Origin of the sequence: Paenibacillus brevis (assembly GCF_018919145.1) — a bacterium.
In the GTDB taxonomy this organism is placed as follows: Bacteria; Bacillota; Bacilli; order Paenibacillales; family Paenibacillaceae; genus Fontibacillus; species Fontibacillus brevis.
The window spans coordinates 1-57,671 of sequence record NZ_JAHLQJ010000023.1 but is presented as its reverse complement, the minus strand read 5'-3'; the positions used below and the strand labels follow the sequence as shown (position 1 = coordinate 57,671).

56 protein-coding genes and 2 riboswitches (1 of these 58 running past the window's edge) are annotated in these 57,671 nt (G+C 50.6%); of the genes, 54 read left to right on the top strand and 2 right to left on the bottom strand.

The features are described 5' to 3' along the window. From holB to rsmI, 5 genes are all read left to right on the top strand, one after another. A protein-coding gene (gene holB, locus KQJ23_RS20645; protein WP_044482622.1) for a DNA polymerase III subunit delta' crosses the window boundary here: on the top strand, positions 1 to 604 show its 3' portion. It extends 371 nt beyond the left edge of the window; the window shows 604 of its 975 coding nt (coding positions 372-975); the start codon falls outside the window, past its left edge; it ends in the stop codon at positions 602 to 604. 141 nt (positions 605 to 745) lie between these two features. Then, positions 746 to 1,546, top strand: coding sequence for a PSP1 domain-containing protein (locus KQJ23_RS20640; RefSeq protein WP_216480810.1), 801 nt, complete (start codon positions 746 to 748; stop codon positions 1,544 to 1,546). Positions 1,547 to 1,592: 46 nt separating this feature from the next. Next, positions 1,593 to 1,964 carry a DNA replication initiation control protein YabA gene (gene yabA / locus KQJ23_RS20635; protein WP_216480809.1) on the top strand — a complete coding sequence of 124 codons (372 nt, stop codon included), beginning with the start codon at positions 1,593 to 1,595 and terminating at the stop codon, positions 1,962 to 1,964. 85 nt (positions 1,965 to 2,049) lie between these two features. Continuing rightward, positions 2,050 to 2,832, top strand: coding sequence for a tRNA1(Val) (adenine(37)-N6)-methyltransferase (locus tag KQJ23_RS20630; RefSeq protein ID WP_216480808.1), 783 nt, complete (start codon positions 2,050 to 2,052; stop codon positions 2,830 to 2,832). Continuing rightward, positions 2,804 to 3,706 carry a 16S rRNA (cytidine(1402)-2'-O)-methyltransferase gene (gene rsmI / locus KQJ23_RS20625; protein ID WP_216480807.1) on the top strand — a complete coding sequence of 301 codons (903 nt, stop codon included), beginning with the start codon at positions 2,804 to 2,806 and terminating at the stop codon, positions 3,704 to 3,706. The genes KQJ23_RS20630 and rsmI overlap by 29 nt, the downstream gene beginning before the upstream one ends. Before the next feature lie 128 nt (positions 3,707 to 3,834). On the opposite strand, the gene KQJ23_RS20620 is transcribed toward rsmI, so the two are convergent. Further along, entirely contained in the window at positions 3,835 to 4,089 is a 255-nt protein-coding gene (locus KQJ23_RS20620) for an AbrB/MazE/SpoVT family DNA-binding domain-containing protein (protein WP_044482617.1), read from the bottom strand. Positions 4,090 to 4,400: 311 nt separating this feature from the next. Here KQJ23_RS20620 and KQJ23_RS20615 point away from each other — a divergent pair, with 311 nt between their 5' ends. The 49 genes from KQJ23_RS20615 to lysS all read left to right on the top strand — a co-directional run bounded on the left by KQJ23_RS20615 (position 4,401) and on the right by lysS (position 57,095). Beyond that, positions 4,401 to 5,687, top strand: a complete 1,287-nt coding sequence (locus KQJ23_RS20615) for an HD domain-containing protein (protein WP_216480806.1) — start codon at positions 4,401 to 4,403, stop codon at positions 5,685 to 5,687. A gap of 111 nt (positions 5,688 to 5,798) precedes the next feature. Further along, positions 5,799 to 6,569 (top strand): TatD family hydrolase, encoded by a 771-nt coding sequence (locus KQJ23_RS20610; protein WP_216480805.1) that lies wholly within the window; start codon positions 5,799 to 5,801, stop codon positions 6,567 to 6,569. Positions 6,570 to 6,787: 218 nt separating this feature from the next. After that, positions 6,788 to 7,019, top strand: a riboswitch (cyclic di-AMP (ydaO/yuaA leader). 263 nt (positions 7,020 to 7,282) lie between these two features. Next, positions 7,283 to 8,419 (top strand): resuscitation-promoting factor, encoded by a 1,137-nt coding sequence (locus tag KQJ23_RS20605; protein WP_216480804.1) that lies wholly within the window; start codon positions 7,283 to 7,285, stop codon positions 8,417 to 8,419. A 138-nt stretch (positions 8,420 to 8,557) separates the two neighbouring features. Further along, a complete protein-coding gene (gene rnmV, locus KQJ23_RS20600; protein WP_216480803.1) occupies positions 8,558 to 9,130 on the top strand; it encodes a ribonuclease M5 in 573 nt (190 codons plus the stop codon). Next, positions 9,127 to 10,014 carry a 16S rRNA (adenine(1518)-N(6)/adenine(1519)-N(6))-dimethyltransferase RsmA gene (rsmA, locus tag KQJ23_RS20595; RefSeq protein ID WP_346779436.1) on the top strand — a complete coding sequence of 296 codons (888 nt, stop codon included), beginning with the start codon at positions 9,127 to 9,129 and terminating at the stop codon, positions 10,012 to 10,014. The genes rnmV and rsmA overlap by 4 nt, the downstream gene beginning before the upstream one ends. 65 nt (positions 10,015 to 10,079) lie before the next feature. Beyond that, positions 10,080 to 10,961 (top strand): sporulation peptidase YabG, encoded by an 882-nt coding sequence (yabG, locus tag KQJ23_RS20590; protein ID WP_216480820.1) that lies wholly within the window; start codon positions 10,080 to 10,082, stop codon positions 10,959 to 10,961. Between the two features lie 145 nt (positions 10,962 to 11,106). Then, positions 11,107 to 11,382 carry a biofilm formation stimulator Veg gene (veg, locus tag KQJ23_RS20585; protein ID WP_044482610.1) on the top strand — a complete coding sequence of 92 codons (276 nt, stop codon included), beginning with the start codon at positions 11,107 to 11,109 and terminating at the stop codon, positions 11,380 to 11,382. A 198-nt stretch (positions 11,383 to 11,580) separates the two neighbouring features. Next, positions 11,581 to 11,760 (top strand): alpha/beta-type small acid-soluble spore protein, encoded by a 180-nt coding sequence (locus tag KQJ23_RS20580; protein ID WP_044482609.1) that lies wholly within the window; start codon positions 11,581 to 11,583, stop codon positions 11,758 to 11,760. A gap of 179 nt (positions 11,761 to 11,939) precedes the next feature. Next, complete coding sequence (gene ispE, locus KQJ23_RS20575) at positions 11,940 to 12,794, top strand: 4-(cytidine 5'-diphospho)-2-C-methyl-D-erythritol kinase (protein ID WP_216480801.1); 855 nt, start codon at positions 11,940 to 11,942, stop codon at positions 12,792 to 12,794. Between the two features lie 90 nt (positions 12,795 to 12,884). After that, entirely contained in the window at positions 12,885 to 13,709 is an 825-nt protein-coding gene (purR, locus tag KQJ23_RS20570) for a pur operon repressor (protein WP_216480800.1), read from the top strand. A gap of 187 nt (positions 13,710 to 13,896) precedes the next feature. Continuing rightward, positions 13,897 to 14,184, top strand: coding sequence for a septation regulator SpoVG (gene spoVG, locus KQJ23_RS20565; protein WP_044482607.1), 288 nt, complete (start codon positions 13,897 to 13,899; stop codon positions 14,182 to 14,184). Positions 14,185 to 14,308: 124 nt separating this feature from the next. Beyond that, entirely contained in the window at positions 14,309 to 15,715 is a 1,407-nt protein-coding gene (gene glmU, locus KQJ23_RS20560; protein ID WP_216480799.1) for a bifunctional UDP-N-acetylglucosamine diphosphorylase/glucosamine-1-phosphate N-acetyltransferase GlmU, read from the top strand. Between the two features lie 79 nt (positions 15,716 to 15,794). Then, positions 15,795 to 16,748, top strand: a complete 954-nt coding sequence (locus tag KQJ23_RS20555) for a ribose-phosphate diphosphokinase (RefSeq protein ID WP_216480798.1) — start codon at positions 15,795 to 15,797, stop codon at positions 16,746 to 16,748. 98 nt (positions 16,749 to 16,846) lie between these two features. After that, complete coding sequence (gene pth / locus KQJ23_RS20550) at positions 16,847 to 17,407, top strand: aminoacyl-tRNA hydrolase (RefSeq protein WP_216480797.1); 561 nt, start codon at positions 16,847 to 16,849, stop codon at positions 17,405 to 17,407. A 189-nt stretch (positions 17,408 to 17,596) separates the two neighbouring features. After that, on the top strand, positions 17,597 to 17,827 hold the full coding sequence (fin, locus tag KQJ23_RS20545; RefSeq protein ID WP_044482603.1) for an anti-sigma-F factor Fin: 231 nt from the start codon (positions 17,597 to 17,599) through the stop codon (positions 17,825 to 17,827). A gap of 114 nt (positions 17,828 to 17,941) precedes the next feature. Next, positions 17,942 to 21,469, top strand: a complete 3,528-nt coding sequence (gene mfd / locus KQJ23_RS20540) for a transcription-repair coupling factor (RefSeq protein ID WP_216480796.1) — start codon at positions 17,942 to 17,944, stop codon at positions 21,467 to 21,469. Then, positions 21,456 to 22,580, top strand: a complete 1,125-nt coding sequence (locus KQJ23_RS20535) for a peptidylprolyl isomerase (RefSeq protein WP_216480795.1) — start codon at positions 21,456 to 21,458, stop codon at positions 22,578 to 22,580. The genes mfd and KQJ23_RS20535 overlap by 14 nt, the downstream gene beginning before the upstream one ends. 259 nt (positions 22,581 to 22,839) lie before the next feature. Next, positions 22,840 to 23,382 carry a stage V sporulation protein T gene (spoVT, locus tag KQJ23_RS20530; RefSeq protein WP_216480794.1) on the top strand — a complete coding sequence of 181 codons (543 nt, stop codon included), beginning with the start codon at positions 22,840 to 22,842 and terminating at the stop codon, positions 23,380 to 23,382. Between the two features lie 190 nt (positions 23,383 to 23,572). Then, positions 23,573 to 25,189, top strand: a complete 1,617-nt coding sequence (locus KQJ23_RS20525) for a putative polysaccharide biosynthesis protein (protein ID WP_216480819.1) — start codon at positions 23,573 to 23,575, stop codon at positions 25,187 to 25,189. 96 nt (positions 25,190 to 25,285) lie between these two features. Then, positions 25,286 to 26,803, top strand: a complete 1,518-nt coding sequence (gene yabN, locus KQJ23_RS20520) for a bifunctional methyltransferase/pyrophosphohydrolase YabN (protein WP_216480793.1) — start codon at positions 25,286 to 25,288, stop codon at positions 26,801 to 26,803. A gap of 162 nt (positions 26,804 to 26,965) precedes the next feature. Continuing rightward, complete coding sequence (locus KQJ23_RS20515; RefSeq protein WP_044482598.1) at positions 26,966 to 27,238, top strand: HU family DNA-binding protein; 273 nt, start codon at positions 26,966 to 26,968, stop codon at positions 27,236 to 27,238. Beyond that, positions 27,238 to 27,519 carry an RNA-binding S4 domain-containing protein gene (locus KQJ23_RS20510; protein ID WP_044482597.1) on the top strand — a complete coding sequence of 94 codons (282 nt, stop codon included), beginning with the start codon at positions 27,238 to 27,240 and terminating at the stop codon, positions 27,517 to 27,519. Before KQJ23_RS20515 ends, KQJ23_RS20510 begins: the two co-directional genes overlap by 1 nt. Before the next feature lie 139 nt (positions 27,520 to 27,658). Then, complete coding sequence (gene yabP / locus KQJ23_RS20505; protein ID WP_216480792.1) at positions 27,659 to 27,940, top strand: sporulation protein YabP; 282 nt, start codon at positions 27,659 to 27,661, stop codon at positions 27,938 to 27,940. Then, entirely contained in the window at positions 27,937 to 28,512 is a 576-nt protein-coding gene (gene yabQ / locus KQJ23_RS20500; RefSeq protein WP_216480791.1) for a spore cortex biosynthesis protein YabQ, read from the top strand. Before yabP ends, yabQ begins: the two co-directional genes overlap by 4 nt. 18 nt (positions 28,513 to 28,530) lie before the next feature. Next, on the top strand, positions 28,531 to 28,875 hold the full coding sequence (locus tag KQJ23_RS20495) for an FtsB family cell division protein (protein ID WP_346779435.1): 345 nt from the start codon (positions 28,531 to 28,533) through the stop codon (positions 28,873 to 28,875). Between the two features lie 116 nt (positions 28,876 to 28,991). Further along, a complete protein-coding gene (locus KQJ23_RS20490; protein WP_216480790.1) occupies positions 28,992 to 29,474 on the top strand; it encodes a S1 domain-containing RNA-binding protein in 483 nt (160 codons plus the stop codon). A 564-nt stretch (positions 29,475 to 30,038) separates the two neighbouring features. Then, positions 30,039 to 32,537, top strand: a complete 2,499-nt coding sequence (spoIIE, locus tag KQJ23_RS20485; protein ID WP_216480789.1) for a stage II sporulation protein E — start codon at positions 30,039 to 30,041, stop codon at positions 32,535 to 32,537. 337 nt (positions 32,538 to 32,874) lie between these two features. Further along, positions 32,875 to 32,968, top strand: a riboswitch (cyclic di-GMP riboswitch). Positions 32,969 to 33,088: 120 nt separating this feature from the next. Next, positions 33,089 to 34,969, top strand: a complete 1,881-nt coding sequence (locus KQJ23_RS20480) for an SDR family oxidoreductase (RefSeq protein ID WP_216480788.1) — start codon at positions 33,089 to 33,091, stop codon at positions 34,967 to 34,969. 197 nt (positions 34,970 to 35,166) lie between these two features. Then, on the top strand, positions 35,167 to 35,919 hold the full coding sequence (locus KQJ23_RS20475; protein WP_249529941.1) for a vWA domain-containing protein: 753 nt from the start codon (positions 35,167 to 35,169) through the stop codon (positions 35,917 to 35,919). Next, on the top strand, positions 35,903 to 36,841 hold the full coding sequence (locus tag KQJ23_RS20470) for a serine/threonine protein kinase (protein ID WP_216480786.1): 939 nt from the start codon (positions 35,903 to 35,905) through the stop codon (positions 36,839 to 36,841). Before KQJ23_RS20475 ends, KQJ23_RS20470 begins: the two co-directional genes overlap by 17 nt. Before the next feature lie 231 nt (positions 36,842 to 37,072). Further along, a complete protein-coding gene (tilS, locus tag KQJ23_RS20465) occupies positions 37,073 to 38,512 on the top strand; it encodes a tRNA lysidine(34) synthetase TilS (protein WP_216480785.1) in 1,440 nt (479 codons plus the stop codon). Positions 38,513 to 38,576: 64 nt separating this feature from the next. Then, on the top strand, positions 38,577 to 39,119 hold the full coding sequence (hpt, locus tag KQJ23_RS20460) for a hypoxanthine phosphoribosyltransferase (protein ID WP_216480784.1): 543 nt from the start codon (positions 38,577 to 38,579) through the stop codon (positions 39,117 to 39,119). 96 nt (positions 39,120 to 39,215) lie between these two features. Continuing rightward, entirely contained in the window at positions 39,216 to 41,288 is a 2,073-nt protein-coding gene (ftsH, locus tag KQJ23_RS20455; RefSeq protein WP_216480783.1) for an ATP-dependent zinc metalloprotease FtsH, read from the top strand. A gap of 309 nt (positions 41,289 to 41,597) precedes the next feature. Beyond that, positions 41,598 to 42,536, top strand: a complete 939-nt coding sequence (gene nadA / locus KQJ23_RS20450; protein ID WP_216480782.1) for a quinolinate synthase NadA — start codon at positions 41,598 to 41,600, stop codon at positions 42,534 to 42,536. A 38-nt stretch (positions 42,537 to 42,574) separates the two neighbouring features. Then, positions 42,575 to 44,194 (top strand): L-aspartate oxidase, encoded by a 1,620-nt coding sequence (nadB, locus tag KQJ23_RS20445; protein WP_216480781.1) that lies wholly within the window; start codon positions 42,575 to 42,577, stop codon positions 44,192 to 44,194. Next, a complete protein-coding gene (nadC, locus tag KQJ23_RS20440) occupies positions 44,184 to 45,050 on the top strand; it encodes a carboxylating nicotinate-nucleotide diphosphorylase (RefSeq protein ID WP_216480780.1) in 867 nt (288 codons plus the stop codon). Before nadB ends, nadC begins: the two co-directional genes overlap by 11 nt. A gap of 5 nt (positions 45,051 to 45,055) precedes the next feature. Further along, entirely contained in the window at positions 45,056 to 45,820 is a 765-nt protein-coding gene (locus KQJ23_RS20435) for a type III pantothenate kinase (protein WP_216480817.1), read from the top strand. 308 nt (positions 45,821 to 46,128) lie between these two features. Beyond that, the gene (gene hslO, locus KQJ23_RS20430) at positions 46,129 to 47,019 is read left to right on the top strand and encodes an Hsp33 family molecular chaperone HslO (protein WP_216480779.1); all 891 of its coding nucleotides are present in this window, start codon (positions 46,129 to 46,131) and stop codon (positions 47,017 to 47,019) included. Between the two features lie 405 nt (positions 47,020 to 47,424). Then, complete coding sequence (gene cysK, locus KQJ23_RS20425) at positions 47,425 to 48,363, top strand: cysteine synthase A (protein WP_216480778.1); 939 nt, start codon at positions 47,425 to 47,427, stop codon at positions 48,361 to 48,363. Positions 48,364 to 48,726: 363 nt separating this feature from the next. After that, a complete protein-coding gene (locus tag KQJ23_RS20420; protein WP_216480777.1) occupies positions 48,727 to 50,298 on the top strand; it encodes an anthranilate synthase component I family protein in 1,572 nt (523 codons plus the stop codon). After that, positions 50,295 to 50,879, top strand: a complete 585-nt coding sequence (pabA, locus tag KQJ23_RS20415) for an aminodeoxychorismate/anthranilate synthase component II (RefSeq protein WP_216480816.1) — start codon at positions 50,295 to 50,297, stop codon at positions 50,877 to 50,879. Before KQJ23_RS20420 ends, pabA begins: the two co-directional genes overlap by 4 nt. Continuing rightward, the gene (locus tag KQJ23_RS20410) at positions 50,876 to 51,817 is read left to right on the top strand and encodes an aminotransferase class IV (RefSeq protein WP_216480776.1); all 942 of its coding nucleotides are present in this window, start codon (positions 50,876 to 50,878) and stop codon (positions 51,815 to 51,817) included. The genes pabA and KQJ23_RS20410 overlap by 4 nt, the downstream gene beginning before the upstream one ends. Next, a complete protein-coding gene (gene folP / locus KQJ23_RS20405; RefSeq protein ID WP_216480775.1) occupies positions 51,798 to 52,652 on the top strand; it encodes a dihydropteroate synthase in 855 nt (284 codons plus the stop codon). Before KQJ23_RS20410 ends, folP begins: the two co-directional genes overlap by 20 nt. 3 nt (positions 52,653 to 52,655) lie before the next feature. Then, positions 52,656 to 53,018, top strand: coding sequence for a dihydroneopterin aldolase (gene folB, locus KQJ23_RS20400; RefSeq protein ID WP_216480774.1), 363 nt, complete (start codon positions 52,656 to 52,658; stop codon positions 53,016 to 53,018). A 10-nt stretch (positions 53,019 to 53,028) separates the two neighbouring features. Beyond that, complete coding sequence (gene folK, locus KQJ23_RS20395) at positions 53,029 to 53,574, top strand: 2-amino-4-hydroxy-6-hydroxymethyldihydropteridine diphosphokinase (protein WP_216480773.1); 546 nt, start codon at positions 53,029 to 53,031, stop codon at positions 53,572 to 53,574. After that, the gene (locus KQJ23_RS20390; RefSeq protein ID WP_044482576.1) at positions 53,526 to 53,735 is read left to right on the top strand and encodes a helix-turn-helix domain-containing protein; all 210 of its coding nucleotides are present in this window, start codon (positions 53,526 to 53,528) and stop codon (positions 53,733 to 53,735) included. Before folK ends, KQJ23_RS20390 begins: the two co-directional genes overlap by 49 nt. Positions 53,736 to 53,776: 41 nt before the next feature. Further along, a complete protein-coding gene (gene dusB / locus KQJ23_RS20385; RefSeq protein WP_216480772.1) occupies positions 53,777 to 54,778 on the top strand; it encodes a tRNA dihydrouridine synthase DusB in 1,002 nt (333 codons plus the stop codon). Positions 54,779 to 54,996: 218 nt separating this feature from the next. Beyond that, entirely contained in the window at positions 54,997 to 55,473 is a 477-nt protein-coding gene (gene greA / locus KQJ23_RS20380) for a transcription elongation factor GreA (RefSeq protein ID WP_044482628.1), read from the top strand. A 107-nt stretch (positions 55,474 to 55,580) separates the two neighbouring features. Then, on the top strand, positions 55,581 to 57,095 hold the full coding sequence (gene lysS, locus KQJ23_RS20375) for a lysine--tRNA ligase (RefSeq protein ID WP_216480771.1): 1,515 nt from the start codon (positions 55,581 to 55,583) through the stop codon (positions 57,093 to 57,095). A 96-nt stretch (positions 57,096 to 57,191) separates the two neighbouring features. Here the strand turns inward: lysS and KQJ23_RS24210 are convergent, their stop codons facing one another. Further along, on the bottom strand, positions 57,192 to 57,383 hold the full coding sequence (locus KQJ23_RS24210) for a TetR family transcriptional regulator C-terminal domain-containing protein (RefSeq protein ID WP_216480770.1): 192 nt from the start codon (positions 57,381 to 57,383) through the stop codon (positions 57,192 to 57,194). Positions 57,384 to 57,671: the final 288 nt, after the last annotated feature.

The following is a 57,671-nucleotide window of genomic DNA, read 5'->3' as shown; positions in this document are numbered from 1 at the left end:
GAACAGCCTGCTGAAGTTTCTGGAGGAGCCTCCGTCACCTGCGGTGGCTATTTTATTAACGGACAATGGACGGGCTCTTCTGCCGACCATTCAATCAAGAGCTCAATGGGTGCCATTCCTGCCTTTAGAGCCTGAACGGATGCTGCAAATATTGGTAAGCGAGGGTTATCCCGGTGCTTTGGCCCGATGCGCGGTTCAAGTCGCGTCAGGACTGGCGGCATGCCGGGATTTGTTGCAACAGAATTGGTTTGCAGAAATTAGAAACGTAGTGTTACAATTAGGGAAGGAAACCGCAGGCCGTGGCGGTTCTCCACTTGTATCAGCGCAGCAATCTATATTCAAGGCAGGTCTTGGTGAACACCTGGACATGCTGCTAGATCTTTTTCATGTATGGTTCAAGGACATGCTCCATGCACTCTATCATAGACATGACCATATTGTTTTCATAGATGAGCTGGATTTTATTATGAAGCAGGCTTCCACGCGCAGTGCGGACTACTGGATTCAGGGGATGGCACTTGCGGCGGAGAGCAAGAAGAAGCTTCGTCAGAATATGAACGGCCAGCTCTGTCTTGAGCAGTTCTTGATCGCGATTGGCGCCTAAGGAACTGCCTATCTTGCTGCCCGGCTTCATTTATGGTTGCGGGTCAGCGGTTTTAAACTTTCTCCCGTGAAAAACGTGGGGTTTTGGAACGTCCGCCAGGTTTTTATAAAGTGTGTTTTCAGGATACAAGGGGGTTAGTTTTTGTACACTGTAATAGGCGTCCGCTTTAAAAAAGCGGGCAAAATATATTACTTCGATCCTCTCGAGCTCCCTGTGGAGAAGGACCAGAGCGTCATCGTTGAGACGGCGCGGGGGATCGAGTACGGGAAGGTAGTCGTCGGGAAGAAGAACGTGGGCGAGCAGGATGTCGTCCTTCCGCTGAAGAAGGTTATCCGGATTGCCGACGATTCCGATGCACGTGTTGTGGAGGATAACAGGCTTGCGGCAAAAAATGCATTTGCCACATGTTTAAATAAAATTAAAGACCATGATCTGAAGATGAAGCTGGTGGATGTAGAATTCACGTTTGACCGTAACAAGATCATATTCTACTTCACGGCTGAAGGACGAGTTGATTTTCGTGAACTGGTCAAGGATCTGGCAAGCATTTTCCGTACACGGATTGAACTCCGTCAGATTGGAGTCAGAGATGAAGCCAAGATGCTCGGAGGAATCGGTCCTTGCGGACGCGTGCTCTGTTGTTCTTCCTGGCTTGGCGATTTTGAACCGGTATCAATCAAAATGGCTAAGGACCAGAGCCTGTCACTGAACCCGACCAAGATTTCCGGGCTGTGCGGGCGGCTGATGTGCTGTCTGAAGTTCGAGCATGACAACTATGAGAGCGTGAAGGAAGAGCTTCCATCTGTAGGCAAGATTGTTATTAGCTCTTTAGGTGAAGGCAAAGTGGTTGGTCTTAACGCGGGAGCACGCACGGTTCATGTGCAGCTGTTTGACGTAGGTAAGGTCAAGGAGCTTCCGTTAGATGATGTAGTTGTGAAATAGAATCTAATTCAAGAAAGACTTTAGAGAATGACTCTGGGGTGGGAACTTGGAGAATAAGGATATATTCAAACATGTGCAGGCGCTGGAGACACAAGTGGGAAAATTTCACGGCGATTTAGGCGCACTGATGCTGGAAGTCAAGAGGCTGGTAGAAGAGAACCAGCAGCTTCGTCTGGAGAATGAGAAGATGCGTAAGATCATGAAGGGAGAGGCCAAAGAGTCCGCCCCTGCTTCCACATCTTCATCTCGATCCGTTGCCCCCTCTGCTGGAGGCAAAGAAGCAATAGATGTCGTTGGAGAGGGCTATGACAATCTGGCGCGTCTCTATCATGAAGGTTTCCATATATGCAACGTATATTATGGTCATTTACGCACTGAGGGCGATTGCCTGTTCTGCTTGTCATTTTTGAATAAATAACGAACCGTAGGGGTCCCTACGGTTTTTTTTAGATTTTTTGCAGACATATGCCGGAGAACGGTAGCGATAGAGGAGAGCTTTCAAGTTGAAGAATCAAGTAACGATCTATGATTATGAGCGGGTTGATGACCTGCTGACCCAGCGGCTCGGTATTATACAAAGTGAAGAGGTGTTCAGCTTCTCGATGGATGCGGTGCTTCTGGCCAGATTTGCTTCTATTCCAAGTAAAGGGAAGATCCTCGATCTCTGTACAGGGAACGGGGTTGTACCGCTGCTGCTATCCACCAGAACCAAGGCAAGCATCGAAGGGATTGAAATTCAGCCCCGGCTTGCGGATATGGCGAGAAGAAGTGTGGAGATGAATGGGTTGACAGCACAAATCGCTATCCGGGAAGGAGACCTGCGGGAGTTATATAAAGAGGCGGGGCATGGGAGTTATGATGCAATTACGGTTAATCCTCCTTATATGCCCGTATATTCCGGAGAATCGAAGCTAAATCCCCATCAGGCTATGGCCAGACATGAGATCCACTGTAATCTTGAGGATGTAGCCAGAGCCGCAATGCGGCTTGCAAGGCCAGGCGCAAAGGTGTCGATGGTGCACAGACCCCAGCGGTTGGGTGAGATTATATCTGTATTTCGGCAATACCGTCTGGAGCCTAAATTAATCCGGTTTGTCCACCCGAGGGCGGATGCAGAAGCCAATATGGTATTGATTGAAGCCCTACGGGATGGAAAGCCGGATGTCCGCATCCTGCCCCCATTAATTGTTTATAATGAAGATGGACAATACAGTCCGGAGATTATGCAGATTTATTATGGATCAGAGAGGGAAGAGCATGACCATTCAAATTCAGAAGAGCTTTGAATCAAACCCTAAGACGGGAAGTCTCTATCTCGTCGGAACCCCGATCGGCAACTTGGAGGATATGACTTACCGGGCGGTGCGCACGCTTAGCGAGGCAGATATTATTGCTGCTGAGGACACGAGACAGACGCGGAAGTTGCTAACGCACTTCGAGATTTCTCCCTCCAAATTGTTCAGTTATCATGAGCATAACAAGGCTGCCAGCGGACCCGAATTAATTCGCTATATAATAGAAGGAAAAAATTTAGCGTTGGTCAGCGATGCCGGATTACCGGCGATTTCAGACCCGGGCAGCGACCTGGTTCGACTGGCTGTGGAACAGGGGATTCCTGTGATTCCCATCCCTGGAGCAAACGCGGCCCTTTCGGCACTGATTGTCTCAGGTCTGCCTACGGAACGCTTTCAATTTCTCGGGTTTTTGCCCCGTGAATCTAAAGAGCGTAATAGCTTGCTGGAATTACTGCAGGATGAACAGAGCACCTTACTATTCTATGAATCTCCCCACCGTGTTATAAAGACCTTGACGGCTATGCAGCAAGCATGGGGGAGTCGGCAAATTGTATTAGCCCGGGAATTGACAAAACGGCATGAAGAAATGGTTCGGGGGACAATCAGCGAATGCCTGACCTGGTTGGAGGAGCACCCGCCGCTGGGCGAATACTGCATCGTTGTATCCGGTGAAGAGCAGAGTAAAGTGAAGGAGCGTCAGGATGCCTGGTGGCAAGTATTATCGGTAGAAGAGCATGTGGCTTATTATGAGGCTGAGGAGCAGTTTTCTCGAAAAGAGGCCATGAAAAAAGCAGCGGGAGATCGGGGAATATCCAAAAGAGATATCTACAAGCATTTGCTGGAGGGCGGTAAAGAAGAGGAATAGCGGTAAAATTGCCAAATTAGACAAAAAAGGGGCCTTCACAGGCTGGGTTCAAGCCTGGAAGGCGCCAAGGAGATATGAAAAAGGTTAGAATTAACAAATTTTTATAAACCTATTATATACTATAAATCTTAATTTGTCACAGGGGTAGGAAGCTGAGTAATGCATTCGTGGCAAACAATTTTGCCTTTGAAGTAAGTTACGTTTTCAGCATTACCACAGAAAATGCAAGCAGGCTCATATTTTTTCAACATGATCCGTTCGCCGTCCACATAAATCTCAAGCGCATCTTTCTCGCCAATACCGAGTGTGCGGCGCAGCTCGATTGGAATAACTACCCGTCCCAGTTCGTCTACTTTTCTTACAATACCCGTTGATTTCATCATAACCTATGAAGGCCCCTCTCGCTATAGTATAAAAGTGTCATGATTCGACAAACTTCTATGTTTTATGATATTTATGATACCAACCATTGCCAAATCAGTCAACCTATTTATGGCAGAGTTCATCATTATTTCTAAATATTTTTTGTAGCTTAGCGCTGTTAACCCGATTTTACTATAAAAAAACGATACGATCTTATTCGACATTTTGGAAGAATATACAACGACATAATTCGACATCACACGACACCAATTACCTTTTTAAGCCATTATCCTGTAGATCTGAAGAATTTTTTTGTAAAGGAGAGGTTGATATGGAAAAGCAATTGAAGGAAGAGAAAGTTTTCAAGGACCCAGTACATAATTATATTCATGTGCAGGATGAAATTATCTGGTCACTCATTAATACGCATGAATTTCAGAGGCTTAGACGGATCCGTCAGCTGGGCACCTCTTATTTGACTTTTCATGGCGCGGAGCATAGCCGGTTCTCCCATTCGCTGGGCGTCTATGAGATTACGCGGAGAATCATCTCCCAATTTGAACGTGCCGAATATCCGGATTGGCCGGAGGAGGAACGGATGGTGGCCCTATGTGCGGCCCTGCTTCATGATTTGGGGCACGGACCGTTCTCTCATTCTATAGAACATGCCTTTCAGATGAACCATGAGGATTGGACGTGCAAGATTGTGCTTGGCGATACGGAGGTTGCAGCTGTACTGCGCCGACTAGGCGAGGATTTCCCTGAGAAGGTGGCTTCTGTCATTCGGAAAACCTACGAAAAAGCGATCGTAGTCAACTTGGTGTCGAGTCCGTTAGATGCCGATCGCATGGACTATTTGCTGAGAGATGCTTATTTTACAGGTGTCGAGTACGGAACCATCGATATGGACCGGATTCTTCGAATGCTGCGTCCTTATCAGGGGCGAATTGTCGTGAAGGAATCAGGGATGCATGCCGTGGAAGACTATCTCATGTCCAGATATCAGATGTACTGGCAGGTTTATTTCCATCCGGTGACCCGAAGCTCGGAGATTATTTTGCGGCAAATTTTCAGAAGAGCTAAGGAATTATTCGATGCCGGGCATTCGTTCCGATTTTTGCCTGATCCGCTCCCGGGCTTGTTCCAACGGGAATTAACGGTTCAGGAATATCTGCTGCTGGACGAAGCACTGGTACAAACTGCCTTTATGCAGTGGCGTCTGGAGTCAGATGAATTGCTTGGTCAACTATGCAGCTGTTTCTTGGATAGAAAACTGTATAAATATGTAGAAGTTGAATCTCTGGATATGGAGACTATTGACGATATTCGGCATGCATTTGAAGCAGCAGGACTCCATCCAGATTACGATCTGGAAATTGATTTCCCGACCGATCTGCCTTATGATGTGTTTCGTCCTGACAATGAGTCCACGGAGAAGCAAATCCTGCTCCTGGACAAGCATGAACGGCTTGTAGAAATATCTGAAGTATCGGATATCGTTCGTTCGATCAGCGGCTTGCACCGGGGAAAATACCATTTGTACTTTCCTTACGAGAAGGTAAAGGCTGTATTGAATCGGCTTCCGGAATCTATAGCATCAATATTTATACAGAATTGATAAATAGAATTTAGGATTTGCACGCTATGGCTTCCACAGTTTTATTTCTCACTTTTACCTTATTGTCGCGTCTAAATTTCAACTTTTCACTTTCTTAGGAGGTTAACAGCAATGGAGCTATTTGACACCCATACCCATATGGACTCGAAGAATTTTGACGAAGACCGTGCAGAAACCATCGAACGCGCTCGAGAACAGGGTGTTACACGGATGATCAATATTGGATTTAACCGGGAAACGATCCCCACCACGATGAAATTTGCGGAAGAATATGAGTTCATCTATGCGGCCGTGGGCTGGCACCCGCAGGATGCCATCACCATGAAGGAGGAAGACCTGGATTGGATTGCCGAGCTGTGTAAGCATGAGAAGGTCGTTGCGATCGGCGAGATCGGTCTGGATTACTATTGGGATACCTCGCCGAAGGAGGTACAGCACGAAGTATTCCGTAAGCAGATCCGCCTGGCCAGGCAATTGGGCATGCCCATTTCGATCCATAATCGGGATGCGCATGAGGATGTGGTTCGAATTCTTCGGGAAGAGAAGGCAAGCGAGATTGGCGGTGTGATGCACTCCTTTTCAGGAAGCTGGGAAATTGCCAAAATGTGTCTGGATATGAACTTTCATTTGTCGTTTGGGGGGCCGATTACCTTCAAAAATGCAAAGCAGCCAAAAGAGGTCCTGATGAAGACGCCATTAGATCGTTTACTTATCGAGACGGATTCCCCTTATTTAACACCTCATCCATTTAGAGGGAAAAGAAATGAGTCCGGATATGTGCGTCTGGTAGCCGAAGCAGCAGCCGAGCTTCTAGGGAAGGAACTGGAAGAAATTGCGGGAATTACGACCCGAAATGCACTGGAACGATTTGGAATACGGTGAAAACGGGAGGAAAAGCAATGAAAAACAGAGGTAAACGGAAAGATGAATGCATTTTAATCATCTGACAGGAGATTATTACATTTTTTTAACCATATTTTAAAATAAACGTTCTTGATCCGTCCTTTACAATCTGCATCGAAACAAGTTAGAATCTTTTCAGTAATCGATTTGGCACCCTCCATGTGTAGATGGATAGGGTCCGGATTACAGCGTTCCATGAACCAGTCTCGCTGAATCTCCGAAATGGAGAGCGGGGGAACCAAATACGCCATACCGGCTACCAACACGGATGACAGAAAGTGTGCCGGAATGATCTGTAATTGATTTCTTTACTCGGGTCTATGGGGTGAATTCGAGGTCATTGCGCCATGAGCGAATGAACTGAGAAGGGGCGGCACTCTCGCGTCCTAACCCGACAGCTAACCCCGTAAGCGTACGTTGAGAGGGCAAACTCGTGCATCCTATTACACCAAGACAACTCGGAAGCCACGAAAGAGAGCCTCTTACTCTCTCCTTTAGGCTTCTTTTTTGTTTTGAATAATTGTAATAGGGTCATCATACTGTGATATACAGGAGGTGACTATGTCCGAGAAGACTGGGACAGGATGCGGATTGCAGCTTCAAATCAAGCAGTCCGTAAAAATGATTAGTAGTCACGTCAAATGCAGTATGAATCGATCTAACGGCGGGACTATGTAAGGAGGACGGAAGAAATGGGTTTGTTCCGGAATGAGGAGTCCCATGAATCGCGCTCATCCAGCATGTCTTACGCATTGCGGTGGCAACAAGAACACTTACGTCAAGTGGCTGTCGTTGGGGCAGTAGCTGTCGCACTCATCATCGTTACCCTAATCTGGTATTTCACTCAAAATAGCAAGCAGGTTCACTTGGTTGTTGATGGGCAAAGTCAAAGCATTGAAACCCGTCATTCGCTGGTCAATCAGGTACTGGAGGAGCAGTCCATCGCATTGAATCCCGAGGATTCGATCTCGGTGGCCTTGAATAGCCCCATCGAAGACGGAGACAAGATCGTGATCGTACGAGCCGTTCCTGTCAAGGTGAATGTTGATGGAGCTACGAAGCTGCACTTTACTACACAAAAAAGTGTTCAAAAGGCAATTGCTGAGCTTGGCATTAACGTCGATAATGACGATAAGGTGACCCCGGCTCTGGACAGCAAGGTTGAAGCCAACCAAGAAATTCAAATTGTACGCGTAACAAAACATACCGTACAGACAAAGGACGTCATTCCTTTCACCGTCGTAAAGACTTCGGACGATACGTTGCTAAAGGGCAACACCAAAGTGACCTCTGAAGGCAGTGAAGGCGTGATTGTTCATAATTACGAAAAAGTCTTTGAAGACGGAGTTCTCGTGTCCAAAACCTGGCTGGGGAAAGTAGTGGAAAAAGAATCTACTCCGAAGGTCATTGCTGTTGGTACGAAGAAGCCCGCAGTTGTTGCAGCCGCGACGATTACCCGTACAGATAATTCGGTGAACATCAGCGGAGTAACAACCAAGGGCGGCGTCTCTTTTGAATATAAAAAAGTGCTTAAGAACGTAACTCTGACCGCATATTCCTCGGAAGAAGACGGAATCGGAACGCGCACAGCCTCCGGTACGCGGGTTACCGAAGGCAGAACGATCGCGGTGGATAAATCGGTCGTTCCGCTTGGCTGGTGGGTATACATCGAAGGTATTGGATTCCGCAAGGCGGAGGATACCGGCGGTGCCATTAAGGGAAACAAAATGGATGTATACTATGATTCTCTGAAAGCGGCACAGAGCTTTGGCCGCAAAAAGGGTCGTACCGTCTATGTCATCGGCCCGACGAAGCCGGAGCTGAACTAGAGCGATCCCTCGTTTACTTTGCATGGGGAATGGGATACTATTAGGGTGAGTGAATAAGACACGGATAAGAAGAGGAGAATTCCTCTTCTTTTTGTTGTAAAGACTTTAGATGATTTGACGGAAAGGAAATGGATCAGGATGATCAAGGAGGTCATTGTCGTCGAGGGGAGAGACGATACGGTTGCCATCAAGCGAGCTGTTGAGGCGGATACGATTGAGACCGGTGGATCGGCGATCAACGAGATGACATTGAGGAAAATAGCCCTGGCGATGGAGAGACGAGGGGTTATTATTTTTACCGATCCGGACCATGCGGGGGAGCGTATACGCAAAATCGTCGCCCGCCGGGTACCAGGATGCAAGCATGCCTTCCTGACAGAGGTGGATGCGACGAAGCGGGGCGATATCGGCGTGGAGAATGCCTCTCCGGAGGCCATTCGTCATGCCTTGGCCCATGTCCGGACGGAGATGGCTCCCGGAGCGGAGGCCGCGGATAAGGAATTCCAGATTACCTGGAGCGATCTGATAGAAGCGGGGCTGATCGTACACCCCGAGGCGGCAGCCCGCCGCCGCTATATCGGTGAGATGCTGGGAATCGGCTATTGCAACGGAAAGCAGCTCTTTAAGCGGCTCTCCGTATTTCGAATTAGCCGGGAGGAATTTGCCGACGCCTTGAACAATTTGGAGAAGGAATGGGGAGACCGCCTGTGACGAATAGAGAGGACGTATCAACGCCGCGACGGACGAAGGAGATCATCCAGCGGCATGGATTTCAATTCAAGAAGAGCTTGGGTCAGAACTTCCTGATTGATCAGAATATTCTCGCCAAAATTGTGGGTGCTGCCGGTTTGGATGAGACCAAGGGTGCGTTGGAGATCGGTCCGGGGATTGGGGCTTTGACGGAGAAGCTTGCCCAGGCCGCAGGCAAGGTAACTGCTGTGGAGATCGACCAGCGTCTGCTGCCGATACTGAAAGAGGTTATGGAGCCTTATGAGCATGTCACGGTGGTCCATGGCGATGTGCTTAAGCTGGATTTACCGCAGCTGTTCGCGGAGCAATTCGGTGATTGCCAGTCGGTCAGCGTTGTGGCGAACCTCCCGTATTATGTGACTACACCGATCATGATGAATTTGCTTGAAGCGGGACTGCCCCTGGAGAATATCGTAGTTATGATCCAAAAGGAAGTTGCCGAGCGCATGGCCGCATCGCCTGGCGGCAAGGATTACGGCAGCCTGAGCATTGCCGTACAGTATTATAGCGAGCCGCAGCTGGTCTGTACGGTACCGCCTAGTGTGTTTATTCCGCAACCGAATGTTGAATCGGCTGTAATCCGCCTGAAGGTGCGTAAGACGGCTCCGGTGCAAGTGAAGGATGAATCCTTCTTTTTTGAGGTGGTACGGGCTTCTTTCACGCAGCGGAGAAAGACGATTGCGAACAATCTGAAGAGCCGCTTCTTCTCAGGCGAAGGGCGGGAGCGTCTTGAGGCCCTATTGGCTGAAGCCGGGGTCGAGCCTTCCCGACGCGCAGAGACGCTCAGTTTGCAGGAGTTCGCCGTGCTCAGTGACGTCCTGTATGCTGCAGGACTAACCGTCTAATCATTCATGTAACCAATCACCTCATTTGCCCATACGATGGGAAAGAGGTGATTGATTTGACGAGTATGGGAGACTTGGTCGTCCGCAAATCCTATGGTGGAGATATCACTTTCCGGATAGAGAAGATCGTGCGGGAGCAGGCCATTATCAAAGGGACAGAATTTCGGCTCTTGGCGGATGCGCCGCTGAGCGATTTGACCAGAGTAAATCAAGCTGCAGCGGGGGAAGAGAAAGCCAGGATCAAGGCGACGGAATCCCTGGAGAGGCTGCATCAGAACCGGAAGCAGTTAGCCGAGCGGAATCAATCCGAAGTGAGCCGGGAATGGTACGTGAGCGGAGAGCCCTCTTACTTCGAGGTTCCGGGTACGGTTCTGCATCTGGACGGTGATGAGCGCTATTTGAAAAAAAGCATGAGCCTGTATGAGAAACTCCGTGTACCGGCCCACGGATATTATATCAACGAATCCGGCATGGCCAATGCCTTGTACCGCCTGCTGCCCAGCATCCAGCCGGATATTGTGGTGCTGACCGGTCATGATGGAGTGTTAAAGAATCGGCCCACGACGGATTTATATAGCTTATCCAGCTATAAGAATTCCAAGCACTTTGTGGAGGCCATTCAGACAGCCAGACAATACGAACGGAACTTCGATGCCTTAACCATCGTCGCAGGAGCCTGCCAGTCGCATTTTGAGGCGCTGCTCCAAGCCGGAGCCAATTTTGCGTCCTCTCCCTCCCGCGTGCTGATTCATGCGCTGGATCCAGTCTACATCGCTGCCAAGGCGTCTCTAACCTCAATTCGGGATACGATTCATATCACGGATGTCTTGAATCATACGGTTAGCGGAACGCAAGGAGTCGGAGGGATCGAGACTCGAGGCTGCTATCGGATCGGCTTGCCAAAATTGAAGGATTTGTCGGCGCTGAAGGTCATTCCGTCGATGTAATTTCACAAATTTATAGCTTAACCCCGAATGCTGAAAAAAAACCGTTGACAACCGTTTTTTCATGCTGATATAATTATTTATTTTGATTTGACAAAACCCCCACCTTTCTTGTATAATGGACAAAGAAGGAAGGTGGTCACAGGCAATGGCTAAAAATGCGCTGTCAGAAATAAAACATAGTCTTGACGCTCACGTGGGACAGAAGATTATGCTGCGTGCAAACGGTGGTCGCCGTAAGACCGTAGAACGCACCGGAGTGTTGGAGGAGACCTATCCTTCGGTCTTCATCGTTAAGCTGGATGAAGAGCAGCAATCAACCAAGCGTGTATCCTATAGTTACGCCGATATCCTTACCGAATCCGTTGAAGTCATGATCGGTGACAGTGACAATGGGATGAGGCTATCGTATTCGAAACCTTAAACATCTTGTGGGATGACAAAACCGGCTCAGTGAAAATTTCACTTGAGCCGGTTTTTTATTTTCACGGTGTTCATTTATCGCGGACATCATTGTCTATTTCGATCCAGACGCATGGAAGATTTCACTTGGCATGAATCCGGGCGATGAGAGCACACTACAGATGTGTTCCCTGATTCCTATATCCAAGGAGGAGTGTACATGTCGCGCAGAAGACGCAGTACCATGTCTGAGGCTCTGAAGGTAGAGTTGGCGAAGGATCTTGGGTTCTACGATACGGTCCAGCAGGAAGGCTGGGGCGGGATACGGGCGAAGGATGCCGGCAATATGGTCAAGCGGGCTATAGAGCTGGCGGAGCGTGCCGCATCCAAGCAGCAATAGATATGGCAATCCGCGGGCTTCCTGATGAAGGAGCCCGCCCTCGTTCTGTCTGCTATTCACTACTTCTGCATTCTGGCATTTTGGCTGAGAGAAAGAGAATGTCTTCTGTGCATAGACTTAGCGCGTACTTTTTTTTATAATAAGCTAAGTCTGACACGGTGAAGGAAGGGGCGGGCGGAATGAAAATATACGAAAAGGCGCCAGCTAAAATCAATTTAATGCTGGATGTTCTACATAAACGCCCGGACGGCTATCATGAGGTTGAGATGATCATGTCCATGGTAGACTTGTCCGATCGTCTGGAAATGAGTGCTCTCCCCGGAGATACGATCATTATCTCTAGCCAGGCTGGCTATATCCCATTGGATGAGAAGAACCTGGCTTTTCAGGCAGCCAGATTACTTAAGGATCGTTATGATGTCAGAAGCGGGGTTCATATTCATTTGGATAAGAAAATCCCTGTTGCCGCAGGCTTGGCTGGCGGAAGCAGTGATGCTGCCGCAGCTCTTCGCGGACTGAACCGGTTATGGAACCTCGGGATCTCGCAGGAAGAGCTGAAGAAGCTTGGTGCAGAGCTTGGCTCGGATGTGCCCTTCTGCATAACCGGAGGAACTGCCCTTGCTACCGGCAGGGGAGAGAAGCTGACTCCCTTGAGCCCGCCTCCACAATGCTGGGTCATCCTGGCGAAGTTGCCGATCAATGTATCGACGGCGGATGTGTATGGACGGCTAAGAGCCGATGAGCTTGTCTCGCATCCTTCGGCCGCACGGATGAGAGCGGCGATTGAGCAGGGTTCTTTTGATGGAGTGTGCAGAGAGCTTGGAAATGTGCTGGAGGACGTGACACTGGAGCTGTACCCGGATGTGGCTCATTTAAAGAACACGATGATCCGGCTAGGAGCCGATGGCGTTCTGATGTCCGGAAGCGGCCCGACCGTATTCGGGCTGGTATCAAAGGAATCGAAGGTTCCGAGAATCTATAACGGCCTTCGCGGCTTCTGCAAAGAGGTGTACGCGGTTCGCCTTTTAACATAAAGTTTGGAAACGACAGGAAAAAACTTGATAAAAAACGTACAAAAATGTTATATTTACAATATAATATTCGGATTTAGCGAGGGATTCTTCGTGAAAAAATTTAAGAGAAGCGCCCGGTTGGTGGAAATGACCCAGTATTTATTGGCAAGACCGCATCAACTCATCCCGCTAACCACTTTTGCCCAGCGCTATGGCGCGGCTAAGTCTTCAATCAGCGAGGATCTCGGGATCATAAAAGAAGTATTCGAAGAGGAAGGCACCGGTGAGCTGCAGACGCTGGCCGGGGCTGCGGGAGGCGTAAGATATATCCCGAAGATGGGCAGGGAGCAGGCGCTTGATTTTGTGAGTCGTCTGTGTGAGAAGTTGTCAGAGCCGGAGCGGATTCTGCCTGGCGGCTATTTGTATATGTCTGATTTGCTTGGCTTGCCGGGCTTTATGCAGGAGGCGGGCAAATTATTTGCTACCGCATTTGCAGGCAAAGACATTGATTGTGTCATGACCGTGGAGACGAAGGGTATTCCGCTGGCTTATGCTACGGGGGCGGAACTGAACCTGCCGGTCGTACTGGTGCGCCGTGATCATCAGGTGACGGAAGGCTCAGCCGTAAGCATTAACTATGTGTCCGGTTCTCATAAGAGTCTGCATACGATGACTTTGTCCCGGAGAGCTCTGAAGGAGAAGTCAAAGGTGCTAATCGTTGACGACTTCATGAAGGCGGGGGGCACCATCCAGGGGATGGTAGATTTGTTAGCGGAGTTCAATGCCACAGTTGCCGGAGTCGGCGTTCTGGTAGAGTCTGGAGAAGTGGAATCCGGACAGCGGTTGCTGCAGGATTATATCTCGTTGGCTACCCTGACCGCAGTGGATGCGAAGGAAAAGGAAATTTCGGTTGCTCCGGGGAATTATTTTTCCTAGAAAAATAGGGCATTCAATGTCGATTCCCTGTAAAACGACTGGAATTTAAGACGAAACATGTCGAAAAGCTCTTTTTTTCAAAAAAAACCTTGAAATCAGGCTATTTTGTTCGCAAAAAAAAAAGGATTTCCGTTTGCTATGTGGAATATTACACCAAGTCTCTGATGGAAAAAGGTGGTGAACACATATGCAAATTACGGATGTAAGACTCCGCCGAGTCAGCTCTGAAGGCAGAATGAAAGCGATCGCATCCATTACCATCGATAACGAGTTTGTTGTTCATGACATTCGTGTGATTGATGGCAACAATGGGATGTTCGTGGCTATGCCAAGCAAGCGTACTCCAGACGGGGAATTCCGGGACATTGCGCATCCGATCTCTTCAGGAACACGGGAGAAGATCCAAGCTGCAGTCCTGGCTGAGTACGAGCGAGCTGCCGAACAAGAAGAGGTTGCTATTGAAGAGGGAGCTTAAGTCATTAGTTTTGATTCTTTAATTGGGGTTCGAGAAAAGGGAGCCATGTGATCATGGCTCTCTTTTCTTTTTGCCCTAAATGAGATATATTCAGTAATGAGTTCAAGAGAAGGAGGCCAGGGCCTTGAAAAGATTTGCGATTATTCTTGCCGCAGGTCAAGGGAAGCGAATGAAGTCGAAGCTCTACAAAGTTTTGCATCCCGTAAGCGGCAAACCGATGGTCGGGCATGTGCTTGATACGGTGAAGAAAATCGAATGTGAGCGCAGAATCGTGGTTGTAGGCCACGGCGCCGATGCGGTCAAGTCTTATCTGGGAACGAGTGCCGAATACGTGTTGCAAGAGCAGCAGCTGGGAACCGGACATGCCGTGAAGCAAGCCGGCGCCTTGCTCAGCCAGGAAGAGGGAACGACCATTGTGATTTGCGGCGATACTCCGCTTGTGAAAGAGGATACGCTGCAGGCTATGATCGAGCTGCATACCCGCCAAGGGGCTGCGGCGACGATTCTGACGGCGTCAATGGATCGGCCGCAGGGCTATGGACGGATTATTCGGGACACAGTCGGCGGCTCTGTTCTGCGGATTGTCGAGCAGAAGGACTGTACCCCCGATGAGGATGCGGTACAGGAGATCAACACGGGTACTTATTGCTTTGATAATGCGAAGTTATTTGCGGCGCTGGAGCAGGTAACAAACAGCAATGCTCAGCAGGAATACTACTTAACGGATGTTATCGGAATTCTGGTTCAAGCCGGAGAGAGTGTGGAAGGCTACCAAACCTCGGATCATTCGGAGTCGATCGGTGTCAATGATCGGCTGGCATTAGCTGAAGCGGAGGGTCTGATGCGTGAACGGATCAACCGGAAGCATATGCTCGGCGGAGTTACGTTAATTGATCCATCCTCTACCTATATCGGAGCGGATGTGGTCATCGGGGCAGATACGGTCATTTATCCGGGCACGACCCTGAAGGGACAGACTGTAATCGGTGAAGATTGCATTATCGGTCCCGCTGCGGAAATTGAAAACAGTGTGATTCATGATGGCGCGAAGGTAACACGGTCGGTCCTTACGCAGGCGGAAGTCGGTAAAGAAACGACGGTCGGACCGTTCGCTTATTTGCGTCCAGGCACCAAGCTTGGCGAGCATGTGAAAGTAGGAGATTTCGTAGAGATCAAGAACGCCACGCTGGATGACGGAGCCAAGGTATCCCATCTTAGTTATATCGGCGATGCCAAGGTCGGCAAGAACGTAAATATCGGCTGTGGTGCGATAACGGTCAATTACGATGGGTATAATAAATCAGTAACCGAAATTGGTGACAATGCGTTCATTGGCAGCAATGTCAATTTGATTGCTCCGGTCAAAATCGGTGACGGAGCCTTTGTAGTGGCAGGCTCGACAATTACCCACTCGGTTGGAGATAATGATCTGGCTATTGCCCGGATCCGGCAGGAGAACAAGCCGGGCTATGCCGATAAGATACGTGCCCGCGCCAAGGCGAAGGCACAAGCCAAGAAGCAGCAAGACTAACGGATGGTGTATTCAGAGCAGGTTTTTAATTTTTGACGGGATAACTAACTATCTACTAGCACGGAGGGTAATTAAATTTATGACTTATTGTGATTCTAAACTGAAGATATTCACTTGTAACTCTAATCCCAAGCTGGCCCATCAAATTGCAGATTACATCGGCATTCCGATGGGAGATTCGGAGACGACAAGCTTCAGCGATGGCGAGATTCAGGTCAAGCTGTCTGAGAGTGTCCGTGGTTGCCATGTGTATATCGTTCAATCGACCTGTGCACCGGTCAACGATAATTTGATGGAGCTGCTTGTCATGGTAGATGCTCTGAAACGGGCTTCGGCCAAGAGCATCAACGTTGTTATTCCGTACTATGGTTATGCCCGTCAGGACCGCAAAGCTCGTTCGCGTGATCCGATTACGGCCAAGCTAGTAGCGAATTTGATCGAGAAGGCGGGAGCCCACCGTGTGATTACGATGGATCTGCACGCTATGCAGATTCAGGGCTTCTTCGATATTCCGGTCGACCATATGCTCGGCGTTCCGATTCTGGCTCAATATTTCCGTTCCAAGCACATCCAGAATCCGGTGGTTGTATCCCCGGACCATGGCGGTGTTGTTCGTGCGCGTAAGCTGGCAGACTTCCTGAACGCACCTCTGGCTATTATCGATAAGCGCCGTCCGGAGCCGAATGTGAGCGAAGTGATGAACATTATTGGTAATATCGAGGGCAAGACGGCGATTCTTATCGATGATATCATCGATACGGCAGGCACTATTATTCTTGGCGCCAATGCCTTGAAGGAAGGCGGCGTGGAAGAGGTATACGCTTGTTGTACGCATCCGGTGCTGTCGGGACCGGCGATGGAGCGTCTTGAGAATTCGCCGCTGAAGGAAGTTATCGTAACGGATACCATTCCGATTATCCATCCGAATCCGACCAGCAAGCTGAAGATTTTATCCGTTGCTCCGCTTATGGGTGAAGCGATCATTCGCGTCCATGAGGAGCTGTCCATCAGCAAGCTGTTCGAGATCGAATAAGCACATCAAGTTATTGAGATTACATCAGGGGTTGCGCCCTCGTGCAAAGGGCGCAACCCCTGTCGGCGTATGATGATACAAGACGTGGAGGTACTGCAATGAAATGGATCGTAGGTCTTGGCAATCCCGGGACCAAGTATGAGAAGACAAGGCACAATGTCGGCTTTATGGCGCTTGATGAATTGGCCAGACGCCATAGCATCGCCATCAAGCAGAGCAAATGCAAGGCATTGATCGGCGAAGGCATGCTGCCGGGAGGCAAGGTGGCGCTGATCAAGCCAATGACCTATATGAACCTGTCCGGTGAAGCCGTTCGTGCTTTTATGGATTATTATAAAGTGCCGCTGGAAGACATGATCGTCGTCTACGATGATCTGGATACGGAGGTAGGGCGCAACCGGCTTCGCTATCAGGGAAGTGCGGGGGGACACAACGGCATCAAGTCCATCATCCAGCATACCGGAACCCAGAGCTTTAACCGGATCCGTATGGGGATTTCCCGTCCAGAACCGGGGTTCGCGGTGGTAGACTATGTCTTGTCAGGCTTCAGCAAGAAGGAAGTGCCGCTGCTGACCCAGTCCATTGAAGCGGCGTGTGATGCGCTGGAGTACAGTCTGGACCATACGTTTGAACAGACCATGGCCAAGTTCAACGGTTAGGACAAGTAACAAAAGGCATTAGTCCATGTGGCGATTTTAGTGACAAAAAGCATTAAAATTGTGAGCGTGGGACTCAAGAAAGTGGACATAATCTGAACCACTGAGCTCAACTTTTTACTGAACGAGACTTGATACAAGGTTAACTGGGCATACTGAAGGGTATAATCGACCTTCGGGAGGCATATAGATATGGCTATAAACTATGTTTGCAGGCATTGCCGTACATTTATTGGTAGAATAGATTCAGACCAGGTATCTGAGTCCCAGCTGGGGTTCCAATTCTTGACCCCCGATGAGCGCAGAGATATAATAGCGTATAATTCGAACGGAGATACAACAGTCCGGATTACATGCGATTATTGCAAAGAAGCGCTGGACAACAACCCGGAATTGACGCTCCTCTCGAATCTTCTGCAGTAAATGGATAACAGATACAGAGCCTTGGCACGGTTGCTGAGGCTCCTTTTTGCTTCGCTGTACTCGCTGTAATGACATGGATTGTTGAAAATAATAGTTATTAGAGAGGTGCCTCATTTGTTACAAGCACTAATACAAGCATTTTCCCGCGACACGGACTTTGCATCCATGGTGGCGGGAGTAGGTGCAGGGATGAAGGAGCAGTTAATCTCGGGTTTGTCGGGTTCTTCCCGGCAAGTAGCGCTGGCTGCCCTGCATCAGGAGAGTAATCGGCCCCTGCTCATCGTGACCCATAATATGTTTGCCGCACAGAAAATTGCTGAGGATTTGCAGGAAGCGCTCTCACCCGGTCAAGTCTTACTTTATCCGGCCAATGAGCTGGTTGCTGCAGAGGCGGCGGTCTCGAGTCCCGAGACGCTGGCTCAGCGAATCGAGGTTCTGCTGCAATGTTCCTCCCGTTCATTCCGGGGCATTGTGGTGGTGCCTTATTCTGGTGTGCGCCGCTTTATTCCGGTTCCGGAGGAGATCGCCGAAGCCGGCTTGTCCATCGAGCTGGGTGGCATTCTGGAGCTGGATTCCTTCCTCAGCCACATGGTCAAGCTTGGCTATGAGCGAGTGGAACGTGTAGAGTCACGGGGCGAGATGAGCGTGCGCGGCGGAATTATCGACTTCTATCCGCTAACCTCGTCACTTGCCTACCGTGTGGAATTATTTGATGACGAAATCGATTCGATCCGTACCTTTGACCCGGCTGACCAGCGCTCCATCGAGCAGGTTAAGCAGGTAAGCGTTCCTCCCTGCAAGGAATTGATCGCTTCCAAGGAGCGGCTGGAGAAGGCTGCACAAATGGCCGAGGTTCGCTTGCAGATGCAATTGGAGAAGATGACTGACCGTCAGGCCAAGAACAAGCTTCGGGACGAAATTTCCCGCGAGCTTGAGCTGATGAGAGAGCATGTGTATTTCCCTGAAATCTATAAATATATATCCTTGATCTACCCTGAGAATAAAATACTGTATGATTACATGCCAGATGATACGTTATTGATTCTGGACGAACCGGCTCGTCTGCTGGAGACAGCAAGACAGCTGGAGCGGGATGAATCCGAGTGGAATCTGCATCTGCTTCAGAATGGCAAGAGCCTGCCGGAGCTGCCGCTCGCGCTCAGCGGAGACCGTGTTCTATATCACCGTCCGTTCCAGACCCTGTTCCTGTCGTTGTTCCTGCGTCAGGTTCCGCATACCCAGCCACAGAACATTCTGAACTTTGTCAGCCGGACCATGCAAGATTTCCATGGGCAGATGAATGTATTGAAGGCAGAGATGGAGCGATGGAAGAAGAGCGGAGCCCAGGTCATTATGCTGGCCAACGGGGAAGAGCGAATGGATCGGATGCGCCGGGTCCTGGAGGATTACGGGATCGAGGAGCCTACCCTGCTTCAAGGAAATCTGCAGTCCGGCTTCGAGCTTCCTTCCGTGCATCTGGTTGTCATCACGGAAGGCGAGATGTTCTCGCAGAAGCAGCGCAAGGTGCGCAAGGCCGGAAAGAGCATGGACAATGCGCAGCGGATCAAGAGCTACTCCGAGCTGAAGGTCGGCGATTATGTGGTTCATCAAAATCACGGAATCGGGAAGTATCTGGGGATCGGAACGCTTGAAGTTGGCGGAATTCATAAGGACTACATGCATATCATGTACGCCGGCGGAGATAAGCTCTCCGTTCCGATAGAGCAGATTGATATGATTCAGAAGTATGTAGCCTCCGAAGACAAAGAGCCCAAGATTTACAAGCTTGGCGGAAATGAATGGACCCGGGTTAAGAACAAGGTTCGTTCCTCCGTTCAAGATATAGCCGATGATCTCATTAAGCTGTATGCAGAGCGGCAAGCCTCTCCGGGCTATGCCTTTGAGAAGGATAGTCCGGAGCAGCAGGAGTTCGAGGGTATGTTCCCGTATGAGGAAACTCCGGATCAATTGCGCGCCATTGAGGAGATCAAGAAGGATATGGAGCAGTCCCGTCCGATGGATCGCCTGCTGTGCGGTGATGTCGGTTACGGGAAGACCGAGGTAGCGATTCGCGCGGCCTTCAAGGCAGCAATCGAGGGCAAGCAGGTTGCCGTACTCGTGCCGACGACGATTTTGGCTCAGCAGCACTATGAGACTTTCCGTGAACGGTTCGGCGAGTATCCGATCAACATTCAGTCCCTGAGCCGGTTCCGCAGCCGGAAGGAGCAGAACGAGACCATCAAGGGTGTCCGGCAAGGAACCGTTGATATCGTCATCGGAACGCATCGTATTTTATCCCAGGACCTGGTGTTCAAGGATTTGGGATTGCTGATTGTCGATGAGGAGCAGCGCTTTGGCGTGACGCATAAGGAGAAGCTCAAGAAGCTGAAGACCAATGTGGATGTGCTTACCCTGACGGCTACACCGATTCCGCGGACCTTGCATATGTCGATGCTCGGAGTACGGGATTTGTCGGTCATCGAGACACCGCCGGAGAATCGTTTCCCGGTACAGACTTATGTAGTGGAGCACAGTCAGGCGCTGGTGCGCGAATCCATTGAGCGTGAAATGGCCCGGGGCGGTCAAATTTACTATTTGTACAATCGGGTGCAAGGCATCCAGGAGATGGCTGCACAGATTTCGATGCTGGTGCCGGATGCACGAGTCGGGATCGGTCATGGGCAAATGTCCGAGCAGGAGCTGGAGAAGACCATTCTTGATTTCCTGGACGGAGAGTATGATGTGCTTGTCAGCACGAGCATTATTGAGACAGGGGTCGACATCCCGAACGTGAATACCCTGATTGTTCATGATGCAGATAAGATGGGATTGTCCCAGCTGTATCAGCTGCGGGGACGTGTCGGGCGCTCGAACCGGATAGCTTATGCTTATTTTACGTATCAACGGGATAAGTCCTTGACCGAGGTGGCCGAGAAGCGGCTTCAATCGATCAAGGAGTTCACCGAGCTTGGCTCCGGATTCAAGATCGCGATGCGCGACCTCTCGATTCGCGGTGCAGGCAACCTGCTTGGCGCGGAGCAGCACGGGTTCATCGCCTCCGTCGGCTTTGATCTGTATTCGCAGATGCTGGCGGAAGAGATTCAGAAGCGGAAAATTACGATGCTCGGCGAGCAGCAGGCAGATGAAATATCCTGGAATACCGCCATTGACTTGGGAATCGATGCGTATTTACCTTCCGATTACATTTATGATAGTATTCAGAAGATTGAGATTTATAAAAAGACAGCCTCTGCGGCTACCTTCGAGGAGGTTGCGGAGCTGGAGGACGAGCTGCTTGACCGTTTCGGGGAACTGCCGGAAGCCGTTCAGAATCTGATGTCTGTTGCACGGGTGAAGCTCTACGGCAAACGGTACGGGATTGAATCCGTCACCCTGCGCGGCGAGGAGGTTGTACTGAAGTTCTATGAAGGCAGGGAGAAGGTCATGGTCCCCGCCAAATTCATGGAAGTTGGAAATCTATTCGGAAGACGTGTACAATTTAATCAAGGATCAAATATCGTGGTCCGCATTCAAACCAAGGGAATGGACGAAAAAGAAATGATGGGCCTGCTGGAGCAGTTCCTGGGAGCCCTGAAGGACTCGTTCAAAGCGAAAGGGGAACTACAAAATGTTTCAAGGTAAAGGGCGTTCTTGGAAGACGCTGCTTATTGTTATGGCTACAGTGCTGACTGTGTCTGCACTCGCAGGCTGCGGCAAGAAAGAGGACAAAACGGCCAATAACGGCGAAAGCGATACCAGCAAGGTTATTGCTACTTATGATGGCGGCGAAATTACTGAGAATGAATTTGATCTGGAGCAGCGAATTGTACTTGCGCTTCAGCCGCAAATGGAACAGTTCTTGCAACTGGATGATTTCCGTGATTATTTGGTGAAGCAAGTAATTACTTATGAATATTTGGAAATGAAGGCTGACGATACGGCGAAGGAAACCGGCAAGAAGAAAGCGGAAGAGCAATTCGCAGCCATGAAGGAATCAATGGGAGCCGACCAGTTCAAGAGCATGCTGGACGCTCAAAAAGTAACTGAAGATGAATTCAAGAACTATATGATCAAGATCTATACCGTTATGCAAAGCGAACAGGCTAAAGTAACGGACGAGGATGTAGCAACTGAATTCGAAGCTACCAAGGAAGACTACATTACTGCATCCGTACGCCATATCCTGATCGGATTTACAGATAAGGAAGGCAATGAGCGCACCCAAGAGGATGCACTTAAGCTTGCGAATGAGGTAAAAGGAAAGCTGGATGCGGGTGAGGATTTTGCGACACTCGTGAAGGAATATTCCTCTGATGGTGAGACCAATATCAATAATGGCGGCCTGTATGCCGATACGCCAATCAGCAACTGGGTAACTGAATTCAAGGAGAAGGCAGCCACGCTTCCTTTGAATACGATCAGTGAGCCGGTGGAGACAACTTACGGCTACCACATCATGCGTGTGGAAGCACGTACGGAGAAGACACTGGATGATCTGACTCCAGATGAGAAGGATCTGATCAAGATGTCGATCGCTTCCCAGAAGCTGGATGAATTTATGAGCGGTGAACTGGAAGAGAAGGTCATCAAGAGCATTGATCTGCCAAAAGTAGAGACCCCTGAAGAAGGAGCCGACAGCGGCACTGAATCTGACGGCAATGCAGGTACCGATACCAATACGGGTACAGACACTAACGCAGGTACAGACAGCGGCAATGCAGGCACAGAAGGTACGGATACGAACAGCAAATAAGCTTTTTCCTTGCCAAGGCACAGGACAAGCCCGGCAGCGCGAGAATCCTCGCGCTGCCTTTCTGTCTGCCCGGGCCTTGAAAGGGAGGAAGGATATCCGGAAATTTATTATGCATAAGCGGCTGGAAAGGGATGAATACTATGGTCAGAATCACAACAGCCGAATCTCTCCTGAGCAGCCAATATCCGTATTTAAAAATAAGTGATCCAAAACCGAACAGTAGTTCAATACATCTTAAGAAAGCGGGGCAACATGTAAAATGAAAGCTACTGGAATTGTACGCCGTATTGATGATTTAGGCCGGGTAGTCATTCCGAAGGAGATCCGCCGCACATTGCGGATTCGTGAAGGTGATCCGTTGGAAATCTTCGTAGACCGTGATGGAGAAGTGATCTTGAAGAAATATTCGCCGATCGGAGAGTTGGGCGACTTTGCCAAGGAGTATGCGGAATCGTTGTATGAAAGCACCGGCCATACAACGCTGATCTCGGACAGGGATACACTGATCGCCGTGGCAGGCGCGTCCAAGAAGGAATATTTGGACAAGCCGATCAGCTCGCTGCTGGAGAATAGTATGGAGCACCGCAGAATCATTATCGAGACGAATACGGGGACTTATGAGATTAACCGCGATCATTCGGAGACCCTCTCCTCGTTTGTTATCGCTCCGATCATTTCAGGCGGGGATCCAATCGGTACAGTGGTTCTGATGAATAAGGATGATTCAATCAAAATGTCGGAGTTGGAATCAAAAATGGCGGAGACGGCGGCTGGATTCCTCGCCAAGCAAATGGAGCAATAGCACGCAAGCTGTGGGTGTCCGCAGATGGAACACATTCCCTGAGTACTCAAGACAACCGTCCTGAGCAGGGGTGTGTTTTTTGCTGTGTGCGGGAAGACAACCACAGGGAGCTTTATGGCGGGAAAAGAAGGTTTCGTCATATAATGGAACCTGAATGGTAATGTCGAATCCGAGAAGCAGGTACAAGTTCATGAAGCGCAAACAGACAAATTCTTCAGTCAGTCTCCTTAAGGGAGCAGCTGCATTAAGCATCGCGGCGATTGTCAGCAAGCTGATCGGCACCCTCCAGAAGATTCCGCTGCAAAATATCGGCGGAGATGGTGTCTTTGGCATTTATAATACCGTATATCCCTTTTATACCCTGATGATTACGCTTGCCGCGGCAGGTATTCCCACAGTTGTATCCAAATTCGTAGCAGAACGACGGGCGGAAGGGGATGAGACCGGCGAAATCAGGGTGTTGCGCACGGCATCATGGGCTATGCTTAGCTTTGGAGCCGCAGGAGGCGTGCTGATGTACCTGGGTGCTCCGCTGCTGGCGGAATGGATCGGCAGCAGCCAGCTTATTCCCGCATTCAGGGGAGCAGCACCGGCCCTGCTTTTTGTGCCGTTAAGCGCTGCGCTGAGAGGGTATTTTCAAGGGCAGAAAAATATGATGCCTACAGCAGTATCACAGGTGACGGAGCAAGTGGTCCGCGTTGCGGTAATGGTAGGGCTGCTGCTCTATTTCACCGCTCAAGGAGCTGCGGAGTCCGTGGTGGCCGGCAGTGCACTGGCCGGCTCGGCCTTTGGCGGGGCTGCGGGGTTGTTTGTTATGCTGCTGTATTGGAGGGACTACCGGAAGGCAGACCGTAGACGAGAAGGCGGGAATCCTGCCCGCAGAGGCAGCAACAAGGGCATGCTAAGGGAGATGCTGCGCTACGGCATTCCTATTTGTCTAGCTGCGTTGGCGGTCCCGCTAATCAGTCTGGTCGATACGTTCACGTTGCCTCGGCTGCTGGCTTTTCATGGGGATGAGCTCAAAGTAATGACCGCCGTAGGGATTTATAACCGGGGCATCCCGCTGGTACAAGTGGTGACCATGCTGGCCACCTCATTGTCGATGCTGTATATCCCGGTGATGGCGGAGCTGAATGCCAAGGGTGACCAGGAAGGAATTACACGGCACACCGGTCTGGCGCTTCGCTGGTTCTGGCTGATCGGCTTAGCTGCGTCGGCCGGTCTTGCCGTGCTGGCCGAGCCGATCAATATGATGCTGTATAAGGACAGCATCGGAAGCGCGACCTTCGCCTGGGTCGCCTGGAGCGCCGCTCCCGGCGCACTGGCCACCATTACGGCCGCGCTCCTCCAGGGCCTCGGCCGGGTGCGCGCACCGGCCGTTCACCTGCTCGCCGCCGCGGTGCTCAAGGCGGCGCTGAACGTGCTGCTCGTCCCGCAGCACGGCATGACCGGGGCGGCGATCGCAGGCATCGCCGCCTACGGCTGTGCAGCAGCGCTGAACCTCGCGCTGCTGCTTCGGCGCACCGGGCTTTGTCCGCGTCTGGCGGACGTGCTGGTGCGCCCTGCGGCGGCCATCCTGGCGATGATGGCCGCGGTGCTGCTGCTGCGCCTTGCTGCCGCAGCCTCGCTCCCGCCGGGCCGTCTGGCGGCCCTGGCGGAGAGCCTGCTCGGCGTGCTGCTCGGCGCAGCCGTGTTTGCGGCCGCCGCGGTGCGGGCGCGCCTGATCACTGCGGCAGAGCTGGGCGCCTTGCCGCGGTATGGACCGAAGCTGGTCAAAGCGCTTCGGAGGCTGCGGCTGCTTCGCTAGCGCCGGGGCCGTAAATTTTATTCTGCAGCCCTTCTGATGGTATAGTAAATAATGGACAGCGTAACAAGCTGCACAATGATGGAGTGTGATGAGATAGTGGGAGCTGTAATTACCGTTGTCGGACTGGGCTCAGGAGACCCGGACAAGCTGACGCTGGGAAGCCTGAAGAGGCTGCAGGACGCGGAGGAGAGATATGTGCGCACAAAGGATCATCCTGTCGTCCAGTGGCTGGAGGAGACGGGTGTGGCCTTCACATCCTTCGACGATGTCTATGAAGCCAATGATGATTTCCCTTCGGTCTATGAGGAGATTACCCGGCACTTGATATCGCTTGCTGGATCGGCTCCGGATGGGCGGGAGATTCTATACGCTGTGCCGGGACATCCGATGGTAGCCGAAGCGACGGTCAAATTGTTGAAGGAGCGCTGCCCGGAGGCCGGAATTTCTCTGGAGATCATCGGCGGTGAAAGCTTCTTGGATGCGGCCTTCATAGCACTTGGCTTCGATCCGATTGAAGGCTTTCAATTGCTGGATGCCTCCTCTCTCACAGAAGCAGATGTGGATTCCCGGAGGCACACATTGATCGGTCAGGTCTATGACGTATTTACCGCTTCTGATGTCAAGCTGAGTCTGATGGAGAGCTATCCGGATGACTACCCGATTATCGTGGGACACGCTCTTGGAGTTCAGGGAGCCGAACAGGTGCTGCGTGTTCCGCTATATGAGCTGGACCGGGTTGAAGGCTATGGCAATCTCTCACTCGTCTATGTGCCTGCCAGCAGCGATGACCAGCTGCGTATTCGCAGCTTCGAGCGTCTGCACGAGATTGTGGCAATTCTCCGCAGTCCGGGCGGCTGTCCTTGGGACCGGGAGCAGACGCATCAATCCCTTCGCAAGAATCTTATCGAAGAGGCGTACGAGGTTCTGGAGACCATTGACGAGGATGATCCCGATCATATGCGGGAGGAACTCGGTGACTTGCTGCTTCAAGTCATGCTTCACGCGCAAATGGAGGAAGAAAGCGGGATGTTCACCGCTTATGATGTGATCCAGACCTTGAATGAGAAGCTGCTGTACCGTCATCCTCATGTATTTGGGGATAAGAGTGCCAAGGATGCTGAAGCCGCATTAGGCAACTGGGAGGCCATGAAGGCTGAAGAGAAGCGTCGTAAGGGGATTGATCCGGAGCAATTGTCCGCGCTAAGCGGAGTGCCGCGCGATCTTCCTGCGTTGATGAAGGCGTACAAGCTGCAGAAGAAGGCAGCCAAGGTTGGCTTCGACTGGGATTCGATGGACGGGATCTGGGCCAAGGTCGAGGAGGAAATCTCCGAGTTCAAGACCGCCGTTGAGAACGGATTGGATGCCGGGGAACAGACGCTGGAGCTGGGCGACCTTTTATTCTCTGTAGTCAATGCAGCCCGCCGGATTGGTGCTGATCCGGAGGAAGCCTTGTCCATGACGAATGCGAAATTTGTCAGACGCTTCAGTTATGTGGAAGAACAGCTTCGGGAGGCAGGGAAGCGCCCGGAAGATGCTACGCTGAAGGAAATGGACATCTTGTGGGACCAGGCGAAGGAGCTTGAAAGAGCCGCCAAGGGATACAAAAATCGCTAAAAAACGGCTTTTTTTTGGAAAATTCAAAAAAAAGTTGCCCTTCGGGCAGGATTTTCTGTTTCAAGACAGAATAATCATACAAAGATATCCATACGGCTATGAGCCACAAGGGCTAGGCCGTAAGTATCCATCTATTTCTTTTATTATTGGGAGGCATTATTAATGAACAAAACAGATCTGATCAACAACATTTCCAGCAAAAGCGGTTTGACTAAAAAAGACGTTGAGACCGTATTGAACGGTGTTCTCGGCGAAATCACCGATGCACTTGCAGGTGGCGACAAGGTTCAACTGATCGGTTTCGGAACTTTCGAAACCCGCAAACGTTCCGGTCGTACAGGCCGCAACCCGCAAACAGGTAAAACAATCGAGATTCCTGCTTCGAACGTACCTGCTTTCAAAGCGGGTAACAAGCTTAAAGAAGCTGTAAAATAATGCGTCTTGATAAATTCCTGAAGGTGTCCCGGTTAATTAAGCGGCGTACCGTAGCGAAGGATGTCTCCGAGCAAGGAAGAGTCCTCGTCAACGGGCGCGAATCCAAACCGAGTTCTGCTGTTAAGGTTGGCGATGAGATTACCGTTCAATTCGGCCAAAAGCTGGTTACGGTACGCGTCGAGCGTCTGGCAGAGACCACTCGCAAGGACGAGGCTGCAACCATGTATACCTTGGTTAAGGAAGAGCCAATCGCCAAGGATTCCGGTTTCGACTGGAATTAGGCGCGCGGCATGAGAGCATGTTCCAATGATTTGGGACATGCTCTTTTTTTTATCCGAAATCCGGCAGGGCAGGTTCAGCAGCGGTTCTAAAGAAGAGGCCCCTCCCATAAGCTAGTGTTAAGAAGGAGGGGTACATGCCATGGTTGAACAGGGAAAGGGAAAACGTCAGGAGCTGCATTTACTGAACAGGAAGCTGCTGGAGATCTCGGGAGTCCTGAACGTGGAAAGCTTTGACAGCGAGGAATTTTTGCTTCAAACGGAGCTGGGGCATTTAACGATTCGCGGTCATAATTTACATATCAAGAATTTGAATCTGGAGCAGGGCCTTGTCAGCATCGAAGGTCAGGTCAACTCCTTGTCCTATCTGGAGCCGGGCGCCAATACGTCGGGCAAGGGCTTCCTTGGCAAGCTTTTCCGATGAACCTGCAGACACAATGGTTGACCCTGGTATGGATGCTGGCTTCCGGAACGTTCATGGGGATTGCCTTTGACAGCTACCGCGTAGTATCGGGTCAGCTTCGCTTTCCTCGCTGGAGTGTAAATCTGCTCGATTTGTTTTATTGGATCGCCTCCGCACTGTTTGTGTTCCGGATGCTGTACCATGTGAATCAGGGAGAGCTCCGTTTTTATGTGTTTTTAGGACTATTTCTAGGAGTATGGATTCATTTTTTGTTTCTGAGTGTTTTGACCGAGCGATTTGTGGTAAATTTAATTCGTATAGTCCGGAGGATATATGGATTTGGCGTCAGATTGATGTATTTGACCCTCGTTGTTCCGATCAAGTGGCTTTGGAAGGGATTTAGACTCTTGCTCGGATTTCTCTGGATACTAATCATTTTCCTGGGGAGAGTTACGCTGTTCCCGATTTGGAAACTGCTCGCTTGGGCTTTCCGTCCTATCTTAAATGCACTGCATATACCGGACAGGCTTCGCAAGTCAAGGGAATATGTGGTAAAATCATGGAGACATTGGCGCGGCAAGGATCAAGAGTGAATAAAGGAGGTGGGCCCGGTGAGGGAGAACACGACAGTCAATTCCAAGAAACAAGCTCCCGTAAAATCAGCCGGCGCTCGTCGACGTATCCGTTTGTGGATGACCTTTATGGCGCTCTTTATCGGTTGGGCGGGCTATACCTATATGGATCAATCCGGCGAGATCGGCGTTAAAGCCAGTCAATTAGCGGAACGGATGACGGTAAAATCAGAAAATGAACAAGTGCTTGTTCAATTAAAATATGAGCTTAACCGGCTCAAGGACCCCGAATATATCGGCCAAATGGCGATGAAGAAATATGGACTTTACAAACCTGGTGAAATTCCGGTACGAATCTCCGGACAAAATGGGGGAAATGATTGACTCCAAGCGGGATATACGGCTGTTGACCTTGTTTCAGTCATTATGTATAATCAAATCACCGCAGTCATGATTTCGTGGCCTTGCTGTATATTTTTAAGGGAGGATCATTTTATTTTATGTCAATAGAAGTGGGCACCAAGTTAGAGGGAAAAGTGACAGGCATCACGCATTTCGGAGCATTTGTGGATCTGTCAGGAGGTGTCACGGGTCTCGTTCACATTTCAGAGATCGCTGACAATTACGTGAAGGATGTCAATGATCATCTGAAGATTGGCGACACGGTTACGGTAAAGGTAATCAATGTCGACAAGGACGGCAAGATCGGACTTTCCATTAAGCAAGCCGTTGATAAGCCGGTAGAGGCCAGACCGCCTCGTGCACCGCGCAGCGATCGTCCAAGTGGTGGTGGCCGTGATGGTGACCGTCCGGGTGGAGGATTTAACCGGGATCGCGGAGGACGTCCTTTCAAGCCGCAAGCGAACAAAGCTTCTTTTGAGGATAAAGTTTCCCGTTTCCTTAAGGACAGCGAGGAACGTATCTCGTCGCTGAAGAAGAACACGGAAGGCAAACGCGGAGGACGCGGAGCCAAACGCATGTAATTTCATGATAAAGAACTACCGCAGGCAGTCATGCCTGCGGTTTTTTGTATGTTGTGCGACATGAACAAGCTATAATTTTCACGTAAAAACTTATTTTGTCGTCTTCTTGGCGGAGGCGACAGGTTCCAACGCAATCCATGGTAATCCACAAGGAATATGACAAGCAAACAGGCTCTCCTACCTGTGGATTATTACGAACATAAGCACGCATTGGATCGTGCAGCTGTATGGGAGGCGCGGGTTCGTGATGTTTCGTAGACCGCTCTCAATTTGTCGGAAATTTCTAAGGCTTGTACTCCGGTAAATGACAAACTTTCCGCTTGGCCGCTCCTATAATGGGACATACATTAGTAAAAGTGCGTGTTCAAAAAGTCAGCTTTTCAGCACCGAGAAGGTTGTGATAATCCTAAGAAGGAGGAACGAAGTGTAGGAGAACCCTACACATGAGTACCGGACTTCTAGGATGACCGCAAGATTCGATGTTGAATCACCTCTTGAAACTCTTCGTGATCAAAAGATGATTTTTTGAACAACCTTTAAAAACGTAAAGGGCGGTGCCAGGAGATGGACAAGTGGAATGTCATCCCGTTCCCCGGGTTGAAGAAGGCGAAAGAGCAGGTTGAATCGTTTCATTGGAGCAAGTGGAGGCAGATTCCGGTCATAAGCAAGCTCAGCCGGCTGTTTGCCGTGAATAAATGGAACGGCTTGTTCCTCTTGATGAGCTTCTTGCTCGGCAAGGCGACGATCCTGGACGAGCTGTCTCCCTTTGCCATTGCTTTTTTTGCGGTCATGATGTTTATGCGGCGTGATATCGCTGTAATGACGGGAGCAGTTATGACGGTCGGCGCCATGGCTGTATCCGGTCATCACGCTACCGTGATTGCGGCGGAGCTGCTTATATTTTACTTAATTCACCGTGGCATGGAGTCCTTTGAACGGGCTGAGGCATCCTATGCTCCGCTGATGGTATTTACGAGCGCCTTTCTTGTGCTTCTGTTCGAAGCGGTAATCGGCCCTTCATTGTCATGGTATGCCTTGATGATTACGGTGATGGATTCGGTGCTCAGCTTTGTGCTTACCCTGGTCTTCATTCAGGCCATTCCGGTCTTTACGTATCGAAAGCGCAATCACCAGCTGCGAACGGAGGAGATTATTTGTCTCGTGATCCTATTGGCATCTGTCATGACCGGATCGGTCGGATGGGAAATATCGGGACTTTCCGTGGAGCACATGCTGACTCGTTATTTAATTCTATTATTCGCCTTGGTAGGCGGAGCAACGCTGGGGGCTTCGGTAGGAGTTATTACCGGCTTGATTCTAAGTCTGGCGGATACGGCGGCGCTCTATCAAATGAGCCTGTTGGCTTTTTCCGGCATGCTTGCGGGCATGCTTCGCGAGGGCAGGAAGTGGGCTGTCGGTCTGGGGATGCTGTTAGGCTCCTCGATTCTGTCGATCTATCTGAACGGGTCTGATGAAGTGATGGCCTCGACCTGGGAGACTTGTATCGCGGTGCTGTTCTTTATGGTGACGCCGAAGAGTGTGATCAGTTCCATCGCCAAGTACATTCCAGGAACCCAGGATCATACGAAGAGCCAGCACGAGTATGCCAAACGGATGCGGGAGGTTACGGCTGGCCGGGTTACTCAATTCTCAGAGGTCTTCAAGCAGCTGTCGCGCAGCTTTGGGCAGATGGCCAGCTCGGGGGAGATCGCCAAGCGCAGCGAAGAGGTTGATCATTTTATGACGGCGGTTACCGAAGGAGCTTGTTCAACCTGCTTCCGTAGAAAGACCTGCTGGGACGGGAATTTCTATCAAACTTATAAGCTCATGACGGAGATGATGTCGGCGGTGGAGGAGAACCCTGGCATTACCAAAGAGGAGTTGCCTGCCAGATGGAATCGGCTGTGCACCAAGAGCGAGCAGGTGCTCGGTGTCATGAAGCGTGAATACAGCTTGTATGAACATGATATGCACTGGAAACGGCAAATATACGACAGCCGTTTGCTCGTCGCGGAGCAATTGTCAGGGGTATCACAGGTCATGGAGGACCTGGCCAAGGAAATTCAACGCGAAGGACAAGCGATGTATAAGCAAGAGGAGCAGATTCGGGAGGCGCTGGAGAAGATGGGGCTTTCCATTCATAGCATCGACATTGTGAATTTGGATCACGGAAATGTTGAAATCGAGATTGTCCACGCCTATACCCGGGGTTTCGATGAATGCCGCAAAATGATTGCCCCTTTGCTCTCGGATATTTTGGAGGAGCACATTGCAGTCATAGGCGAGACGATGCATGGAGGCAGGGAGGGGCTAGCCACTGTAACGTTTGGATCAGCGAAGTCCTATGAGATCACGACCGGTGTAGCGGGTACGGCCAAGGGCGGAGATCTGCTGTCCGGCGATAGCGTCAGCACGGTTGAATTAGGCAACGGAACTTACGCGGTAGCGCTCAGTGACGGGATGGGAAATGGCGAGCGGGCCAGACAGGAAAGCAGTACGGCCCTGAGCATTCTTGAGCAATTGCTCCAATCCGGAATGGACGAGACACTCGCGATCAAGTCCGTCAATTCGGTGCTGATGCTTCGTTCCCCGGATGAAATCTATGCTACGGTCGATATGGCGCTGATTGACGAATACTCGGCCAGGACTACTTTTTTGAAAATAGGCTCATCCCCCAGCTTTATCAAACGAGGCCAGGAGGTCATTCCGGTTATGGCCAGCAATCTGCCGATAGGGATTGTACAGGAAATCGAGATTGACTTGGTAACCGTGCAGCTATATCCCGGCGATACGCTGGTGATGATGACGGACGGCATCTATGATGCTCCGGGGTATGCGGTAAATAAAGAGCTATGGATCAAGCGCCTCATTCAGGAGATTCAATCTGAGGATCCGCAAGAGATTGCCGATTGTCTGTTGGAAGCTGTGATCCGTTATCAGAGTAATGTGATTCAGGATGATATGACGGTAGCGGTAGCACGAATTGATCATTATTTACCGCAATGGTCCACGCTGCATATTCCTGGGGTTACCCGTCTGGAGCGTCCCAGAACCGTAAGTTAGGTACATGGTTATGGTATATAATAAGGCGATAGTCCTAATGTCTTAGGGAATATGTAACTAAAATAGGGAAATTTTCATAGATTTCATAACATGAACATGTTAAAATTAATTTTGTTAATTTAAAGTCAAGTAAACTTACTCATATAATTGCATATTAATTAGTTCGTATTCAAAAAAACCGGCTTTTCAGCACCGAGAAGGTGACGAGAACCCGAAGAAGAAGGAACGGATTGTAGGCAAACCCTACATGAGTACCAGAGTTCTTGGGTGAACGCAAGATTCGATGTCGATTCAACCTCTTGGAATACTTCGTGATCAAAAGCCGGCTTTTTGAACAACGTCTATTCGGCAAAACTATCGAAAGGTAGTGACGCAAAGCTATAGGGACTACTTCCTGCAAACAGTAAAGGAAATGTCAGCCAGTTGCCCATATTTCTTTTGGTAACCTATAGTGCAGCAGTCTGTGCATTTTAATAGGTTACTTTTTTTTGTCTGTTCACAGGGAAATTCTACAAGGAAACAGGAGTGAAGTTGAAGTGGGTATCTTATTAATGGATCGGATTATTCGGGATTATTGGCTGTATGATCTGCAACCCCCGATGTCCGGGCTGGATTTGTACACGGATTACCCCCGTGATGATTCCAGAAGGGATATGCAGCAAATCCGGTATCCGCTTGAACTCGATCAGACATATCTGTCCAGAGAAATGAAGGCATTTGACAGCCGGCTCTGGATGCTTGCTTGTTACTATATATTTTTGTATCGCATGAGCGGCAAGGCATGGCGGATTGTCGGCGTAAAGCATGAGAAGGGCTATGTCCTTCCCTTGCGGATTCGATGCGATGCCTCGATGAGCTTCATTGAATTGTACCAGTCGCTGCTTAATAAGCAAGATGCGCTGGATTTTGCGGCCCTTCCGCTCGAGGAAATTGAAGAAGCAATTGGTTGCACCGGATTGATCCATACGATCTTCGGCAGGGATCACACCTGTCAGTCCAGTTGTCTGAACTGGGATGTGGAGCCCCTTTATGGGGGAGAGTGGACCCTGCAAATTTCCTATCGGAAGCAGCTTTTCAAACCGAGCACAATTCATAGATTTGCTTCCTTTTTCGGATGTATTGTCAAAGCCGCGATGTATGATTCCAAAGTGACAATCGGAGCGATCCCTTTAGTCATCGAAGAAGAGATGGAATTTATGGGACAGGTTAAACGGGTCAGAAACTCGGAAGCTCAAATGATCGGGCTGACAGAGAACCCTGCTGAATTCGGCAGCCCGGTGATGCGCAAAAGAGCGGCGAACTGCAAACAAAAGCATATCTTGTTGACCGGAGCAACGGGCTATCTGGGTGCTTCTGTGCTGCGTGAATTACTCAGAACAACCCAGGCCAAGATTTATTGCCTTGTCCGATCTGAAGAGGACGATGATCCGTATGCAAGAATTGCAAGGGTGATGAAGCAGTTTTTCGGAGCGGATATGATGTCGGAGCTGCTCGGGAGAGTCATTGCCATCAAGGGAGATCTGGAAATGCCGCAGCTTGGCCTGAACAGCTGTCTGACAGAGCGTGTGTCGATGCGGATTGATTCCATAATCATCTGCGGGATTCAGGAGTGCTACGCGGATGATCCCGAGTATTACAACCGAATAAATGTTACTAGCACAGAGCATCTGCTCTCCTGGGCTCGGGAAAGAAATGTCCGGATTCATTACCTGTCTTCGATGGGTGTGCCGGAAGGGTTGGCGGAACGGGAATCGACTGCAGGAATGTATGAAGCAGGCCAGACCAATAGCACAAAGCTGGATCATCCTTATTATGACAGCAAGCTTCGGGCGGAGCGGATGTTAATTCAAGCCTGCGAGCAGGAGGAAATCGCCGTTACGATCTATCGGCTCGGTCACTTATCGGGAGATGCCGAGACGGGCGCATTTCCACAAAACGTGAATAACAGCCTTCTTTACAGAATGCTGCGGATGATTCTCCTACAGGGCAAGGCTCCGGAGCTTCATCATCTGTTGGACCTGACTCCGGTAAGCTATGCGGCTCAGGCCATTACCGCCCTGGCTATGCGGCGGGATACGGCGGGTCATCTGTTTCATCTGTGCAATCCGGTTCAGCTGTCGATTGCAGAACTTGCTGAGAGCCTGGGAAGCTGCGGATATCCTATTGAGGTGCTGTCTGATTCTGAATACGAGGGCTGGCTGCTGGAATGCAGTCAACTAGGCAGCTCTCATCAAGGGGACGGAGATTTAATGCACTATGAATGGGAGGAGCTTCGCCGCGAGCCGTTCCGGTATAGCTGCTTACATACGCAGGAATTCCTGGAAGAGAGCCAGGTAGAATGCCCTGTGCCGAATGCGGATTATCTAAGTCTCATGATCAAGTACGGCGTAGACGCGGAGTACTTCCCTGCAAGCAAATCGAACAATAACTGAATTTATCATCCTTGTTAAGTGACTTGAGTCGAACATCTCATTGTTCGGCTTTTTATTTTGCATGAGTAGTGATATAAGCTGGATGATCCTTATTTGAGCTTTGTGCCGTTTGCTTCTGCCCTGTTTGAAATCTCTACGAAATGGAAATGATAGAAAAGAGAATTATAGAATCATTTCAAATGAAGGCGGGGATAGCAATGAAGCAAATTATGCTGATTACGGATGGTTGTTCCAATGTCGGAGAGAGCCCGGTTATGGCGGCTGCGCTGGCTCGGCAGGAAGGTATTACGGTGAACGTAGTAGGCATTGTCGATTATGGAACGATCGGTGAGCTTGGAAGTGTGGAAATTGAGGAGATCGCTCGAGCCGGGGGCGGAATGAGCCGAATGTCCGGCACCCGGCAGCTGGCTCAGACCATGCAGATGATGACGCGGAAGACAGTGGTTCAGACAATTCAGCATGCGGTTAATAAGGAGCTAAGACAGATATTGGGACAGACGGACACAGCGGTTGAGGATCTGCCTCCGGATACCCGTTCCCAGGTGGTGGAGGTCATTGACGAGCTTAGCGAGACCAGTGCGCTTGAGGTAGTCCTGCTTATTGATGCCAGTGCAAGCATGAGACCAAAGCTGGCAGCCGTCGAGGAAGCGATCCGGGATATGATGCTGAGCCTCGGAGCAAGGCAGGGAACGAGCCGGATTGCGGTGTTTCATTTTCCTGGGGCTCACAGCGGGGAAGAAGCGGTTATGGATCTGGACTGGACCACGGAGCTCACAGGAGCGCGCTCGATCTTCCAGAAGCTAACGATGCGGGGAGCAACTCCGACTGGGCCTGCCATTCTCAAGGTGATGGAATTCTTTCGGTATGGTACACTGGAAGGACATGGTTCCAGTAACTGGCTGAAGGAGTCAGACAGAGAAGAAGGGATGCTCGGTGACTACGTCGTCTAAATGGAATCTGGCGCAAGGGACAGTAGTTACCGGGCGCTGGAAGGGCGGCAAGTATGTGGTTCAACGGCTGTTGGGCCAAGGCGCAAATGGAATAGTCTATTTGGTCAAGCACACGGGAAGTGCACGTCTCTATGCGATGAAGCTGGGCTTTGATACACTGGATCTGCAATCCGAGATCAATGTATTGAAGGCGGTTCAACGCACGCGCCTCCGAGGACTTGGAGAGAATCGGAGCGCTCCTTATTTAGTGGAAGTGGATGATTACTCTCACCATGGACGGGAGATCCCATTCTATGTGATGCGCTACGTCAAGGGCGAGGCGCTGCGTACTTTTCTTGCGCACAAAGGCGGACAGTGGCTTCATGTTGCCGGGCTTCATCTCCTTCAGCAGCTTCGCACACTTCATGAGGCGGGCTGGGCTTTCGGAGATCTGAAGCCGGAGAATGTGATGGTATCTCCATCCGGTGAGGTGGAGTTGATCGACTATGGAGGCGTCAGTGCACTCGGGAAAAGCATTAAGCAGTATACAGAATGGTATGACCGGGGGTTCTGGAATGCGGGGAGCCGGACGGCGGAACCGTCTTATGACTGGTTTTCATTTGCCGTCGTGTGTATTCATCTCCTAGCGGAGGGGCCGCTGAAGCGAGCGGCTCAGCAGCTGCCACAGACGCGGAGCAAAAACGATCTGCTGCTGATCGTCCGATCGGATGAGGCGCTCGCTCCCTTCCGCTCTTGGCTTGAGCTCGCCTTGCGCGGTGATTTTCGAGATACGCTGCATGCCTGCCAGGCATGGAAGAATCTTGTGACCGGTCCTTACATTGCACGTAGGGTACACGTCAAGACACCAGGCTGGATGGTTGGAGCATTTGCACTGTCGCTCACCTTGCTTGGCTGTGCGATTTACTTAAGCCTCAGATTTTGACGGCATATAAAGAACAGATACTATTTAGAGGTTGTTCAAAAAGTCATCTTTTGATCACGAAGTATACCAAGGGGTTGATTCGACATCGAATCTTGCGTTCACCCTGGAAGTCCGGTACTCATGTAGGGATTGCCTACACTCCGTTCCTTCTTCTTCAGGTTCTGGCAACCTTCTCGGTGCTGAAAAGCTAACTTTTTGAACACGCATTATTAAAAAAAGGGGGCGAACAGTTTGACTCACCCAGCGCTATATCGGCTGGTCCGTGAGGTTCGCCAAATCGGGCTTGAGCATAACCTATGGTCTCCGGGCGATGTGATTATCACAGCCGTCTCCGGTGGACCGGATTCCACAATCCTGCTGCATATATTAAATGAAATTTCGCGCGATCCGGATTTGAAATTATCTCTGGTGTGTGCCCATGTGAATCATGGCTTTCGGGGTCAGGAATCTGATAAAGAGGCCGAGTTTGTACGGAGATTGGCTGAGGAGCTGAACATTCCGTTCGAGCTCGGCGTTTTTGACGTTCCTGCCTACATGAGGGAATCAGGCATGGGCGGCCAGGAGGCTGCTCGGGAGAAGCGGTATGAGTTCCTTCATCAAGTTGCCGATAAGTACCGTGCGCAGGCCATTGCATTAGCCCATCACGGCGATGACCAGGCCGAGACCGTGATTATGCGCCTGCTGCGCGGCAGTGGTCCTACGGGGATCAGCGGCATGCGAATGAAGCGGAAGGAAAAAAAAGTGGAACTGATCCGGCCTCTGCTTCGTATGAACAAAAACACCCTGGTGCAAGCCTGCGAACAGGCTAAAATCCCGTATGTGACCGACAGTTCGAACCTGCTGCCCAAGTATATGAGAAATGAAATTCGGATGGATGTACTCCCTTTTTTAGGGCAATATAATGAGCAGTTATCCCATTCCTTGAATCGTCTGTCCGAGATCATGGCAGAGGAAGACGATTATCTTCAATCGGAAGCCAAACGGATTTATCAGCAAATCGTAAGCTGTCGAGAGGGAGAAACCGCGGTTCGGGCACAGGATGTGGCAGGCCTACATCTTGCTTTACAACGGAGGTTGATTAAACTAATATTAAATTATCTGCCTTTGGGCACGGATGACGGCGATTTTGCCAGGATTGAAGCGATTCGGAAAGGGACGGTTCAAAGTCAGCCCACAACCTGGACTCTGGACTTGGGCGGCGGTACCCGTTGCATTCGCGAATATGATCTCATCCGTTTCGTATCTGCCCGAGCGGAAAGTGCAATTCCTCATTATACATATGTTGTGGAATGTTTTCCGGCGGAAGTGTCTGTCATGGACACGGGGCATATCGTGCATTTTACCCGGCTTGAAGCTGGGGTTAGTCTGTCGGAGATACTGCCGGAAGGCAAAGATGAGGCGGTATTTGATGCGGATGGCCTGGAATACCCGCTGACGGTTCGTTCCCGGCTTGCAGGAGACAGCATGAGCGTATTCGGGATGAATGGAAGCAAGAAAGTGAAGGATATCTTTATCGATGAAAAAATCCCTCCCTCTCTTCGTTCCCGAATTCCAATGATTGCAGATGCTGCAGGACGGATTGTTTGGATTCCCGGAGTTCGTCGCTCATCGGTCGCAGCGGTGAACGAGCGTACATCCTCTCTTCTCAGAATGAGAATGGAACGGGATTAATTCATTCGCCTGGAGGTTATCCCAGGATTTGCATTCATAGTATAACGTAGGAGGTTTATTTACTTTGCAGAACGACATTATGGAAGTGCTGATTACCCGCGAACAGATTCAGGATAAGGTCGTAGAGCTTGGCCGCCAGCTGAGTGAAGAATATGCAGGCCGAAACCCGCTGGTGATTTGTATCCTGAAGGGCGCGTTTATTTTCATGGCTGATCTGATCAAAGAGATTACGGTCCCGATTGAAATTGATTTTATGGCCGTATCAAGCTATGGAGCATCTACCCGTTCTTCGGGCGAGGTCAAGATTATCAAGGACCTGGATAATTCCGTAGAGGGAAGAGACATTCTAATTGTGGAAGATATTATTGATAGCGGATTGACACTGAGCTACCTGGTTGATGTTCTGGAACGCCGGAAGGTCAACTCGGTCAAGATCGTCACCTTGTTCGATAAACCGAGCGGCCGTACCGTTGATCTGGAGGCTGATCTGGCCGGATTTATTATGCCGGATGCATTTATCGTCGGGTATGGACTCGATTATGCAGAGAAGTACCGCAACCTCCCGTTTGTCGGGGTTCTGAAGCCCGAAGTATACACCCATGAGTAAGAATTTCGGGTGTACGAAGCTAGACTGCCTAAGTTTTTTGAAATGGCATGAGCGGCTGTGTTAAAATTACTTAAGGTTTTTGAGAGGAGGTAGGGGATGAGTCGGTTCATCCGGAATTCTGGTTTTTATTTAATACTATTCTTAGTCGTGGTGGGCATCGTCCAATTCCTCAACAGTGGAAATGAGACAACCGTCACCCCTAGTTATAGCGAACTGAGACAGCAGCTCAAGGCGGACAATATTAAGGAAATGACCGGCAAATTTGACGGTTACGCTTATCTCGTGACTGGTAATTATAAAGAGAAGGTTGGGGATGACAAGACAACCAACTTCTCCGCCTACATTCCTGCCGATGACAATGTGCTGAAGGAGATTACAGACCTTAGTGAGCAAAACGGGTTTGAGTTGACCTGGAAGAAAATGCAGGGCGAAAGCATCTGGCTAACCTTCCTGACTTCCATTATTCCGCTCGCTATTATGTTCATTCTGTTCTTCTTCCTGTTCAATCAGGCTCAGGGCGGCGGCGGCAAGGTAATGAACTTCGGTAAGAGCCGTGCCCGTCTCTATAATGAAGAGAAGAAAAAGGTTACCTTTGAGGATGTCGCCGGTGCTGATGAAGAGAAGCAAGAGCTTGTGGAGGTCGTTGAATTCCTGAAAGACCCCCGCAAATTTTCAGCCGTTGGCGCGCGTATTCCGAAAGGGGTTCTGTTGGTAGGTCCTCCGGGGACAGGTAAGACCTTGCTCGCCCGTGCGGTAGCCGGGGAAGCGGGCGTTCCGTTCTTCAGTATTTCCGGTTCCGACTTCGTGGAAATGTTCGTCGGTGTCGGTGCATCACGGGTACGTGATTTGTTCGAGAATGCAAAGAAGAACGCGCCATGTATTATCTTTATTGATGAAATTGATGCTGTGGGCCGTCAGCGCGGCGCCGGACTCGGCGGCGGGCATGATGAACGCGAGCAAACCTTGAACCAATTGCTCGTTGAGATGGATGGATTCGGGGGTAACGAAGGAATCATTATCGTTGCGGCGACAAACCGTGCCGATATTCTTGATCCGGCCTTGCTTCGTCCGGGACGTTTTGACCGTCAGATTACGGTTGACCGTCCGGATGTGAAGGGCCGGGAGGCTGTCCTTAAGGTCCATGCGCGCAATAAGCCGCTAACCAAGGATGTACGCCTGGATGTCATTGCGAAACGTACGACCGGCTTCACCGGCGCTGATCTGGAAAATCTGCTGAATGAAGCAGCGCTCCTCGCAGCACGGCGTAACCGGAAGGATATCTCTATGCGCGAGGTCGATGAAGCGATTGACCGTGTCATCGTCGGTACCGAGAAGCGCAGCCGGGTGATCAGTGATCGTGAGAAGCGGATTGTTGCTTTCCACGAAGCAGGTCATACGATTGTCGGCTACTTCCTGGAACATGCCGACATGGTTCACAAGGTGACCATTATCCCGCGCGGTCGGGCAGGCGGATATGTCATTATGCTTCCGAAGGAAGACCGCATGCTGGTAACCAAGCAGGAATTGCTGGATAAAGTGACAGGCTTGCTCGGTGGCCGGGTTTCCGAAGAATTGTTCATCGGCGAAATCGGTACGGGCGCTTACAGCGACTTCCAGCAAGCAACCAGTATTGTCCGCAGCATGATTGTCGAGTACGGGATGAGTGAGAAGCTCGGACCGATGCAGTTCGGCACAGCGCAAGGACAGGTATTCCTGGGCCGTGATATCGGACACGAGCAGAATTACAGCGATCAAATCGCTTATGAGATTGATCAAGAAATGCAGCGCTTCATCAGCCAGTCGTATGAACGTTGTAAGCAGCTCCTTACGGAGCATGCGGATCAGGTTCGCCTGATTGCTGAGACCCTGCTCGAGGTTGAGACGCTGGAGCTGGACCAAATCAAGCAACTGATTGAGACAGGCAAACTGTCGGATGCGGATTCGGGCCAAGACAGCGGAGGTTCGTCTGAATCAGGACAGCCAATCGTAGATAACATCGGCGATGTGCGTGTCCGCATTCAAGGCAAATCAGAGGATGCAGCTCCTGCCATTCCTGGCGGAGATATTCCGAATGAAGTGCCTGGAAGCTCGGCGAACGATACCACACAGGATCCGGATGCTCATGCTCCACAGTTGCCGCCGGATGAAGAAGATCCGAAGGATCGTTAATATGAGTTAAGGCCAGCTTAGTAACTAGACCCGGGTGCGAACTGCACCCGGGTTATTTTGTTTCCCAGAAATTCAGAACTATATTGGTTGAACAAAAGAAGCTACGTAAAACTTATTTAGTTCAAATTGCATATATTTATGGGCTCAGATTGATTGACAGCACCTGATCCCTTGTGTAAATTAGTTGTTAAACACACTGTGTCCTGGATGGCGTTCATTCGGGCATGCGCTTTTTTGCACAATATTATGGAATGCGGACAAGAGAGAGAATCGCGATTAATCGCGGGCGCACATAGGGGAGGGTATCAGGTGGAAGCTCTTGCACTTGAACGGAAAGCGGAGATGAACCGTGAGCTGAAGGAGAAGCTGGTTCGACTGAAGAAGGAACGGAATGCTATTATACTTGCTCACTATTATCAACGTGACGAGATTCAGGAGGTAGCCGATTTTCGCGGCGACTCTTTTTTGCTTGCTCAGAAGGCAGCCTCTACAGATGCAGAGACAATCGTCTTCTGCGGGGTTCACTTCATGGGAGAGAGTGCCAAAATTCTGGCTCCCAATAAGACGGTATTAATCCCTGATGAGCGTGCAGGCTGTCCGATGGCCGACATGGTCAATGTGGATGGTCTTCAGAAGCTGAAGGCTCAGCATCCGAATGCCAAGGTTGTTACTTATATTAACTCATCGGCTGAGATCAAAGCCGAGACGGATATTTGCTGTACTTCATCCAATGCGGTCAAGGTGATCAATTCAGTTGATGCTGAGGAGATTATTTGGGTTCCGGATAAAAACCTGGGACACTATGTTCAGCAGCATACCGATAAGAAGTTGATTATCTGGGAAGGGTACTGCAACACTCATGATATGCTGACGGTGAAGGATGTTGTGGAGATGAAGGCCAAATATCCGAACGCCGAATTTGTCGTTCATCCGGAGTGCCGCCCAGAGGTTGTAGCGATGGGGGATTACGTGGGCAGTACGACAGCTATTCTCGATTACTGTAAGAATTCGCCTGCGAAGGAGTTCATCGTGGGAACTGAGGATGGGACTGGGTATCAGCTGCGTAAGGACAGCCCGGATAAAGCTTTCCATTTTGCCACAAAATTTCTGGTTTGCCCCAATATGAAAGTCAACAATCTGAAAAAACTGGTTAAATGCCTGGAGACGATGCAGCCGGAAATTTACGTGCCGACTGCCGTTGCCGATAAGGCGAGACTCTCACTAGAGCGCATGTTACAAGTTAAGTAGCATGCGCTACTCTCTGTTCAAGGGCAGGCGACAAAGTCATGATACCACGATATTTAGTGAATTTTGATTTGAACGAGCTACCGGTTCTGGATACGGATGTGATTGTCATCGGCTCTGGAATTGCCGGTCTATATACTGCAATACGCGCGGCTGAAGAGCATCATGTCACGATGATTACGAAGCGATCCCTGCTGGAGAGTAATACGAGATATGCGCAGGGAGGGATTGCGGCGGTATTCTCTGAGGAGGATTCGCCTCAATCTCACCGCGAGGATACCCTGCTTGCGGGAGCAGGATTATGCTCTTCACAGGCCGTGGATATTCTTGTTCAGGAGGGCCCGGACCGGGTCAGGGAATTGATGAAGCTTGGAGCGGCCTTTGATCTGGAGAATGGGGAGATCGCTCTGACGAAGGAAGGCGCCCATAGTCACCGCAGAATACTTCATGCCAATGGGGATGCTACCGGCTATGAGATCGTGCGGGCATTATCGGAGCAGGTGATCCATTCTCCGAATGTGGAGCTGTGGGAAGATCATTATGTGATCGATCTGATTACAGAGGGAGAGGAATGTCTGGGTGCTTTAGTACAGCAGCCGGACGGACAGCGCGTATTTTTACGGGGGAAAAAGGCAACCATTCTCAGCAGCGGAGGCGCCGGACAGCTCTATCGTTATACAACGAATCCGGAGGTCGCCACGGCGGACGGCATCGCAATGGCTTATCGGGCAGGAGCCGAGATTCGGGATATGGAATTTATACAATTCCATCCGACCTCGCTCTGCTATCCCGGTGCTCCCCGTTTCCTGATCTCGGAGGCGGTGCGCGGCGAAGGGGCGGTGCTCCGCAATATTCATGGCGAGCGCTTCATGGAGCGCTATCACGAGCTGCTGGAGCTGGCGCCTCGCGACATTGTCGCCCGGGCCATCGTAGCGGAGATGGAATCAACCAAGTCGAGCGTGGTGTACCTGGATATTTCACATGAAGCCCCGGAAATGATTAAGCACCGTTTTCCGACGATCTATGAGACATGTCTTACATATGGCCTGGATTTGACGACCGATTGGATTCCTGTCGCTCCGGCTGCGCATTATATGATGGGAGGCGTGCGTACGGGTCCTTGCGGCGAGACGAATATTCATCGTCTGTTCGCTTGCGGAGAAGTATCTTCCACCGGGGTGCATGGGGCGAATCGTCTGGCCAGCAACTCGCTATCTGAAGCCATTGTATTCGGCGGGCGGATTGTGAAGCAGATCTCCAGGCTGTCTCTGTTAGCCAATACAGGCCAAGGGATTGCTTGCCGGGACTCGCGTCCAGCTGCAGCCCTGCAGCCGATTGTAGAACGGCGGCTTAAATTGCAAAAGGTCATGGTGCGTCAGGTGGGACTTCGACGCACAGGAGAAGGCTTGCTCAAAGGAATTGACGAGCTGAAGCGTCAGTTGCCGCTTTTTGAGTCCGTATTGACGAGCCGTGAGCAGCTGGAATTTGCCAATATGCTAACCAGCGCACTGCTACTGGCTGAATCTGCGTTAACCCGTGAGGAGAGCAGAGGCGGCCATTATCGGGAGGACTTCCCGGACCGTGATGATGCAAGGTGGCGCAAGCACATGATCCGTCACCGGGAAAAAGGAATCTTGGAGGAAACCAGTGATGATGTTTAATGGATATAATGAAGAACTCGTAGAATCAATTCGGGGATGGCTGCGGGAGGATGTTGGATCAGGCGATGTAACAACAGGCGTAACGATTCCTCACGGACACAGCTCCAAGGGAATCATCCATGCCAAGGAGTCCGGCATTATTGCCGGAATGCCTGTTGCCCAGCTCGTCTTCGAGATTGTCGATCCCCTTCTGGTCTTTACACCGAAGGTCAAGGATGGCGAACGTATAGAGAAGGGAAGTATCCTGGCTGAGGTGGAGGGCAGCACCCATAGCATTCTGACGGGAGAGAGGCTGGCACTAAACCTGCTTCAACGTTTATCCGGCATCGCGACAAGAACCCGGACTTTTGTAGATGCCTTGGAAGGAATTCCGGTCCGTCTGGTCGATACTCGCAAGACGACGCCCGGACATCGCATGCTGGAGAAATATGCTGTTCGTACCGGCGGGGGTGCGAATCACCGCTTCGGTCTTTATGATGCGGTGATGATCAAGGATAATCACATTAAGGGTGCGGGGGGGATTCGCCAGGCTGTAAGCCGGGCTAGAGCCCATATTCCGCATACGATGACGATTGAAGTAGAGACGGAGAGCCTGGAGCAGGTGGAAGAGGCCTTGTCAGCAGGAGCAGATATTATTATGCTGGATAACATGCCGCCTGGACTGATGAAGGAGGCGGTCCGCCTGATCAAGACAAAGGCGCCTCATGTGAAGACGGAGGCTTCCGGCAATGTGTCGCTGGCTACCGTCAGAGAGATCGCGGAGAGCGGAGTTGATGTGATCTCGGTGGGACGGCTCACATATTCCTTTGACAGCCTGGATATCAGTCTGGATCTGGGTGAGAAGAAAGAAGGATGAGTACGATGTTTCTTGTAGTGGATGTTGGCAATACCAATATTGTGCTGGGTATCTATCGTCAGCGCGAGCTACTGCACCATTTCCGGATCGGCACGAACCGTCAGGCGACGGTGGATGAATATGGCGTATTGATTCATAATCTGTTCGCGATGTCGAAGATCGATCCCGGGCGAATAGAGGGGGTTATCCTATCCTCGGTGGTTCCTCCTTTGATGCATGTCCTGGAAGAGCTATGTGAAAAATATTTACATCAAAAGCCGCTGGTCGTCGGGCCGGGCATTCGAACGGGCTTGAACCTGCGTTATGAGAACCCCCGCGAGGTCGGTGCGGACCGGATCGTGAATGCGGTGGCTGCCATTGAGAAATATGGAGGGCCTCTGGTCGTGGTGGATTTCGGAACGGCGACGACGTTTGACTGCGTGGATGAAGCGGGTAATTATCTGGGAGGCGCTATCGTGCCCGGCATCGGAATCTCGACGGAAGCGCTGTATCAGCGGGCATCCAAGCTTCCCCGGATTGAACTGGAGAAGCCGAAGAAAGTCATTGGACGGAACACCGTCCATGCAATGCAGTCGGGGATTATTTTTGGCTATGCCGGACAGGTGGATGGTATTGTCGAACGGATTGCCCGCGAGATGAATACCCAGCCCAAGGTGATTGCTACCGGAGGGCTGGCCGAGCTGATCGCAAGTGAGTCCAAAAGTATTCAGGAGGTCGATCCCTGGCTTACGCTGGAGGGCCTCCGGTTAATCTATGAACGTAACCAATAAGCGAAAGTAACGGATCGAACGGCATTAGCCTAAATTAGATCGTTTAAAGAGGTTGTTCAAAAATTCATCTTTTGATTACGAAGTGTTCCAAGGGGATGATTTCGACATCGAATCTTGCGTTCACCCTAGAAGTCCGAGCGGATGCTTACGAGGCATGCTTCCTTTGGAAGCATTTCGCTCATGTAGGTACTGCCTACACTCCGTTCCTCCTTCTTCGGGTTCTCGCGACCTTCTCGGTGCTGAAAAGCTGACTTTTTGAACACGCATTTTAAGAGTAGAACACGCACTTAAAGGGAGGCTTTACTCGATTGGAGACACAGAATGGAAAAGACCGTCTGGTACGCGGAACCGCGCTGGACGGAAAAGTGCGCGCCTTTGCGGTGCGGACGACACAGCTGGTGGAAGAGCTTCGCAGACGTCATGACACGTATCCGACTACTACCGCTGCTTTGGGGCGTACGGTGACGGCCGCCGCCATGATGGGCGCTATGCTCAAGGGTGAAGAGAGACTGTCGGTGCAGGTCAAAGGCGGCGGTCCGGTTGGCCAGATCGTAGCGGACGCCAACGCTAAAGGAGAAGTGCGCGGATACGTGAGCAATCCGCATGTCCACTTGCCTGCGAACAGTCAGGGTAAGCTGGATGTGGCTGGTGCAGTAGGCACGGACGGCTTCATCAATGTGACCAAGGATTTGGGCTTGAAGGAGCCTTATCACGGCAATGTGCCGATTATTTCCGGTGAACTGGGCGAGGACTTCACCTATTACTTCGCTGCGTCCGAGCAGACGCCGTCGGCAGTTGGACTTGGTGTTCTTGTTGATACGGACAATTCCGTTATTGTGGCTGGAGGGTTCATTATTCAGCTTTTGCCGGGCCTTAGCGATGCCGACATTGATATGATCGAACGGGCAGTGGGACAAATGCCGCCCGTGACGGTACTCCTGGATCAAGGATTAGAGCCGGAGGAAATGCTGAAGTGGCTGCTTCCCGACGTGCGGGTGCTGGACGAGCTGGATATCGTCTTTTCCTGTCATTGCTCTCGGGATCGGGTAGAACGTACTTTGATCAGCCTTGGCCGGGATGAACTGATTCAGCTTCGGGATGAGGATGAGCAGACCGAAGTTATATGCGATTTCTGCAACGAGGCATATACATTTAATCGGGCAGATCTGGATGTGTTGATCGAGCAGACTTCAAAATAAAAAGTGTATATAAGTGGAACTAATGATTATGCACCGGAGGCAACGTATAAAGCTTTCTTACGATCGCTGTTGTCGCGGATTTCTTGGATTGAACTTAGCCATGTAAAGGAAGAACTCCGCTCACAAAGGCGAACGCTGACGCTTCTGTAGAACGCTTTATACTTATGTCTTTTCTGTACAGTTCTTTAGTTCAACTTGTATAAAAGACAGTTAAAATACTTTGCTTGCCGAAAGGAGTGCGGGCAAAGTATTTTTTTCGGCTATTATTGACAACTCCGATCGGGGTTGTTAATATATAAATAGTAAAACCTACTTAAATACTCGGATATAAAATAACTTCGTATGCAAGCATCCAGAACTGCGGATTCTAATGATACTGTTTATTATTATAAGGAGGGCATTACCATGGCAAAGGTCGTTAACAATGTAACTGAACTGATCGGGGGTACCCCGCTCGTCAAGCTGAATCGGATTGTTCCTGAGGATAGCGCTGAAATCTACGTGAAGCTTGAATATCAGAACCCGGGCTCCAGCGTCAAGGACCGGATCGCATTCAGCATCGTTGAGGAAGCGGAGAAGTCGGGAAGATTGAAGCCGGGCGGCACGATTGTAGAAGCAACGAGCGGTAACACAGGGATTGGACTTGCCATGGTAGCTGCGGCAAAGGGGTATAAGGCCGTAATTATTATGCCTGAGACCATGAGCTTGGAGCGACGCAACCTGCTTCGCGCTTACGGTGCCGAATTGGTGCTGACACCGGGATCGGAAGGGATGAACGGCGCGGTGAAGAAGGCGGAAGAGATTCTTGCTGCGAATCCGGATTATTTCCTCGCCGATCAATTCAGAAACCAGGCTAACGTGAAGATCCACCGTGAGACAACTGGACCTGAAATCGTAGAAGCCATTGAATCCTTGGGCGGAGAGCTTGATGCCTTTGTTGCCGGTATCGGTACAGGCGGTACAATCACCGGTGCAGGCGAAGTACTCAAGAGCCGTTTCCCGAATGTTAAGGTGTATGCTGTTGAACCTGCAGGTTCCCCAATTCTGGCAGGGGGTAAGCCAGGTCCGCATAAGATCCAGGGGATCGGCGCTAACTTCATTCCAGAGATTCTGAATCAAGACGTATATAATGAAATTATTCATGTTGAGAATGAAGCGGCCTTTGAACAAGCTCGTCAGCTTGCGAAGGAAGAAGGAATTCTGTCCGGTATTTCCTCCGGTGCAGCCGTATTTGCGGCATTGAAGGTTGCGAAGGAGCTTGGCAAGGGCAAGCGTGTCGTTGCTATTGTTCCAAGTAACGGCGAACGGTACCTGAGCACCCCGCTTTACAACTTTGAAGCTTAAGACATCTTTTGATCACGAAGTGTTACAGGAGGTTAATTCGACATCGAATCTTGCGTTCACCCTTGAAGTCCGAGCGGATGCTTACGAGGCATGCTTCCTTTGGAAGCATTTCGCTCATGTAGGTACTGCCTACACTCCGTTCCTCCTTCTTCAGGTTCTCGCAACCTTCTCGGTGCTGAAAAGCTGACTTTTTGAACTTGCACTTTAAGAGGTTGTTCAAATCTTTTGATCACGAAGTTAAGCTGCCCCCGCGCTGTCTCTTATACGGCTGCGGGGGCATTTGTATTTTCAAAATGGACGAGGTTTAGTATACTAGCAAACAATAAGCAACCAAGTGCGGAGCTGGAGGTCAGAGGCAGGGTGATGGTGGAGACGTTAATCTCAAAGGAGAACTGGAAGGAATGGCGTGCGGAGGGACTATGGAGCCTGCTCCCATGTGTGATCAGTATGAAGTCGCCGGCAGGCCTGCCGAAGGCATGGAAATCGGCCTGGGAGCAGGCGGGTGCCTATTCCTTTGTGCTGGAGAGCGGTAAAGGGGGCAGATATACGTTCCTGGGTTTAAATCCGGTCTCTGTGATTCGCGGAAAGGGCAGTCATGCGGAGGTATCAGATCTGACTGCAGCAGCCGGCAGGAGGCTGACCGGTAAGCCGCTAGAGCTGATCAAGGACTGGCTGGCCCCTTACAAGTCGCCGTCTCATCCCGCTCTCCCCAAGCTGGGCGGCGGTGCAGTCGGCTTCCTGGGGTATGATATTGCGCGATCATTGGAGCGGTTGCCTGCGCTGGCCCAGGATGATCTTGGGCTGGACGATTATGTCTGGATGCGATTCGAGGAATTATGGATCTGGGATGAAGCCGAATCGACAATCTATGCGGTAGTACACAAGGACATTTCGGTTGAAGAAGCATTGGAGAATAAGGACAAGATCAGAACTTCTGATGAGGTAGCTGCCCTTTACAATACGGCCCGGGCAAGAGCTGCAGAAATGATCGAAGCGTGGCAGGCCTTCCAGCAGGCGGAGCCATTCCCAGCGACCCAGGAGGAGCAGACACCGGGACTGGATGAACTGTTTGCCGAGTCTAAGACATCGATGAGCCAATCGGCGTTTGAAGGCGCGGTTCGGAAGGTCCAGGAATATATCGCGGCAGGGGATGTATTTCAGGTGAATCTCTCCTTGAGACATGCTTTTCCTCTAGCTGCTAAGCCCGAAACGATCTATGAAAGCTTGCGTTTGATCAATCCCTCGCCGTATATGGGTATGATCCGCTTACCCGAATTCCAGCTGGTCTCTGCATCGCCAGAGCTGCTGGTCAAGCTTGAGACCGGACGCCTCAGCACCCGTCCGATTGCGGGGACTCGCCGCCGCGGACTGACCGCGGATGAAGATGTCGCGATGGAGGCGGAGCTGCTCAGCAGCGAGAAGGAGCAGGCTGAGCACATTATGCTTGTCGATCTGCTGCGTAATGATCTTGGCAGAGTAGCGTCCTACGGCTCTGTCAAAGTTTCCGAGCTGCTGACAGTGGAACGTTATTCTCATGTTATGCACCTTGTATCCGAGGTTGAGGGAATACTGGCAGAACCGTTAACGGCCTTCGAGGCGATTGCAGCAATTTTCCCGGGCGGGACAATAACAGGAGCACCCAAGGTACGTACGATGGAGATTATTGAGGAGCTGGAGCCGGTGACCCGTGGTCCATATACAGGAGCCATGGGTTGGATTGACTATCAAGGAAATATGGAATTAAATATTATCATACGAACGCTGGTTACACAGGACGGAGTCGGTTATATTCAGGCAGGGGCGGGAATTGTGATTGATTCCGATCCTTATCGGGAATACCGGGAGAGTCAAAATAAAGCCAAAGCGATTGCCATAGCGATCCGGCATAGCGCACGATACGCCTTCGAGGCGGAGAACAGGAGATGGAGCACATGATTCTGGTCATCGATAATTACGATTCATTTACCTACAATCTGGTGCAGTATTTGGGCGAGCTGGGCGAGGAAGTGGTCGTTCGCCGCAACGATGAGATCGATCTGGAGGGAATTACGGCGTTGAATCCGGATCATATCTTGATCTCGCCAGGGCCGTGCACACCGAACGAAGCCGGAATTACCCTGAAGGTCATCGAACGCTTCAAGGGCGAGATTCCGATCTTCGGTGTCTGTCTGGGACATCAGGCCATTGGCCAAGCCTTTGGCGGCAAGGTGATCCGTGCCGAGCGGCTGATGCATGGGAAGACCTCGCCGATTCACCATCAGGGAGAATCGGTATTCACCGGGCTGCCATCCCCGTTCACCGCGACGAGATACCATTCCTTGATCGTAGAGCGGGAGACGCTGCCCGATTGTCTGGAGATTACTGCCGAGACAGCGGAAGGTGAAATTATGGGGCTGCGTCACAAGCAATATGCGGTGGAAGGCGTACAATTTCATCCGGAGTCCATTATTACGGATCATGGGCATCAAATACTGCGTAATTTCCTGAACCGCCGCAAGGCGGAGGCGAGTCTATGAATTATATCGGACTTAACGGTGTTCCGGTCCGATCTTCTGAAGCCGTGGTGTCCGTTATGGATCACGGCTTCATGTACGGAATCGGGCTGTTTGAGACGTTCCGAACCTATGAAGGCTACCCCAGTTTACTGGAGCGCCATCTTGAACGGCTTACGGAGGGCTGCCTGCAGCTGGGTATTTCATATCAGCCGGATATCGCGATCCTTCGTTCAGAAATTGCGGGATTGCTGGCTTTGAATTGTCTTCGCGACGGGTATTTTCGCCTCGCGGTATCGGCGGGCGAGGGGCCGCTTGGTCTTACCTCAGAGGAGTATGAACAACCGACCGTTATTCTGTACGTTAAGTCGCTGCCGCCAGTTTCGCCGACCCTCTATACCGAGGGAAAGCAGCTTTGGCTGCTGGAGACTCGCCGTAATACGCCGGAGACACCAATTCGGCTGAAGTCGTTCCATTTTATGAATAATGTAAGAGCCCGAAGAGAACTATCCGAAAATGAGCGTCTCTCCGAAAATGGCGGCTTCAGGCTTCCATCAGAAGGTGTGATGCTGACAAAGGATGGGGTGCTGTCGGAAGGCATTACAAGCAACCTGTTCTTTCTTCGTGAAGGAGTCTTATATACGCCCGAGATTGAGACGGGGATTCTTCCTGGAATCACACGGGCCGTCGTGCTTGAGCTGGCGGCAGGACTTGGCCTGCCTGCGAAGGAAGGCCGCTACAGTTGGGACAGCCTGCTTCATGCCGACGAGGTGTTCATGACCAACTCGATTCAGGAGCTGATCCCTGTTACACGCCTTATTCGCCGGAATCCGGAGGAGGGTGTGAAGGGGGCCTACCCCGCCTATGTGCAGGTCGGATTAGGAAAGATCGGGCCATTCACCCGAGACCTGTTGGATTTATATAGAAAGAAGGTAGGAGCAAATGCAGACTCGGATCTATAAGAGAAGTTATCTATGTGGGGAGACCACCTTGACACTGGGGGAACGCACGCTGGTTATGGGAATTTTGAATGTAACCCCGGATTCGTTCTCGGATGGGGGAAAATATAATTCGCCTGACCGGGCCGTGGCTCATGCGCTTCAACTGGTTGCGGACGGAGCGGATATCATCGACCTTGGCGGGGAATCCACCCGACCTGGGCATGACCCTGTTGGAGAGCAGGAGGAGCTGGAGCGGGTCATTCCTGTCATCGAGGCGCTTCACCGCGAGATTCCGCATATCCCGATCTCGATTGATACCTATAAAGCACGGGTAGCCGAAGAGTCGCTCAAGGCGGGCGCTCATATTCTCAATGACATATGGGGTTTCAAGCGAGAGCCGGAGATGGCAAGAGTTGCGGCGTCATATCGTTGCCCTGTCATTTTGATGCATAACCGGGACAACCGGGATTACCGTCATCTGATTCAGGATATCGAGGATGATTTGCGGGAGAGCATCTCGATTGCGAAGCAGGCGGGAGTCGAGGATGAAATGATCATTCTGGACCCGGGGATTGGGTTTGCCAAGGACTATCATGAGAATCTTGAGGTCATGGGATCTCTGGACCTGCTTGCCGAAATGGGCTATCCCGTATTGCTGGGGACTTCCCGCAAGCGGTTCATCCGTACTGCGCTCGGGCTGGGACCGGATGAGGTTGTGCATGGTACCGCGGCGACGGTTGCACTGGGAATTGCCCAGGGCTGCCAGATTATGCGGGTGCATGATGTGAAGGAGATAACGCAGACCGTACGGATGTGCGATACTATTTTATATAGAAAGAAAGGGGCCGGACTGTAAATCATGGATAAAATGATCATTCGCCGTATGGAATATTACGGATACCATGGTGTATTCGACGAGGAGCGCAAGCTGGGACAACGATTCTACGTGGATCTGGAGTTGGAGCTGGATCTTGAGGAAGCGGGAAAGCAGGATGACCTGTCGAAAACGGTAAATTATGCCGAGATCCACACGACGGTAAAAGAAATCGTCGAGAAAAAAAGCTTTAAATTGATCGAGGCGCTTGCCGAGTGTATTGCAACGACGGTTCTGGACACTTATACTAGGGTAGATGCCTTGACGGTCGCTGTTACGAAGCCGCATCCGCCGTTCGATATTCATTTTGAGGGTGTGACGGCACAGCTTCGGCGGTCGAGAAAGTGAGTAGAGTCGTATGTTCAAACTATCTCCCTCTGACGGTTCAGAGGCTTATATTGCTTTAGGGGCTAATTTGGGTGATCGGGAAGCAACGCTGATGCAGGCCATTAGCCTGCTTCATGATCATCAGGAAATTAAGGTGCTCCGCTGCTCCGATCTGTACGAGACAGACCCGGTGGGACCTGTGGATCAGCCTAATTTTGTGAACATGGCTCTGGCATTGCGAACTACGCTTGCGCCGGAGACTTTGCTCCAAGTAATGCTCCAAATCGAGCATGTGCTAGGGAGAGAACGAACCATCCGCTGGGGACCGCGAACGGTTGATCTCGATCTGTTGTGGATCAAAGGGAAACAAATGGATACCGAACATTTAACCCTGCCTCACCCCCGGATGATGGAGCGGGCTTTCGTGCTCGTACCGATGAATGACATTGTTAATGAAGAAGATCCGGAGTTGAAGGAGCAAATAGAAAGTGCCTTGAACGTCCTGGACGGAAAGGACGGCGTACGATTTTGGAAAACATGCAGCTGGCCCAGCGCATCCGCGCATTCCGCAAACTAAAAGGCTTCACCCAGCAGCAGCTTGCTGAGCAGACCGGCATTTCGCTGGCTGTGCTCGGAGCTATTGAGCGGGGAAACCGCCGCATAGAAGATCAAATTTTAAATAAAATTGCAAATGTTCTCGGCTTGGACCTGGAGGAATTAAAGCTTCCGGAGCGCTAAAGCCCATATTCATAAATATTTGAGAGAAGGGAGTGAACCACATGCTGAAGATCGGCGATATTGAAATGAAGAATCCGGTCGTGCTTGCTCCTATGGCGGGCGTATGCAATCCGGCCTTCCGGCTTATTGCCAAGGAGTTTGGCACCGGGCTTGTCTGTGCAGAGATGGTCAGCGATAAGGCTATCCTTCACGGCAACAAGCGGACCCGGGAAATGCTATTCGTCGATGAGCGGGAGAAGCCGCTAAGTCTGCAAATTTTCGGGGGGGACCGCGAATCGTTGGTTGAAGCCGCGAAAGTGGTCGATCAGGAGACAAATGCCGATATTATTGATATCAATATGGGCTGTCCTGTTCCCAAGGTGACAAAGTGCGATGCAGGAGCCCGCTGGCTGCTCGACCCTAATAAAATCCACGAGATGGTATCGGCAGTTGTCGATGCGGTAAGCAAGCCCGTAACGGTGAAGATGCGCATCGGTTGGGATGCCGAGCATATTTATGTCGTGGATAATGCCAAGGCTGTGGAGGCCGCAGGGGGCAAAGCGATCAGCGTGCATGGCCGTACCCGGGAACAGCTGTATACGGGACATGCCGACTGGAGCTATATCAAGCAAGCGAAGGAATCGGTCTCTATTCCTGTCATCGGCAACGGGGATGTGAGCACGCCGGAAGATGCGAAGCGGATGCTGGAGGAGACGGGCTGTGACGGTGTCATGATCGGCCGCGGCGCACTCGGCAATCCTTGGATGCTGTATCGTACGGTGGAGTACCTGAAGACGGGGGTTCTTTTGCCAGAGCCGGAAGCTGAGGAGAAGATTCGCATTGCGATTCTTCATATGGACCGTCTTGCTGCCCTTAAGGGTGAACACGTTGCGGTCAAGGAAATGCGCAAGCATCTGGCCTGGTATTTGAAGGGGCTGAAGGGTGCGGCCCGGATTAAGGATGCTATTATGGAGGAGACCCGGCGTGATAAAATGGTTCGGATTCTTGAAGAATTCGTTGCCGGCCAGGACCACAAAAATTTGGAAACCGTGGAAACAGCTTGATTGCTGGGTTTACGGGGCATGGAGACGTGAAGCGTTTTCATTCCTTGCGGGCCGCGTCATTGACATTTAAGACCGGTTAACCTATAATTTTTCAGTATAAATTCGCCTCAGGAGATAACTTCCACAACATGGATGGTCTGACCTCCATGCGATTGCATATGATATTCTCAATGATGCGTGATGCGAATATTATTTCCATGACAGGAGAATCGGTTGAGATGAGTGATAAAGAAGTCATTCTTACACAGGACGGTCTGAAGAGACTGGAAGAGGAACTGGAGAACCTGAAGTCGGTGAGACGCCGCGAAGTAGCCGAGCGGATCAAAACTGCAATTGGATATGGCGACATTAGCGAAAACTCAGAATATGAAGATGCCAAGAACGAACAAGCGTTCATCGAAGGCCGAATCATTACTCTTGAGAAAATGCTGCGCAATGCCCGGATCATCAACAATGATGAAATTGACACTGATACGGTAAGCATTGGTTCGACTGTGACGGTTAAGGATCTGGAATACGGCGATACGATGGAATATGCGATTGTCGGGACGGCCGAATCCGATCCGCTGCAGAACAAGATATCCAATGAGAGCCCTGTTGGCAAAGCCATTCTTGGCAAGAAGAAGGGTGCTACGGTCGATGTCAATGTACCGGCGGGCGTTATCCAATATAAGATCATCGATATCAAGAAATAAGTTCATTTGAGCGGTGAATTTGAGTTCCAAGAAGCTTCCCCGGCGGAGGCTTCTTTCACTGTTTTTATTGAATATAATCTAATTAGTGGTAAGGAGTGGGACAAGCAATGAGCGAAGAACAGAACAACCAGGAAGTCGTCCAGATCAGTGATCTGCTGAAGGTGCGCCGTGAGAAATTGGACGAGCTGCGTCAGCTTGGCGTAGATCCTTTCGGGACAAAGTATGAGCGGACGGCTATGGCGGGAGATATCCTGAAGCAGTATGACGGATTGACGCATGACGAGCTGGAAGAGAAGCAGATCAAGGTATCCGTTGCTGGCCGTATTATGGCAAAACGGGTGATGGGGAAGGCCAGCTTTGCGCATATTCAGGACCTGTCGGGCAAAATTCAGATTTATGTCCGCAAAGATAGTGTGCCGGAAGTGAAATATGCTGCGTTTGATACGTTGGATCTGGGGGATATTATCGGAGTTACCGGCGAGGTGTTCAAGACCAAGACCGGAGAGACGACGATTAAGGTTAACGATCTTGAAGTTCTGACGAAATCGCTCTACCCGCTGCCGGACAAATACCATGGACTTAAAGACGTGGAGCTGCGCTATCGCCAGCGTTACGTTGACTTGATCGTAAATCCGGAAGTGCAGCAGACATTTATCAAGCGCTCAAGGATTATCCAATCGATGCGCCGCTATCTGGACTCGCTTGGCTATCTTGAAGTTGAGACGCCTACCCTTCACAGCATTGCTGGAGGAGCTGCCGCGCGTCCATTTACTACGCACCACAATGCATTGGATATGCAGTTGTACATGCGGATCGCAATCGAGCTTCATTTGAAGCGTCTGATCGTCGGCGGCCTGGAGAAGGTGTACGAGATTGGCCGGGTATACCGGAATGAGGGCATCTCAACCCGTCACAATCCGGAGTTCACGATGATTGAATTGTATGAAGCGTATGCCGATTACAAAGACATCATGGCCCTGACGGAAAATATGATCGCTCATATTGCCCAAGAAGTGCTTGGCACCAAGATTCTGAATTACCAAGGTCAAGAGGTTGACCTCACTCCAGAGTGGCGCCGTGTATCCATGGTCGATGCGGTGAAGGAAGTAACCGGCGTGGACTTTGGTGTGCAAATGTCGAACGAGGAAGCACATCGTCTGGCGAAGGAGCATAAGGTTCCTGTGGAGCCGCATATGACATTCGGTCATATCCTGAATGCTTTCTTTGAACAGTTTGTAGAAGAGACGCTGATCCAGCCTACATTTGTATATGGTCATCCGGTAGAGATTTCCCCGCTTGCTAAGAGAAATGAAGAAGATCCGCGGTTTACCGATCGCTTCGAGCTGTTCATTGTAGCCCGGGAGCATGCCAATGCCTTCTCCGAGTTGAATGATCCGATCGATCAACGTCAGCGGTTTGAAGCGCAGCTGCTGGAGCGTGAGCACGGAAATGATGAAGCGCATGAAATGGATGATGATTTCATCCGTGCACTGGAATACGGCATGCCGCCTACTGGCGGACTGGGCATCGGGATCGACCGTCTGGTGATGCTGTTGACCGACGCGCCTTCCATTCGCGATGTACTGCTCTTCCCGCATATGCGGAATACAGTAATTGAATAAGGCTGCAACAATATAAAAAGGAACAATCTCTTTGGAGGTTGTTCCTTTTTTTGTGCTTCAAGACACTCGTCTAAGCTGAGATTTTAAAGTATAGGGCTATAGTGAGCTTAAATGATGTCTCAGCACGGCTTTGACTTTTTCAGGGGGCATGAGCTCTGGCCGTTGAATTGCATGAATCGCAAGACCATCGACTAAGTCGTAGATTCTTTCAACTTCTATATCTTCATCATGATCGTTCCGGGTTACCCCGGAGTCCATTAATGCCCGGATGAGTATTATGGGTTGCAATGAATATGGATACGTGATACATTATATATCCGGTCGTTAATTACGGCCCATCATGATTTCGAATCCATAAGCATTTTTTAAAAAAAGTGCTTGCAATGTTGGATTGAGCATGATAAGATATAAAAGTTGCCGCTGATGAGCTGGTGACGAAAAAAGAACCAAAGTTGATCTTTGAAAACTGAACAACGAGTGAGTATTATAAGAGAATTAATCATTCTCGTCAGTATTGAAATGAGCAAGTCAAACACCTTAATGGAGAGTTTGATCCTGGCTCAGGACGAACGCTGG

What these genes read in the sequence shown, in the direction of transcription:
- rsmI (WP_216480807.1), top strand. Translation starts at nt 2,804, where the DNA reads ATGACCATTCAAATTCAGAAGAGCTTTGAATCAAACCCTAAGACGGGA.
- KQJ23_RS20620 (WP_044482617.1), bottom strand. Translation starts at nt 4,089, where the DNA reads ATGATGAAATCAACGGGTATTGTAAGAAAAGTAGACGAACTGGGACGG.
- KQJ23_RS20615 (WP_216480806.1), top strand. Translation starts at nt 4,401, where the DNA reads ATGGAAAAGCAATTGAAGGAAGAGAAAGTTTTCAAGGACCCAGTACAT.
- KQJ23_RS20610 (WP_216480805.1), top strand. Translation starts at nt 5,799, where the DNA reads ATGGAGCTATTTGACACCCATACCCATATGGACTCGAAGAATTTTGAC.
- KQJ23_RS20605 (WP_216480804.1), top strand. Translation starts at nt 7,283, where the DNA reads ATGGGTTTGTTCCGGAATGAGGAGTCCCATGAATCGCGCTCATCCAGC.
- rnmV (WP_216480803.1), top strand. Translation starts at nt 8,558, where the DNA reads ATGATCAAGGAGGTCATTGTCGTCGAGGGGAGAGACGATACGGTTGCC.
- yabG (WP_216480820.1), top strand. Translation starts at nt 10,080, where the DNA reads ATGGGAGACTTGGTCGTCCGCAAATCCTATGGTGGAGATATCACTTTC.
- veg (WP_044482610.1), top strand. Translation starts at nt 11,107, where the DNA reads ATGGCTAAAAATGCGCTGTCAGAAATAAAACATAGTCTTGACGCTCAC.
- KQJ23_RS20580 (WP_044482609.1), top strand. Translation starts at nt 11,581, where the DNA reads ATGTCGCGCAGAAGACGCAGTACCATGTCTGAGGCTCTGAAGGTAGAG.
- ispE (WP_216480801.1), top strand. Translation starts at nt 11,940, where the DNA reads ATGAAAATATACGAAAAGGCGCCAGCTAAAATCAATTTAATGCTGGAT.
- spoVG (WP_044482607.1), top strand. Translation starts at nt 13,897, where the DNA reads ATGCAAATTACGGATGTAAGACTCCGCCGAGTCAGCTCTGAAGGCAGA.
- KQJ23_RS20555 (WP_216480798.1), top strand. Translation starts at nt 15,795, where the DNA reads ATGACTTATTGTGATTCTAAACTGAAGATATTCACTTGTAACTCTAAT.
- pth (WP_216480797.1), top strand. Translation starts at nt 16,847, where the DNA reads ATGAAATGGATCGTAGGTCTTGGCAATCCCGGGACCAAGTATGAGAAG.
- fin (WP_044482603.1), top strand. Translation starts at nt 17,597, where the DNA reads ATGGCTATAAACTATGTTTGCAGGCATTGCCGTACATTTATTGGTAGA.
- KQJ23_RS20535 (WP_216480795.1), top strand. Translation starts at nt 21,456, where the DNA reads ATGTTTCAAGGTAAAGGGCGTTCTTGGAAGACGCTGCTTATTGTTATG.
- spoVT (WP_216480794.1), top strand. Translation starts at nt 22,840, where the DNA reads ATGAAAGCTACTGGAATTGTACGCCGTATTGATGATTTAGGCCGGGTA.
- KQJ23_RS20525 (WP_216480819.1), top strand. Translation starts at nt 23,573, where the DNA reads ATGAAGCGCAAACAGACAAATTCTTCAGTCAGTCTCCTTAAGGGAGCA.
- KQJ23_RS20515 (WP_044482598.1), top strand. Translation starts at nt 26,966, where the DNA reads ATGAACAAAACAGATCTGATCAACAACATTTCCAGCAAAAGCGGTTTG.
- KQJ23_RS20510 (WP_044482597.1), top strand. Translation starts at nt 27,238, where the DNA reads ATGCGTCTTGATAAATTCCTGAAGGTGTCCCGGTTAATTAAGCGGCGT.
- yabP (WP_216480792.1), top strand. Translation starts at nt 27,659, where the DNA reads ATGGTTGAACAGGGAAAGGGAAAACGTCAGGAGCTGCATTTACTGAAC.
- yabQ (WP_216480791.1), top strand. Translation starts at nt 27,937, where the DNA reads ATGAACCTGCAGACACAATGGTTGACCCTGGTATGGATGCTGGCTTCC.
- KQJ23_RS20490 (WP_216480790.1), top strand. Translation starts at nt 28,992, where the DNA reads ATGTCAATAGAAGTGGGCACCAAGTTAGAGGGAAAAGTGACAGGCATC.
- spoIIE (WP_216480789.1), top strand. Translation starts at nt 30,039, where the DNA reads ATGGACAAGTGGAATGTCATCCCGTTCCCCGGGTTGAAGAAGGCGAAA.
- KQJ23_RS20480 (WP_216480788.1), top strand. Translation starts at nt 33,089, where the DNA reads ATGGATCGGATTATTCGGGATTATTGGCTGTATGATCTGCAACCCCCG.
- KQJ23_RS20475 (WP_249529941.1), top strand. Translation starts at nt 35,167, where the DNA reads ATGAAGCAAATTATGCTGATTACGGATGGTTGTTCCAATGTCGGAGAG.
- ftsH (WP_216480783.1), top strand. Translation starts at nt 39,216, where the DNA reads ATGAGTCGGTTCATCCGGAATTCTGGTTTTTATTTAATACTATTCTTA.
- nadB (WP_216480781.1), top strand. Translation starts at nt 42,575, where the DNA reads ATGATACCACGATATTTAGTGAATTTTGATTTGAACGAGCTACCGGTT.
- nadC (WP_216480780.1), top strand. Translation starts at nt 44,184, where the DNA reads ATGATGTTTAATGGATATAATGAAGAACTCGTAGAATCAATTCGGGGA.
- KQJ23_RS20435 (WP_216480817.1), top strand. Translation starts at nt 45,056, where the DNA reads ATGTTTCTTGTAGTGGATGTTGGCAATACCAATATTGTGCTGGGTATC.
- cysK (WP_216480778.1), top strand. Translation starts at nt 47,425, where the DNA reads ATGGCAAAGGTCGTTAACAATGTAACTGAACTGATCGGGGGTACCCCG.
- KQJ23_RS20420 (WP_216480777.1), top strand. Translation starts at nt 48,727, where the DNA reads ATGGTGGAGACGTTAATCTCAAAGGAGAACTGGAAGGAATGGCGTGCG.
- pabA (WP_216480816.1), top strand. Translation starts at nt 50,295, where the DNA reads ATGATTCTGGTCATCGATAATTACGATTCATTTACCTACAATCTGGTG.
- KQJ23_RS20410 (WP_216480776.1), top strand. Translation starts at nt 50,876, where the DNA reads ATGAATTATATCGGACTTAACGGTGTTCCGGTCCGATCTTCTGAAGCC.
- folP (WP_216480775.1), top strand. Translation starts at nt 51,798, where the DNA reads ATGCAGACTCGGATCTATAAGAGAAGTTATCTATGTGGGGAGACCACC.
- folB (WP_216480774.1), top strand. Translation starts at nt 52,656, where the DNA reads ATGGATAAAATGATCATTCGCCGTATGGAATATTACGGATACCATGGT.
- folK (WP_216480773.1), top strand. Translation starts at nt 53,029, where the DNA reads ATGTTCAAACTATCTCCCTCTGACGGTTCAGAGGCTTATATTGCTTTA.
- dusB (WP_216480772.1), top strand. Translation starts at nt 53,777, where the DNA reads ATGCTGAAGATCGGCGATATTGAAATGAAGAATCCGGTCGTGCTTGCT.
- greA (WP_044482628.1), top strand. Translation starts at nt 54,997, where the DNA reads ATGAGTGATAAAGAAGTCATTCTTACACAGGACGGTCTGAAGAGACTG.
- lysS (WP_216480771.1), top strand. Translation starts at nt 55,581, where the DNA reads ATGAGCGAAGAACAGAACAACCAGGAAGTCGTCCAGATCAGTGATCTG.